This window comes from Alteromonas sp. ALT199 (assembly GCF_018619335.1).
In the GTDB taxonomy this organism is placed as follows: Bacteria; Pseudomonadota; Gammaproteobacteria; order Enterobacterales; family Alteromonadaceae; genus Alteromonas.
Genome location: NZ_JAHHDX010000024.1, coordinates 1 through 57,671 on the forward strand (window position 1 = coordinate 1; position 57,671 = coordinate 57,671).

General features: G+C 43.8%; 48 protein-coding genes and 1 pseudogene (1 of these 49 running past the window's edge). 33 read left to right on the forward strand and 16 right to left on the reverse strand.

Features of this window, described 5'->3' with window-relative positions:
* Positions 1–124: 124 nt before the first annotated feature.
* Both KL866_RS02905 and KL866_RS02910 read left to right on the forward strand, forming a co-directional pair.
* Positions 125–676, forward strand: a complete 552-nt coding sequence (locus KL866_RS02905) for a DUF4136 domain-containing protein (RefSeq protein ID WP_251139797.1) — start codon at positions 125–127, stop codon at positions 674–676.
* A 169-nt stretch (positions 677–845) separates the two neighbouring features.
* Positions 846–1,502 (forward strand): hypothetical protein, encoded by a 657-nt coding sequence (locus KL866_RS02910; protein ID WP_025256033.1) that lies wholly within the window; start codon positions 846–848, stop codon positions 1,500–1,502.
* A 164-nt stretch (positions 1,503–1,666) separates the two neighbouring features.
* On the opposite strand, the gene KL866_RS02915 is transcribed toward KL866_RS02910, so the two are convergent.
* Positions 1,667–2,116 (reverse strand): Spy/CpxP family protein refolding chaperone, encoded by a 450-nt coding sequence (locus KL866_RS02915; protein ID WP_025256034.1) that lies wholly within the window; start codon positions 2,114–2,116, stop codon positions 1,667–1,669.
* Between the two features lie 167 nt (positions 2,117–2,283).
* Here KL866_RS02915 and KL866_RS02920 point away from each other — a divergent pair, with 167 nt between their 5' ends.
* The 7 genes from KL866_RS02920 (at position 2,284) to KL866_RS02950 (ending at position 12,977) form a co-directional block, all read left to right on the forward strand.
* Positions 2,284–2,997, forward strand: coding sequence for a response regulator transcription factor (locus KL866_RS02920; protein ID WP_025256035.1), 714 nt, complete (start codon positions 2,284–2,286; stop codon positions 2,995–2,997).
* A gap of 12 nt (positions 2,998–3,009) precedes the next feature.
* Positions 3,010–4,377: a HAMP domain-containing sensor histidine kinase gene (locus KL866_RS02925; RefSeq protein WP_025256036.1), complete on the forward strand. Its 1,368-nt coding sequence runs from the start codon at positions 3,010–3,012 to the stop codon at positions 4,375–4,377.
* A gap of 162 nt (positions 4,378–4,539) precedes the next feature.
* Positions 4,540–6,525 (forward strand): class I adenylate cyclase, encoded by a 1,986-nt coding sequence (locus KL866_RS02930; protein ID WP_025256037.1) that lies wholly within the window; start codon positions 4,540–4,542, stop codon positions 6,523–6,525.
* Between the two features lie 242 nt (positions 6,526–6,767).
* Entirely contained in the window at positions 6,768–7,160 is a 393-nt protein-coding gene (locus KL866_RS02935; protein WP_025256038.1) for a BlaI/MecI/CopY family transcriptional regulator, read from the forward strand.
* Positions 7,153–8,397: a TonB family protein gene (locus tag KL866_RS02940; protein ID WP_025256039.1), complete on the forward strand. Its 1,245-nt coding sequence runs from the start codon at positions 7,153–7,155 to the stop codon at positions 8,395–8,397. The genes KL866_RS02935 and KL866_RS02940 overlap by 8 nt, the downstream gene beginning before the upstream one ends.
* A gap of 356 nt (positions 8,398–8,753) precedes the next feature.
* Positions 8,754–9,344, forward strand: a complete 591-nt coding sequence (locus KL866_RS02945) for a DUF2780 domain-containing protein (RefSeq protein WP_025256040.1) — start codon at positions 8,754–8,756, stop codon at positions 9,342–9,344.
* Between the two features lie 129 nt (positions 9,345–9,473).
* On the forward strand, positions 9,474–12,977 hold the full coding sequence (locus KL866_RS02950; RefSeq protein WP_214993266.1) for a DUF748 domain-containing protein: 3,504 nt from the start codon (positions 9,474–9,476) through the stop codon (positions 12,975–12,977).
* Between the two features lie 115 nt (positions 12,978–13,092).
* Here KL866_RS02950 and gloA read toward each other — a convergent pair whose 3' ends face one another.
* A complete protein-coding gene (gene gloA / locus KL866_RS02955) occupies positions 13,093–13,641 on the reverse strand; it encodes a lactoylglutathione lyase (protein ID WP_025256042.1) in 549 nt (182 codons plus the stop codon).
* Positions 13,642–13,843: 202 nt separating this feature from the next.
* Positions 13,844–14,506: a DUF1456 family protein gene (locus KL866_RS02960; protein WP_214993268.1), complete on the reverse strand. Its 663-nt coding sequence runs from the start codon at positions 14,504–14,506 to the stop codon at positions 13,844–13,846.
* A gap of 235 nt (positions 14,507–14,741) precedes the next feature.
* On the opposite strand from KL866_RS02960, the gene KL866_RS02965 reads away from it, so the two are divergent.
* The 3 genes from KL866_RS02965 to KL866_RS02975 are packed head-to-tail and all read left to right on the forward strand — an operon-like array spanning position 14,742 to position 18,482.
* Positions 14,742–15,257, forward strand: coding sequence for a (2Fe-2S)-binding protein (locus tag KL866_RS02965; protein ID WP_025256044.1), 516 nt, complete (start codon positions 14,742–14,744; stop codon positions 15,255–15,257).
* Positions 15,257–16,282: a xanthine dehydrogenase family protein subunit M gene (locus tag KL866_RS02970; protein WP_025256045.1), complete on the forward strand. Its 1,026-nt coding sequence runs from the start codon at positions 15,257–15,259 to the stop codon at positions 16,280–16,282. Before KL866_RS02965 ends, KL866_RS02970 begins: the two co-directional genes overlap by 1 nt.
* Positions 16,269–18,482: a xanthine dehydrogenase family protein molybdopterin-binding subunit gene (locus KL866_RS02975; RefSeq protein WP_025256046.1), complete on the forward strand. Its 2,214-nt coding sequence runs from the start codon at positions 16,269–16,271 to the stop codon at positions 18,480–18,482. The genes KL866_RS02970 and KL866_RS02975 overlap by 14 nt, the downstream gene beginning before the upstream one ends.
* Positions 18,483–18,522: 40 nt before the next feature.
* Here the strand turns inward: KL866_RS02975 and KL866_RS02980 are convergent, their stop codons facing one another.
* The 3 genes from KL866_RS02980 to KL866_RS02990 form a co-directional block, all read right to left on the reverse strand.
* On the reverse strand, positions 18,523–19,476 hold the full coding sequence (locus KL866_RS02980; protein ID WP_251139798.1) for a dienelactone hydrolase family protein: 954 nt from the start codon (positions 19,474–19,476) through the stop codon (positions 18,523–18,525).
* Between the two features lie 205 nt (positions 19,477–19,681).
* Positions 19,682–21,454, reverse strand: a complete 1,773-nt coding sequence (locus KL866_RS02985; RefSeq protein ID WP_251139799.1) for a DUF1223 domain-containing protein — start codon at positions 21,452–21,454, stop codon at positions 19,682–19,684.
* 10 nt (positions 21,455–21,464) lie between these two features.
* Positions 21,465–22,940 (reverse strand): radical SAM protein, encoded by a 1,476-nt coding sequence (locus KL866_RS02990; protein ID WP_025256049.1) that lies wholly within the window; start codon positions 22,938–22,940, stop codon positions 21,465–21,467.
* A 4-nt stretch (positions 22,941–22,944) separates the two neighbouring features.
* Here KL866_RS02990 and KL866_RS20110 point away from each other — a divergent pair, with 4 nt between their 5' ends.
* Together KL866_RS20110 and KL866_RS03005 are read left to right on the forward strand one after the other, a co-directional pair.
* Entirely contained in the window at positions 22,945–24,093 is a 1,149-nt protein-coding gene (locus KL866_RS20110) for a hypothetical protein (protein WP_251139800.1), read from the forward strand.
* Positions 24,094–24,206: 113 nt separating this feature from the next.
* Positions 24,207–24,743, forward strand: a complete 537-nt coding sequence (locus KL866_RS03005) for a PepSY domain-containing protein (RefSeq protein WP_214993270.1) — start codon at positions 24,207–24,209, stop codon at positions 24,741–24,743.
* On the opposite strand, the gene KL866_RS03010 is transcribed toward KL866_RS03005, so the two are convergent.
* Both KL866_RS03010 and KL866_RS03015 read right to left on the reverse strand, forming a co-directional pair.
* On the reverse strand, positions 24,738–26,852 hold the full coding sequence (locus KL866_RS03010; protein WP_251139801.1) for a TonB-dependent receptor: 2,115 nt from the start codon (positions 26,850–26,852) through the stop codon (positions 24,738–24,740). The two genes, KL866_RS03005 and KL866_RS03010, sit on opposite strands and share 6 nt — an antisense overlap.
* A gap of 197 nt (positions 26,853–27,049) precedes the next feature.
* Positions 27,050–30,304 (reverse strand): VPS10 domain-containing protein, encoded by a 3,255-nt coding sequence (locus tag KL866_RS03015; protein ID WP_214993278.1) that lies wholly within the window; start codon positions 30,302–30,304, stop codon positions 27,050–27,052.
* A gap of 196 nt (positions 30,305–30,500) precedes the next feature.
* Here KL866_RS03015 and KL866_RS03020 point away from each other — a divergent pair, with 196 nt between their 5' ends.
* The 5 genes and pseudogenes from KL866_RS03020 (at position 30,501) to KL866_RS03040 (ending at position 37,495) form a co-directional block, all read left to right on the forward strand.
* Entirely contained in the window at positions 30,501–32,060 is a 1,560-nt protein-coding gene (locus KL866_RS03020; protein WP_025256054.1) for an ABC transporter substrate-binding protein, read from the forward strand.
* Positions 32,061–32,275: 215 nt separating this feature from the next.
* A pseudogene (locus KL866_RS03025) lies at positions 32,276–33,018 on the forward strand (ABC transporter permease).
* A complete protein-coding gene (locus KL866_RS03030; protein ID WP_214993280.1) occupies positions 33,015–33,926 on the forward strand; it encodes an ABC transporter permease in 912 nt (303 codons plus the stop codon). Before KL866_RS03025 ends, KL866_RS03030 begins: the two are co-directional and overlap by 4 nt.
* Positions 33,923–35,329, forward strand: a complete 1,407-nt coding sequence (locus tag KL866_RS03035) for an ABC transporter ATP-binding protein (protein WP_025256057.1) — start codon at positions 33,923–33,925, stop codon at positions 35,327–35,329. The genes KL866_RS03030 and KL866_RS03035 overlap by 4 nt, the downstream gene beginning before the upstream one ends.
* A gap of 183 nt (positions 35,330–35,512) precedes the next feature.
* Complete coding sequence (locus KL866_RS03040; RefSeq protein ID WP_051511238.1) at positions 35,513–37,495, forward strand: diguanylate cyclase; 1,983 nt, start codon at positions 35,513–35,515, stop codon at positions 37,493–37,495.
* A 32-nt stretch (positions 37,496–37,527) separates the two neighbouring features.
* Here the strand turns inward: KL866_RS03040 and KL866_RS03045 are convergent, their stop codons facing one another.
* The 3 genes from KL866_RS03045 to KL866_RS03055 form a co-directional block, all read right to left on the reverse strand.
* Positions 37,528–38,415, reverse strand: a complete 888-nt coding sequence (locus tag KL866_RS03045) for an SDR family NAD(P)-dependent oxidoreductase (protein WP_025256059.1) — start codon at positions 38,413–38,415, stop codon at positions 37,528–37,530.
* Between the two features lie 321 nt (positions 38,416–38,736).
* Positions 38,737–39,429: an SDR family oxidoreductase gene (locus tag KL866_RS03050; protein ID WP_025256060.1), complete on the reverse strand. Its 693-nt coding sequence runs from the start codon at positions 39,427–39,429 to the stop codon at positions 38,737–38,739.
* Positions 39,430–39,523: 94 nt separating this feature from the next.
* A complete protein-coding gene (locus KL866_RS03055) occupies positions 39,524–40,075 on the reverse strand; it encodes a type 1 glutamine amidotransferase domain-containing protein (protein WP_025256061.1) in 552 nt (183 codons plus the stop codon).
* 309 nt (positions 40,076–40,384) lie between these two features.
* Between KL866_RS03055 and KL866_RS03060 the strand changes: the two genes are divergently transcribed.
* From KL866_RS03060 to KL866_RS03080, 5 genes are all read left to right on the forward strand, one after another.
* Entirely contained in the window at positions 40,385–41,338 is a 954-nt protein-coding gene (locus tag KL866_RS03060) for a YihY/virulence factor BrkB family protein (protein ID WP_025256062.1), read from the forward strand.
* Positions 41,339–41,538: 200 nt separating this feature from the next.
* On the forward strand, positions 41,539–41,772 hold the full coding sequence (locus KL866_RS03065; protein ID WP_025256063.1) for a hypothetical protein: 234 nt from the start codon (positions 41,539–41,541) through the stop codon (positions 41,770–41,772).
* Between the two features lie 42 nt (positions 41,773–41,814).
* Complete coding sequence (locus KL866_RS03070) at positions 41,815–42,033, forward strand: hypothetical protein (RefSeq protein WP_034325323.1); 219 nt, start codon at positions 41,815–41,817, stop codon at positions 42,031–42,033.
* Between the two features lie 259 nt (positions 42,034–42,292).
* A complete protein-coding gene (locus KL866_RS03075) occupies positions 42,293–44,746 on the forward strand; it encodes a marine proteobacterial sortase target protein (protein WP_214993285.1) in 2,454 nt (817 codons plus the stop codon).
* On the forward strand, positions 44,739–45,308 hold the full coding sequence (locus tag KL866_RS03080) for a class GN sortase (protein ID WP_214993290.1): 570 nt from the start codon (positions 44,739–44,741) through the stop codon (positions 45,306–45,308). The genes KL866_RS03075 and KL866_RS03080 overlap by 8 nt, the downstream gene beginning before the upstream one ends.
* A gap of 135 nt (positions 45,309–45,443) precedes the next feature.
* On the opposite strand, the gene add is transcribed toward KL866_RS03080, so the two are convergent.
* On the reverse strand, positions 45,444–46,445 hold the full coding sequence (add, locus tag KL866_RS03085) for an adenosine deaminase (RefSeq protein ID WP_214993291.1): 1,002 nt from the start codon (positions 46,443–46,445) through the stop codon (positions 45,444–45,446).
* Between the two features lie 290 nt (positions 46,446–46,735).
* Between add and KL866_RS03090 the strand changes: the two genes are divergently transcribed.
* Positions 46,736–47,632 (forward strand): hypothetical protein, encoded by an 897-nt coding sequence (locus KL866_RS03090; RefSeq protein ID WP_214993293.1) that lies wholly within the window; start codon positions 46,736–46,738, stop codon positions 47,630–47,632.
* Between the two features lie 82 nt (positions 47,633–47,714).
* On the opposite strand, the gene KL866_RS03095 is transcribed toward KL866_RS03090, so the two are convergent.
* Positions 47,715–48,356 carry a peroxiredoxin-like family protein gene (locus KL866_RS03095; RefSeq protein ID WP_214993295.1) on the reverse strand — a complete coding sequence of 214 codons (642 nt, stop codon included), beginning with the start codon at positions 48,354–48,356 and terminating at the stop codon, positions 47,715–47,717.
* A gap of 271 nt (positions 48,357–48,627) precedes the next feature.
* On the opposite strand from KL866_RS03095, the gene KL866_RS03100 reads away from it, so the two are divergent.
* From KL866_RS03100 to KL866_RS03110, 3 genes are all read left to right on the forward strand, one after another.
* On the forward strand, positions 48,628–49,176 hold the full coding sequence (locus tag KL866_RS03100; protein ID WP_025256070.1) for a YaeQ family protein: 549 nt from the start codon (positions 48,628–48,630) through the stop codon (positions 49,174–49,176).
* Positions 49,176–49,484 (forward strand): hypothetical protein, encoded by a 309-nt coding sequence (locus KL866_RS03105; protein WP_214993297.1) that lies wholly within the window; start codon positions 49,176–49,178, stop codon positions 49,482–49,484. The genes KL866_RS03100 and KL866_RS03105 overlap by 1 nt, the downstream gene beginning before the upstream one ends.
* Before the next feature lie 264 nt (positions 49,485–49,748).
* A complete protein-coding gene (locus KL866_RS03110) occupies positions 49,749–50,159 on the forward strand; it encodes a hypothetical protein (protein WP_214993298.1) in 411 nt (136 codons plus the stop codon).
* A 97-nt stretch (positions 50,160–50,256) separates the two neighbouring features.
* Here KL866_RS03110 and KL866_RS03115 read toward each other — a convergent pair whose 3' ends face one another.
* Entirely contained in the window at positions 50,257–50,715 is a 459-nt protein-coding gene (locus tag KL866_RS03115; protein ID WP_214993300.1) for a retropepsin-like aspartic protease, read from the reverse strand.
* 330 nt (positions 50,716–51,045) lie between these two features.
* Here KL866_RS03115 and KL866_RS03120 point away from each other — a divergent pair, with 330 nt between their 5' ends.
* The 3 genes from KL866_RS03120 to KL866_RS03130 all read left to right on the forward strand — a co-directional run bounded on the left by KL866_RS03120 (position 51,046) and on the right by KL866_RS03130 (position 53,735).
* On the forward strand, positions 51,046–51,414 hold the full coding sequence (locus KL866_RS03120; protein WP_214993301.1) for a hypothetical protein: 369 nt from the start codon (positions 51,046–51,048) through the stop codon (positions 51,412–51,414).
* A 190-nt stretch (positions 51,415–51,604) separates the two neighbouring features.
* Positions 51,605–52,279 carry a nitroreductase family protein gene (locus KL866_RS03125; RefSeq protein ID WP_025256075.1) on the forward strand — a complete coding sequence of 225 codons (675 nt, stop codon included), beginning with the start codon at positions 51,605–51,607 and terminating at the stop codon, positions 52,277–52,279.
* Between the two features lie 286 nt (positions 52,280–52,565).
* Complete coding sequence (locus tag KL866_RS03130) at positions 52,566–53,735, forward strand: sugar efflux transporter (protein ID WP_214993303.1); 1,170 nt, start codon at positions 52,566–52,568, stop codon at positions 53,733–53,735.
* Between the two features lie 210 nt (positions 53,736–53,945).
* Here the strand turns inward: KL866_RS03130 and nei are convergent, their stop codons facing one another.
* Positions 53,946–54,767, reverse strand: a complete 822-nt coding sequence (gene nei / locus KL866_RS03135) for an endonuclease VIII (RefSeq protein WP_214993305.1) — start codon at positions 54,765–54,767, stop codon at positions 53,946–53,948.
* Between the two features lie 209 nt (positions 54,768–54,976).
* Positions 54,977–56,098, reverse strand: coding sequence for a zinc-binding dehydrogenase (locus tag KL866_RS03140; RefSeq protein ID WP_214993307.1), 1,122 nt, complete (start codon positions 56,096–56,098; stop codon positions 54,977–54,979).
* Between the two features lie 299 nt (positions 56,099–56,397).
* Here KL866_RS03140 and KL866_RS03145 point away from each other — a divergent pair, with 299 nt between their 5' ends.
* Positions 56,398–56,991 (forward strand): hypothetical protein, encoded by a 594-nt coding sequence (locus KL866_RS03145; protein WP_214993308.1) that lies wholly within the window; start codon positions 56,398–56,400, stop codon positions 56,989–56,991.
* 161 nt (positions 56,992–57,152) lie between these two features.
* Positions 57,153–57,671, forward strand: the 5' portion of a protein-coding gene (locus tag KL866_RS03150) for a transposase (RefSeq protein ID WP_025256080.1). 207 nt of this gene lie beyond the right edge of the window; only the first 519 of its 726 coding nucleotides appear in the window; the start codon lies at positions 57,153–57,155; its stop codon lies off the right edge, out of view.

The following is a 57,671-nucleotide window of genomic DNA, read 5'->3' on the forward strand; positions in this document are numbered from 1 at the left end:
ACGTACTCGTTTAAGATAATAGTTAATAAACCTTACTGTTAATCACGTGTCGTTATTATTAGCAGTAATTTACAGTGAGTTGATTATGCAAAGTACTACATTGAACAAACGTGAAACGAGCATCATGCAAATAACAAAAAGTATAAAAATAGTACTGCTTTTAATGGTAGGTGTGCTCTCTCTAGCAGCTTGCAGTAGTAATAAACCTCAGGTGAACATAGATAAAACTCAGAACTTTGCTGATCTTAAAACCTTTTATATTCAGCCACCGTTAAATCCAATAAATACAACATTAGCCAATCACTTGTCCTCATCAATTACCGAGAGGTTAATTGAGAAAGGCCTCACCCCGACTTCAGAACAAAGTGCCGACATCGCGGTGGGTTACTTACCTTCAACCGCAACTAAAGAAGATGGCACAACCTTGAATTTAGGGCTTGGCACCGGTAGTTTCGGGCGCTCTGGTGGTATATCGCTGGGCAGTATCTTCAGCATTCCTGTGGGCGAGCAAACTTCACTACATCAAGGGCTTCAAATTGATATGGTGAAAGACGGCACGTTTATATACAGCGCATCAGGAACGGTTGAATTAGAAGCAAAGGATAGTATTAGTATTCAAAATAAACTCGATGAGCTTGTGATAAAGCTGCTTGCGCAGTTCCCACCTAATAAATAGTGTTTTTATCCATTGGGAACAAAAGAATATAGCATGGGGAATCCCACCCCCGGCAATACTCGAAAAATCTTCCACGATAAGAAACTTGGCGTTTAAATTGCGTATGAGGTGTATTAAAACAACACCTATCATGCGCATTTAACATGAATTCAGCTAAGTAGAGTCTAAAGTGGATACCACATACCGTTACTTGTCTTCGTCGCCTTCATTATTCAACTATTTAGGCGACTCAAACAATGCCCAAAGCGGCCTTCAAGACGTTGTAGAAAAATCCAAACAAGCCCATGCCCTTAGCGATGCATTCGTTAGCTTCAAAAGCGAATTGCAGGGCAATCAAATTGACGCTTTCCTTGAAAAGGTGGAAAATGGCGACGCCACACTCAATAGCACTACACTAACAAACTACCTTGAATTTAATAGGCAAAGACTTGCCTCAGAACTAAACAATTTAGCGGCAAAATTTGGTGTTACGGATGATAAAAATTTCACGATTAACAAAGGCAAGTTGGTTGTTGAAACTGATGACAATACGCTAGGACTAGACAGAGCTACATTACACCTTCAGCAGTATCTAGAAAAAGACGCTAACCTTACTTCACTTATTGAGCAGACATCTCGACTTTCACAGTTTACTGAATGGAGTGAGGCCACCAACTTTGCGTCTACACTTAAAGATGAAGGTGTTGACGAACAGAGCATTCAGTCGTTTTTAAAAGATGCCCGCTCGTCCGTCAAATCTGATAATACATTGATATTTAATCAAAATGGCTTCGTTTTTTCTTCTGAAGGCCAAACTAAAACTCTTATAGAAGCGTTTCAGAAATAAGAGTGGATATTGGTGCTAGTTCAGGGGAAAGATCACCTCATAACAGCGATATTGCCTGAATTAGTATAAATTAGTTATCGCTACCAGCTTCTTCTAATACTCGTATTGCGAAGCGCAAAAAAAGCGCCTTAAAGGCGCTTTTCGTTTGTTAAGCATGGTCTAAACTAGCTGTGATGACGCTGTTTTTTGCCACGCTTCTTTTTCATATTATCAAACTTTTCAAGCTGCTCATCGGTTAGAATATCCGCTACCTTCATGCGAATTTCGGCACGCTTAAGAAAATGTGCTTTTAGTTTTTCAGCCTTTTGCTCCGCAATCGCATTTACCTTTTCTTGATAGTCCGCGTCATCTGGGTTTAGGCCCGCCAGCGCATTCATTTTCCTGCGCTTACCTTCTTCACCCATTTCGGCTCTTTTAGCCTGACGCTCAGCTTTAAGCTCCTCTTTCAATACTTGAAACTGCGTCATTTGCTCGTCGGTTAGGTCAAGTACTCTTTCCATTTTATGCAAAGGAAAGAAATCTCCACCTCTGCGTTCATCTGAATTCTTACCACCTGCGTAAGCAGTGGTTGCGATACATGCACTTAATAAAACACCGGTAATTAATTTTTTCATCTTAATCTTCCTACTTGTTTTGCCATGTTTATGCATGACGTTTAAAAATAATGTTGTTTCATCGACGGAATTAAGTATGCGTGAATCAATCGATAAGTAGGGTTAAGCTAGTGTAAAGTTCGGTAAAGTTAAAAAAATAGTGCGGTTATAAGGGTTAGTATTAGGTTATGGAAAATGAAAAAATAAATATTCTACTCGTTGATGACGACAAAGACCTGTGTGCCCTACTCCAAGAGTTTTTAGAAGGCGATGGCTTTAACGTAGATGCCATTCACAGTGGTGATGAAGCGATAAAAACACTACTAAACACCGACAAGTATGACACTGTAGTGCTAGACATCATGATGCCCGGCATGTCGGGTCTTGATGTATTAAAATCGGTTAGAGCCGAAAAGCAAACCCCAATTCTAATGCTAACAGGTCGTGGCGATGACATAGACCGAATTGTAGGGCTCGAACTAGGCGCTGATGATTACCTTCCTAAGCCTTGTAACCCAAGAGAACTTGGAGCCCGTATTCGCGCTATAATTCGAAGAACGCAATACCTAAAGACAACACCAGCCACCTCGCAAAGTGAGCTGCATGGTATTTACTTAGATTCAGGTGCACGTCAAGCAACGGTTAATGGTAAATCAATTGCACTAACAGGGGCAGAGTTCAACGCACTTAGCTACTTGATGGAGCGTGTAGGGCAAACCATTTCCAAGCAGGAGATAACGCAAGAAGTATTGAAACGTCCATTGGAAGCCTATGATAGAGCGATGGACGTTCACGTAAGTCGCATTCGTCAAAAACTAGCGGCAGTCGGCGTCACTAACGTCATTCAGTCTGTCCGCGGTGTTGGCTATCAAATGCTCACCGTTCCGCAGCAATCCGAATAGTAGGTAAGCAGCATGGTTAGTAACGTTAAATGGGCAGACTTAAAGGAAAATTTAGGAGTTAAGCGCTTATTCTGGCGAATTTTTGTTAGTTTTTGGGTGGCGAGCTTAACGGTAATGACAGCTACTGGGTACGTTTTGGTAAACGAATATACCTCAAGTAACTATACCAAACGTTTTTTTGACGATGCGACCAATCAGGCAGAAAGAATTGTATGGCGATACGAGCATGAAACGTTTACAAAAGGCAGGGCTAGAAACGAGATTAAAGAGTGGATTAAACGACGAAATGGTCGAGAAAATCAGCTGATCCCCATGCTAATTTCTTCGGTAAATGGCGATGTAATTTATCACTACCGAATGAATAAGGTGCCTGAGGACCAACGGGTAACACGTGAAATCTATGGCCCTTCAAACACGCAATACATAGTTCAATTTAGACAACCGCAAACCCCGCGAATCTATAAGCAAGTACTCAATCGTTTTCAATCAGTACAGTTTGTATTCATATTTTTAGCCTCGGCACTTGTAAGCGCCTTACTTAGTTGGAGCATTGTCAAACCCATTAAGTATTTAGGCGCCTTTAGCCGAAAATACGCTAACGAACAAATACCATCTCAGGTACCTACTCAGCTTCTCTCTCGTGGCGACGAATTTGGCGATTTAGCTGCTGACATCAACTTTATGGTTAGCAAAACCGCTGATGCAATAGATGCGCAGCAAAGGTTGTTGCATGACGTTTCTCATGAATTGCGTGCTCCACTTGCTCGACTGCAGGCGTCTGCAGCAATAATCGAACAGCATCAACCAGAGAACAAACACGTACTGCAAATACACAGTGACTGCCATCGAATGGACCAACTCATTCAGCAAATTTTGAACTTTTCTTCGTTAGAAAAGACCCCGCAGAACGCAGAGCCTATTGATGTAATTGCTTTATGTGATCGTGTTTTAGACGATATGGCAATTAACTATCCAGGTATTCCTACTACGTTGACCTTAGATGATGGGGCAAAAGTTGAGGCTATTATTAACGGCTTCCCCGAAGCTTTACATCAGGCGTTAGACAACATTGTTGGTAATGCATGTAAATACTCTAACAAGGGGCAGACTGTTTTCGTAAACGTGGCGGCCAGTGCAAACGATGTAGTCATTGTTGTTGAAGATAATGGCGTGGGCGTTGATAACGCTGAGATTGAAAAACTGATGCAGCCTTTTTACCGAGCTGGGAATCGGATGCATACCGAAGGCTTTGGTTTAGGGTTAACGATAGCGCTAAAAGCAGTGAAAAAGCACGGCGGTACACTTGTTATGCATAGCCCCAAAGAAGGTGGGCTTAAGGTCGAAATCACTTTACCCAAAAAGGTACCTACTAAAGCATAAAACATTTTGAAAAAACGCCCTTTACTGCCACAAGATTAGCCACATGTTTTCGTTTTGCAAAAAATTACTGACACTGTGGAGGTTGTGTAGTTGCCGAAAATAGAGGAAGTTGATGATAAATAGCGTTATGCTTGGCTGCATGAAGAAGTACAGATTAACATAATGGCCGCGCAACAGCCGCTTTCCGTAAAAAAAAACCTAACCATTAGGTTATTGCGAGTATTAAGGTACAACAAAGCCCGAATTGAGCGCGCGCTTTCCCTCATGCCTGAAAAACACAGGCCACTTTTTCATGTGCTACCCTTTCTTGTACATGTTAATCACGAAGCCCTTCCGGGTTATATTGCACCACTGTCGTCAGGCGAAACCGTCCCTTTTGGCATCAATAACTATTCATTTAGATCTGATATAGAAAAAGCGCTATTACGATGTTTTCCTTCTGACAGCCATCTTTTCTCTGATATTAAACAGATTTGGCCCAGGCAACGGGCTGTAGAATCGCTTGTCCTCATGGGCAGCGTGGGCACTATTGCGCAAACTGATGACTCAGATTTTGATTTTTGGGTGTGCATCGACGGCAATCAGTTTTCAGATGAAGAACTTTCCTTGCTTCAACAAAAGCTTACCGCTATTGAGAAATGGGCTGATAAAACCTTTGGAATTGAAGTACATTTCTTTTTATCTGAAATAGATAAAGTAAAACAAAACGACTTCGGTATTGCTGAGGGGGAAAGTGCGGGCTCAGCACAAGCGTTGTTTTTAAAAGCCGAGTTTTACAGCACTAATATTGTAGTTGCAGGCAAGGCTCCCTTTTGGTGGCTTACCCCAGAAAAAACCAGCGAAAAGCAGTACCAAACCATCTACAACAGCCTTGAAAAGGGTGGCTCACCAGATTTGGACTGGTTTATGGACTTGGGACATCTTGAAAAGCTTGACGCAAGCGAACTGTTTGGCGCAGCCATTTGGCAATTGGGGAAAGCTATGGATTCCCCCTTTAAGTCAGTGTTAAAAATGGCAAAACTTGAAGTGTACTTAGCCAACATTTCTAATGGGCAGCCGCTGTGTAACTTACTAAAAAAACATGTTCACCGCGGCGCTGAAGCGCCGGGCCGTGTCGCAGACATTGACCCTTACGCGCTAATGTTCGACGAACTTATCACTCACTACAAATCCAACGGCCAGCCCGAGGACATTGAAGTACTTCAACAATGCTTGTACTTAAAGTGCGCATGCTCGCTAAGCCAGCCCCTTTTCGAGGGAGAAAAGCCAAACTTTAAACGCAGGATATTAGCGTCTTATGCAAGGCAATGGGGCTGGAGCCGAAAGCATATCCATCATTTAGACAACCAACAAGATTGGACGTTTAGTGAGCGAGTACAGCTAAGCCGTCGGGTCCACAGTTTTCTCTTAAAGTGTTATAGACGAATTTCTAAAGAACTTGGTCACCATCAGCAAGTAATGGATGAAAAAGACATGACGGTTCTTGGTAGGCGCTTGAGCACGTATTACGCAAAAAAAGAAAATAAAATAGAATTTCTGCGGCGCGCTTTTGAGGAAAGCCTTTACTGTGAAAAAATCACTATCGCCATGCGCCAGCTTAAAAACGGTGATGAAGTTTGGTCTGCCTATGCTGGTGATTTGTTAAGTAAATCTGGCATTATTGATGAAGCACAGAAAATATCCCAAGCGCCCAGCGCTATTGCGCTAATGGTCTGGCTGGTATCAAGTAAGATTATCGACACAGGTAGTAAAGTTTATCTAGACTACAACTATGGCGAAATAAGTGAGCTAGACCTTAACGACCTGCTTAAGCATTTATGCAAACATTTTCCGCCGGTCAAAGTATCCACCCTCCCCCGTAACGACTTACTTGCACGGGAGCGTATAACCGCGTGTTTCGCTATTGTTAACTTCCCTACCTTACGTCAGAAAGCGACGGTTGAAGATGTGGCCATTATCTATAAGACATCTTGGGGCGAAACGTTTTTGAAATTCGGCAATGATGTACTCGATACCCTATGGTACGACCTTCAAGAAGTATCTCCTAAACCGCTATGTTATGTAATGGTACCGAGGGGAAATCAACAGTCCCGCATCTTAGGCGAATTTTTAGAGTCAAACGATTTCAATTTTAATGTCCTCTATTGAAAATAATTTGCACCATCTTTTTACACGCAGCGTAACTCAGGAACTAAAAGCTAGGGCCAACTACTTCACCTTTCTTTAGGCGCTTTTATACCTAATTAGTAACTAAGTACTTAGCTTACACCCTACTTACTACTCACCATAATTGATTTAAAAACACACAAAAATCACTTGCACTTTAGAATTACAGGTGTAATCTAAATACATCGACTACAACTGTAATCAATAAAGTAGATCTCGTCACTATGAGCCAAAAGTCAGACAAACCCGATATTTCTAACGCCGAATTTGAAGTATTAGACGTACTGTGGGACGACCACCCTGCCACGTCCAATGAAGTTGTTGAACGGTTAAATTATAAAAAAGACTGGCACGACAAAACCGTAAAGACGCTGTTAGGGCGCTTGGTAAAAAAGGAAGTATTAGGCTTTGAAAAACAACAGCGACAGTACCTTTATTATCCGCTGATTGCTCGAGAAGACTATACAAAGAAAGAAACCACGAGTTTTGTAAGCCGACTATTTAAAGGAAAAATCGCGCCTATGGTCGCCGGGTTTGCAAATCAAAACTCACTGTCTAAGCAAGATGTGAACGAGCTGAAAGCGCTTATTAAAGAGTGGGAAGAAAACAATGATTGATTGGATTATTGCCCAGCAAGGCATTTTGTCGCTCGCTCTCATTTTACTCATTGTTTCGGAGCACTTTTTCACATCTAAATTAGGTGCCTCTTTAATGTATAGATTATGGGCGCTAATACCAGGTTGCCTGCTAGTTAATAACCTTCCTCTGTCGATGGTTAGCATCCCATCAAATAGCTTTGCTCGCTACGTGGTCGGTGTTAAACCTGCAGTGAGCACTGTTGCGTTTGAAACCTGGTTTACTCTTTGGGCCATAGGCGCAAGCATTATTACTGCCTATGTTTTAGTGCATCATATTACAACATGGGCATCTGTAGGGAAGCGACGCGCTATCCACACTAATGCCTACTATTCTAGCAAAGCCGCCACTCCCATGCTGTTTGGATTTATCGCGCCCAAAGTGCTTATCCCCTTTTCGTTTAAAAGCACGTTTTCAAAGCAGCAACAGAAGCTGGTATTGGAACATGAAAATGTTCATCGCAAACATCGTGATCACCTGTGGAATACGCTAGCGCTAACTATTGCCATTCTATTTTGGTTTAACCCACTAGTTTGGCTTGCGCTTAAATCTTTCAGAATAAACCAAGAGCTGGCTTGTGATCATGCTGTACTAAAAAACAAGACAGAAAAGGAAAAACTCACCTATGCAAAAGCACTTGTGCAGTGTGCCGAGCATTGTTCACGCACTATAAATTTGTACCCAACCTTTGGAGAAAAGACGACTATGATCAAACGTCTAAATGCTATAAAACAACCTATGCGCAGCAGTAAAGTACTGGCAGCGAGCGTACTTTCTGTTGCCGCGCTACTTACTATTAATACCGCACTGGCTAATGTGCCTCCATCGCCACCAAAAGCTGAAGCCAACATGGATAAATTGAAAGTTAATGAAGCTTCGCCTATCAAACGCGTTCCACCTAGCTACCCAGTAAACGCAGCAAAAAATGATCTGGAAGGATTCGTTGTGCTTTCTTTCGATATTACTGAAACAGGCGCGACAGATAATGTAAAAGTGGTTAAATCTCAGCCGGCAGGCGTGTTTGATAAAAGTGCTAAAGTTGCGCTAAAACAGTGGGAATATAAACCGCGCATTCAGGGTGGCGAAGGCGTTAGGCAAACAGGACTCCTCGTTCAATTAGACTACCAACTGAGCTCGCAACTCGATACAACAAGTGCAGAAAAGAACGCTTCTCCAGATGCAGAGCGCATAGTTATCCCTCCCAAACAAAGTAATTAAGCAACAAACGATCAGAATACTAAAAGGAGCGCATTGCTCCTTTTAGTGTTTTGTCTAATTGACTTAATTTTTCACTAATTCACACTTATCTAGTTCGCAATACTTGCATGCTACCTACTTGCTACTTGCTACTTGCAAAACAACTAGCAGCCTGCGGTGTAGTGAAACTGTAAAGCGCCTTTACATTTCACCTAAAGAAAATACCGCTGCACTAAGGTAGAATATAAGTAATCACATACCTTAATACTTCTAATTTATGGAAGGTTTAGATAATCGATAGCTAATAACTACGATTGTTTGCAATCGCTTCACGCCATGTAGCCTTTACTTTTTGGCGTACAACAAGGAAATTTACTATGAACCGTTTCGCTTTAGCACCTGCAGTGCTTGCTCTTACAGTTTTTACAACGAACGCAAATGCCAATATAGACCAGCTTAAAGGCCTTTTAGGCGATAAAAAAGCTGACTCAACTGTCACTACTAGTAGCCTAACTGAAATGGCGACAAGTGCAGCGTCTGGTATCGACTTATCCAGCTTAGTAGGTGCAGTGTCTGACAATCTCAATGTATCTGAAACGCAATCAGAAGGCGGCATTGCGTCTATTATGAACTATGTTCAAGGTAATCTTTCTGGTGCCGACTACACACAGCTGGCAAACAGTATCCCCGGTATTGATAGCCTGCTTGAGAACGTGCCTTCACTTAGCACCGATACGGCAGCAAGTTCTAGCTCGTCACTATCAGGGTTGCTTAATAAAGCGTCTGAATATAGCTCTACACTTAAATCTGTAAATGATTTAAAGCAACAGTTTGAGGCGCTAGGCCTATCAACTGATATGATTGCCAGCTTTGCTACGCAAATCAGTTCTTATTTAAATGTAAATGCTGATGAAGAAACTCAGGCGTTGTTTAAATCTGGCCTAGATAATTTGCTTGCGGCTCTGTAATCTATAAAAGCGTGTTGACGTTTGCAGTCTAGCAAAAATCAACACGCCTTTTTCTTTTGGACAGCGCTAAATATTTCTAATAGCGACCCTGTTCACCTATTCATATTCAATTACGCAGCCTAATCGCCTATGCAAAATGCAATATCCTGGTTTTCAGCGAAGCCAACGTGGTTTCGAGTTTCTACCTACTTTGTCCTTTTCTATCTTACTTATGCCCTTCTTTTAGGTGTAGTGACCCCTGCGGTGCTAGAGGCAAAGTTACCTAACCTAGTAAAAGAAAATACAGGTCGAAATGCCACGGTAAAAGATATTGCAATAAACCCTTTTCTATTGAAGCTAGGCATTACTGATTTTGTCATCTATCCAGAATCTAAGCCATCAACCACCAGTGACAATGACGAGCTGAGTAACAATAGCAGTGAAAACAACACTACGAATAAAGCGTCAAACAATCGCTTTTTAAGTGTCGATAATTTTTCCTTAGACATCGGCTTCTGGCAATCGCTGTTTACTCTCACTCCTGCGATTGAGTCGTTAACTATCAATGCGCCATATGCAAAAGTGGCACGTTTAAATACCGATAACGACACACAAAAATTCAACTTTTCCGATATTCTTTCCCACATTGAGAAGCGTAGTACACAAAAGCAAAAAGAAGAGGAAGACGCAGCTGAAGGAGAAGTTCCTCGAGTAACACTAGGTCAATTTTCACTAAGCAACAGCCATATTGTTTTAGAAGACAAGGTTACCGATACCTTGCTTGATTACCCGGAATTGGAAGTTGCACTGCAAGACTTAGATACGCATGCCGTGATTAGTGTTCATGACAATAGCCAAGCAGCGTTTAATCAATATCAGTTCAACTTGCTTACCGCCGAAAAAGGTAAAATTAACATTAAAGGTGAATTTCAATTATCTCCGCTTAAAGTTACCACCGACATAGCTATAAGCGACGTTGCTTTGGCACCGCTTTGGTCGCTATCAAAAGATTTGATAGAAGCCAAACTAGTAGACGGCACGGTTAACTTAAGCCTTCAGGCAGAAGCCTTTGAAGGAGAAGATGCGTTTCAGTTCTTACTAAAACGCGGTGAATTTGCCGTCAATAACTTGGTATTTAATTCAGGCACATCATCAAGCGCGCAAGACAGCGCCAGCATCTCGCAAGAGATTATAGCCATCCCTGCATTTGCCATTCACGACATCAACGTCAACGGCGCAAAGCGGCAGGTAAATATTGCTGAAGTTGCGCTAGACGATGTCAGGGTGTCGGGCTTATTTGACGAGACTGGCCTCGATTTACAACGCCTATTTACACCTAAAGGCCTAACGTCTTCCAATGCCAAAAAGAGTACCAACGCAAACACCGATTTGCCTTTTAAATCGAAAATGGAAGATAACAACGCTGATCAAGCAGGCTCCAAGGAAGTATCTGAAGCTAACAATGATGTTTATGCAGAAAGCGTTTCGCATGCCCCAACAAGCGAAGAAGCGCAAACAAAAGGACAAGCACAGGAATTAGCCCAAAAGACAACATGGAAGGTTGCGCTGCAGCAGTTTGTATTCAATAACGGAACTATTGATATGGAAGAGCGCAGCATAAGTAGCGGCACCTATTACAGAATCAGTAATTTTGATATTAAAAGCGGTGAGATCACCACTGACTTCTCTAAACCCATTTCTTATACCACAAGCCTGCAATTTTCTGCTGACACTCAGGCTTTTAGCAATACGTCAAAAGGTATACTGACAAGTAGCGGAAGCCTAGTTATTGCGGAACAAACGGTAAAGGGCAAAGCAGCTATTGAGCAAATAGCACTTAATCAATTTCAGCAATATGTCTCACCCTACGCCAACGTCACCCTTGAAGAGGGTTTATTCAATCTAAATGTTGAATTTGACGCTGCAGTGGGTGATGAGGGAACTGAGACATTAAACGTTAAAGCGAGTACGAAGGTTACTGATTTAAGTGTTCTGGATGATGCCAAAGAACCGCTGTTGCAATGGCAGTCATTAAATGTGGACGATATCAATTTTAACCGCGCCTCGAATCAGCTAAGCGTAGACAATATTCAGCTACAGTCGCCCTTCGCTCGACTTATTATTGACGAAGCTAAGCAAACTAATGTGAGCAAGCTAGTTGTTGCTTCAAAAGAAGACAACAATGAAGAGCAGACCGCTAAGAATGATATCGCTGGCAAACCTGACAGCATGAACTCAACAAATTCGGCAGCATCTGCAAGTAGTGAAAAGGCTTCTTCAAACGCTGAAGAGCTTGCCATTGCCGTTAACGCCATTTCAATTGAAAACGGTAAAGCCTATTTTGCTGACCACTCATTAACACCAAAATTCGCATCGGCGATAGAAAGCCTAAACGGGAAAGTAACAGGCATCGACTCGCGTTCAGATACGCCAGCTAATGTGGATATCACTGGAAAAATAGATAACTACGCACCGGTAAAACTAGCGGGTACTATTCACCCGCTAAAAAATGATCTAGACCTAGATTTAAACTTCTCAGTAAAAGGTGCTGAACTTACTTCAGTTAACCCCTATTCTGGCACCTACATGGGCTATTACATTGACAAAGGCTTGTTGTCATTAGCTGTGCAATACAAACTTAACGGAAAAGCGCTGGACGGTAAGAATCATGTGGTTATCGACCAGCTAACGTTAGGTAAAAAATCTAATTCTGACCAAGCACTAAGTTTGCCGCTTGGGCTAGCTATCGCGCTGCTAGAAGATAGTAACGGCGTTATAGATTTAGGTTTAGATGTATCTGGAGACGTAGACAGCCCAGATTTCAGCTTTGGTTCCATAATCCTTAATGCTATTGGCAATATCATTACCAAGGCGGTGACCGCGCCGTTTTCGTTGCTGGCAAACCTAGTTGGCAGTGATGACGAGCTCGACAGTGTTGCGTTTACGTTTGGAGAACACAAGCTAAATGCTGAAGCTAAGGAAAAGCTGAACACCCTAGCTGAGGCCTTAAAAAAACGCCCTGGGCTTAGAGTAAACATCGAAGGTACGGTTGATGCTGTATCAGATGCAAGTACGCTGGCTCAACGTCAGTTAAACACCACGCTTTTCGCAAAAAGTGGGCTTGTTGATCCCACTACTACCTCCGGCAATTCGAGTACAAACAAGGGTACTTCTGCCGGTAGTGAAGTTGAAAGTCTCAGCAACAATGGTAGCTCGCAAGATGAGCCATTAACGGGCAGCCGCATCCCATTGGAAGGTCCATTAGCCGACGCCCTTTTGTCACACTATGTAGAGATGTTTACGCCCGACCTTGATCAAGAATATAAGAACATGGTGGCACAGTTATACCCTGAGCTAGCAAGTGAAGGTCAAGTTCAAGACGAAGCTCAAACTAGTAGTGATGTCGTCAATAAAGTGATTAACGAAGAAGACGTGCATAGAGCGCTGACGATTGCTCGTTACAACAAGCTTCGCAATAGTATAGACATTCCAGAAAGTGAATTAGTTGTGCTAGCTGATGCGCGCAGTAAAGCAGTAAAAAGTTATTTAGCCAATGAAGGGGAAATTGAAGCAAACCGTTTATTCTTGCTAAATACCCAGCACGACTTACACACTGAATTTAGCGGTATTGAGTTAACCTTGGAAGCGAACTAAAAAACAAAAAGGGTAGCCGATTTAGCTGGGCTACCCTCTTCTATTGACATATTTTTGAAATTTTCGGCTAGCTAAACGCTTCGAGCAACACGCAAGAGCCCTTAAGATCTTTCCGTTACTTTTTCAAGTGTGGCGCACATGTTTCAGCAACTTTTGATGCGTCAAAAATCTCAATCCAGTAGCCATCAGGATCTTTGATAAATGCAATGCCCTTCATAGAGCCATCATTGAGGCCTTTTTGAAAAGGAACATTTAGGGATTCGAATCTGGCACAGGCTGCTTCAGCATCAGGTACATGAAAACCAATGTGACCAAATCCCTTAGGTTCGGTATTGCCGTTATGGTAGCTAACGGTTTCTGGCGTATCGCCCCAATTATGGGTTAATTCAAGCATTGCTGGGCGACCAAACGTCTGTTGGGTACGCTTCTCAACATCGTTGGAAATTTCAGAAAAATCATCCCCGGCCGCCAAAAAGTACAGGCTAAATTCCATCTCTTCGAAGTCTAAACGCTTAATGAGCGTCATGCCCATTACTCGTGTGTAAAAATCTAATGAGCGCTTAGGGTCTGCAATACGTAGCATGGTTTGATTAAACACAAAACCTTTTGTCGCGTCATCTTTTTCTTCATAAAGGCCTTCGGCTTGTTCGAAGTGTCGGCTCATAATAGTCGTCCTTAGCGTAATAGATTGTTAAAGGCAAAGTAGCATCACTTTGCCTAAAAAGAGTCATAGAATTGAGGGGTGTTTTCTTTTAAACAACCGCATTTGGTCTATTATCCTACGTGCTTTACCTCAGATGCGTTTTATACGTCTGCTATTTTTAGACATTGCTATTTTTTAAAAGTAGATATTTTTTAGAGAGCTTTTATTTTTTAGAGAGCTTTCCCCAAACAGAACCCGCATCATCCTTCTTCACCGGCGACACTTTTGCACTGGTGCTTTTAGGTGTTGTTTTCAGCTTCGCTTCTTTCTGCCTGTTATCGCCCTTATTAAGTGAGCTTGGTTTAGTGTCAAAAGTACTTGCGCTTTTCGGTGCCTTGTCCGATGCTTTTCGCGTAGACTCAGGTCGATACTTTTTCACCATACCTTGCAACAAGTTACGAACCACTTGATCACCCGCTGGTTTGTAATTACGGTGGTCTGGCTTTCTAAACAATGCAGAAAGTTCACTTTTGCTAATTCTAAAGCCAGCCAGTTGAAGTACTTCAATCATATCTTCGTCTTTGTAGCTCATTGCTATACGAATTTTGCGAAGTACTTCGTTGTTACTTAATCGCTCTTTAGGCCCGAGATCTTGTGGCGCTTGTCCTTCTTGTCGACCTCGGTTTTTAATAATCAAACCATCCAAAAAAAGCGCAATGATCTTATCTCGACACGGCAAATACCCTACCTCTTCTTCCCGCTTCATTACCGCATGTAAGTAGTCTAATTCCATATCGTAATTAACTAACTTAAATATGCTGATAGTGGCGGTATCGTTAATAGCAAGTGCATAGCGTAGGCGACGTAGAACATCGTTATGAATCATGAAAATGGGCCTGAAAAGTGAAGTAGCTAATAAATGGTATAGATTAAAAGTAAAGAGCCAACCGCTCTTTTTTACATTTTACACCACTTAAGCATTTGCATCTATCGCAGCGATAAAGACAGAACCATCAATGAGTGGACCAAATCAACATTCCTCGCGTAACCACTTTACAGATCTCGCTACGCTCATTTCATTGGAGTACCGAAATTGAGCTCATTGGTAAAAGGATACTTCCATGGCAACGTTAAATCTCAATGGGAAAGACGTCAGTCTTCCTGATGATCCACGAACCACACTGTTAGATTTTCTTCATCAACATTTATCTCTTTTTGGTACAAAGAAAGGCTGCGACCACGGTCAGTGCGGTGCATGTACCGTCATTGCCGATGGCGAGCGCATAAACGCATGCTTGGTATTTGCTTTTCAATTAGAAGACGCTGAAGTCACAACCATTGAAGGTATAGGTAACGGTGCAGATGAGGCCCTTCATCCCTTGCAGCAAGCCTTTATCGAGCGTGACGCGTTTCAATGTGGCTACTGTACATCTGGTCAGATATGTTCAGGGATATCTTTACTTCGCGAGCTAAGTAATGAAGACCCTAGCGCTGTGACTTACAGCCGTTCACGTAATAGTACAGCATCTCTTAAAGAAGACATAAGCGAGCGCATGAGCGGTAATCTTTGTCGATGCGGCGCTTATCCGAATATTGTGGACGCAATCACAGATGTCATTGCTTTGGAGAAACAATAATGCAGCCATTTAATCTCCATCATTACAACGGCGACACTTCGTTAGATAATTTCCCCCTTAGCAATACATCACGTTTTTTGGCCGGCGGCACCAACCTTATTGATTTAATGAAACTGCAGGTAGAAACGCCTGAAACATTAGTGAGTCTAGCGAAATGGGAAAAAGCCAACGCTATAACCGAAGACGACAATCACTATTATATTGGCGCCATGGTGAGCAATTCTGACTTAGCTAAATTTGCTCACACGCAGCCTGCCCTATCAATACTTGCACAAGCTTTATTAAGCGGAGCAACAGTTCAATTAAGAAACCGTGCGACGACGGCCGGCAACTTATTACAGCGTACCCGTTGTTATTACTTCTACGATACAACGAAAGCCTGCAATAAAAGAGAACCTGGTACAGGCTGCAGCGCAATTAACAGTATGAATAGAATTCACGCTATTTTTGGCACCAGTGAACATTGTATTGCCACCCATCCTTCCGACATGGCGGTGGCCATGATGGCCCTAAACGCACAAGTGCATACCCAACAACCTAATGGCAACACTCGTCAAATTGCGCTAAGGGATTTTTACCGTGAGCCTGGCGACACACCACACATAGAAAATCATTTAGAAGATGATGAACTTATCACCCATATCAGCATAGAGAAGAAAGCTAATGGCACGCAGTACTACCACAAAGTACGCGACCGTTCCTCGTATGCATTCGCCCTTGTTTCCGTTGCTGCTGGTTTAAAAATTGATGACGGACGTGTTAAAGACCTTACACTCGCCTTTGGTGGTGTAGGCACTAAGCCTTGGTACCCGCAAAAGGCTATTCGTGTTCTTGAAGGCGCTGAGATAACACCTGAAGTTATATCGCAAGCGGCTGAAGCTGAATTATCCAGTGCAAAAACCTACGGCAGTAACGATTTCAAGCCAGAACTATTGCGCAGGACGTTAGAAAAAGTGCTTTTAGAGATAGCAGAACATCAGGAAAAGCACCCCGAGCATGAAGGAGCTTTATATGACAACGCATAACGCTAAAACGGTAGGAACCTCAGTTAGCCGGGTTGATGGCGCTGCAAAAGTGACAGGGCAAGCAAGGTATGCTGCAGAGCATATGAGCGAACGCGCTCCTTTAATAGGCTGGGTTGTATCAAGTGACACTGCCGTAGGTGAAATCACATCCCTTAATACAGAGCAAGCAGAACAGGCCGATGGCGTACACGCGGTGATCACACATATTAATGCGGGGCCTCTTAAGCCATTTAGCAAGCCTGCGGATGAAAGTAGGTTTACCCAAAGTCGCGCCGTACTTAACGAGCCTCACATTCGTCATTTTGGTGCGCCCGTGGCATTAGTTATTGCTGACACTTTGGAGCAAGCACGCTATGCTGCAAGTCTAGTTAGCTATACCATAAATGGTAAAACACCAGACTTACTCACAGAGTTTGATGATGCTACGCAAAAGCCAGAGTCGCTAGATGGTGGGTTTGAAGCAGATGCATCTAGCGGAAACAAACCACAGCAGCGCGATATTCGCGCAAGCATCCACACAACCTATACCACGCCAAGCCAAATCTCGGCCGCTATGGAGCCCCACGCCACGGTTGCCGACTTTAAAGATGGAAAGCTTGAGGTCTATTGTAGTGTGCAAATTATTGCAACGGCTGTAGAAGCGCTCGCTATTACTCTTGAAATGGATGTAGAAGACATTGTAGTGAAAAGCCCCTTTGTAGGTGGTGGCTTTGGCTCTAAGCTAGGTCTTCATTTCGATGCAACGCTCGCTTGTATTGGTGCTAGGCATTTGGAACGTGCGGTCAAAGTTGTATTAAGTAGACGCCAGGTTTTTTATAACACCCCTCACCGAGGTCACAGTACACAACAGATAAACCTTGCCTGTGGTGATGATCATGCCCTGCTGAGCGTACAGCACAAAAGCGCTATGCCAAAGGCTAAAGGCTATGAATTTGCCGAAGCAACGGGGGCTGGCGCACGGGTTACCTATAAATCACAGTTTATTGAAAGTACGCATAGAGTCAAAGACGTTGACCTGCCGCTTATCGACTCTACCCGCTCTCCCGGCGACGCCATTGGTTCGTTGGCTTTTGAGTCGGCTATTGATGAACTTGCGCATGAAGCAGGTATCGACCCGCTGACGTTTCGCATAAAAAACCTGCCTGTCGTACACCCTATGAAAGGCACGCGGTTTACTACTCACAACTTAGGTGAGTGCCTTCGCCAAGGTGCGCAGAACTTCAAATGGCAACATAAAGCACAGCCCACACCAGGGAAAAAAATTGGTCATGGGGTAGCCAGCGCTATGCGTATGAATGTGCTTGTTGAAAGCTCAGCGGAAGTGGAATTAAGTGCAAACGGTGAGGTAACGGTTCGTACTGATATGACAGATATTGGGACAGGAACCTACACCATTCTTACCCAAATTGCCGCAGACACCTTAAATACGTCGGTAGACAATGTCACGGTAAAACTTGGTGATAGCCGCTACCCCGCCTCATGCGGTTCAGGCGGCTCATTTGGCGCAGCTAGCTCTGGCTCGGCGGTTAAAAAGGCGTGTGAAGCTCTTATTGCGAATATTAAAAGCTCACTTCCCCCTACCCTTAGCCAAGCGGAAGTGCACATTTCAGGTGGGCAAATAAAGTTGGTGCCTAGCGCAAAAGGTGACATTAATGGTACGACTGACGTGCACTCGCTTGACGACTTTATGTCTCACAGCGACTTCCCATTATCAGCAAGCGGCAAAGTATCCGCAGACGACACCAGTGACGATGAGCAGTACTCCTGTGGCGCGCATTTTGCGGAAGTTGAGGTAGATGAATACACAGGTGAAGTTAGGCTACTTCGCCAGTATGGATTGTTTAGCGCGGGTCAAATCTTGAATATAAAAACCGCGGCATCTCAGATAAAAGGAGGGATGGTATGGGGCGCAGGCTATGCGCTTACCGAAGGAATCCACCATCACACAGATACGGCAAGCTTCGTAAACCCAGACTTCGGTGAATATCATGTTGCTGTAAATAGAGATATTAGCGAGGTAAGTTTAGATTTTTTACAAGAGCCAGATTATGCTGCATCACCCGTTGGTGCGAAAGGTATCGGTGAGCTAGGCATTACAGGTGCTGGCGCCGCCATCGCTAACGCAATTTTTGACGCGTGCAAGGTGCGGGTGCGAGATTTCCCCATCACTATGGATAAAATAATCGCCGGCTATAACTAAACGAAAAAGAGGCGGCCTAATAAGGCCGCTTCAATAGTCACTACTTTAAATGTCTATCAAAAAAGTCTATCGTTCGGCGCCACGCTAATTCAGCGTCTTTAGGGCTGTAACGACTTGTCGAATCGTTGTGAAAGCCATGCTGTGCTTTGGCATAAGTAAAGGCCTCATACTCAGCGTCGTTTGCCTCTAATACGGCTTTATAGCTTTCCCATGTTGCATTCACCCGCTTATCGTTTTCAGCAAAGTTAATTAACAAAGGGCCTTTTACTTGGCCTACTAACGGCTGCTTTGCTGGTGTCCCATAGAAAGGGACGGCAGCATTCAATTTGTCGGGTATACTGGCCGCTAGAAAATTAGCAATATACCCACCAAAGCAAAAACCTACCACGCCAAGCTTACCTGTTGTCTTTTCATGATCTTTCAACCACAGCGCTGCCGCTACCATATCTTGCTCTATTTTGTCCTTATCAAGGCTCTTTTGCATAGCACGGCCATCGTCATCGTTTCCCGGATAACCACCTAGCGGAAACAGCGCATCTGGAGCAAAAGCCACATAACCTTGCATAGCAAGTCTTCTAGCTACATCTTTTATATAAGGGTTTAACCCGCGATTTTCGTGCACCACTAATACGCATGGCGCCACGCCAGATTCAGGTAAGCTCGTGGGCTGCACTAAATAACCGCCGCCTTCCCCATGTCCTTTGGGCGATGAAAAGACTTCGTAGGTAGCTTTAATAGCTGGGTCGTTAAACGACACTTGCTCTGCTTTGGCATAATCAGGAATAAGTGCGCCACCAATAGCGCTCACGGTTAGTCCCGCTACTGAAAGGGAAGCAAGGCGAGTCAAAAACGTTCGACGGTCTATATCACCGTGGGCGTATTCATCGTACCAATCGAACGCCTCTTGAGGGATGTTAGGTTCTTTTTGTTGCGATAGTTCTTGCGATACCTTTTGCAATATTTTTTGCGGTTTTGGGGTGTCATTTTGCTTCATCTTTTGAAACCTTTGTTTTCACCTGTCGGCATAGATACTTACCTACTGTGTGGGCAATTATCTATGCTGATTGGTATTAAGTGGTAGCACAAACACCGTGCCCCGAAAAATGCCGATAATATCTACTTTACGTGGGATAGCCGAAGACGCAAGGTGCAATTCACTTTTTAGGCGATAACCCTTTACGTCATATAAACTTAGCAACTTATTGCCACCAAGACGCGGCGACTTGAATTGGAGAAGGGTCGTTAACATAGGATACCCACATAACCAGGGCGCGTTTTGTGGTTTCTACATGCGTATTGCTAGGCAAAAGTAAGCTTGTCTCATATTGAAATGCGCGAGTATTGTCAGTTTCTCTACTTAACACCGCTTTTTTATAATCTAACACTACAAAATCATGAACGAGTTTCCGTCCTGCGTTTTCACCTCGCTTTACCGATGTTTCTATGCCAAAACCAAGTAGTGCCGCGTGAACCGTTAACAAAGAACTCCCCTTGCTGGCGTTTATTTTATTGAACGTCACGTTTATGTTGTCGTTTTCTACCGAAGCATGAAGTACGCCAGACAAAGGGGCGGTTTTGTTCGGTAACGGCTGCCCGCGAAACCAACCGTTCCAAGCACGGCCATTTAGGGCAAAACCGGGCGTGGCGATAGTGTTGGCTTTACCTACACGCTTGTAGTCTCGTTGCCTTTTACTAAAAGCACTGTCAGCGAAGGGATCTTTCCAACCCAAATAATCCCAATAGTCCACATGAAAGTTAATGGGAACTAACTCAGTCCACAACTTCTCGCTATCTACAAAGCCTGAAATCCATTTTTCAGCCGGTGGGCAGCTGCTGCAACCTTGGGATGTATAAAGTTCCAAGACGGTTGTTTGATTAGGCGTGCTGGTAAGTATGAAAGGCGCGCCTGCTGATTCATTGGATAATGAGTTTGTCGTTAGCAACGGTGCTAATTCAGACGCTGGAACATGCGCTAAACCTGCGGTTTTACTCTCATTAGAGTGCAGAGTAAGGGCAGCTTTAACTATGGGGTTCTTTGCAGCTTGGCTCGAAGCATTATCTACGTCTCTATTTATAGATGTTGAAACCATCGATTGTTCCGGCTGTGCATTAATACGCCAGTCGTAATCAATAAAGCGAAGCTTGTAGTTCGAAGGTATAGGTTGCTCAATATATTTATTGATATATTGGGGTAAGTCTCGAGCTTTGCCCGACGCAACAAAGTCTTCTGTATAGAAATCTAATATTTCTGACACATACGCTCGCTTGCGTTTACCATCTAAATAGAAGTGCTTTTTCTTGCTGAAAAATTCATAGGTAAGCTGTTCTAGCATTTCATTTAATTGCTCTGGGTAAAATGGCGTTTTAGGTAGTCGTGGACAATCTTTCACCATACAGTTAAGCGCGAAGTGTGCCCTTGGTTCGTTTAACGGCCTTATCACGTCATTTTCATAGTCGTATAAATTAGTGACTTTCCCGCCAATCACCACATCTCGAAACTTAAAAAAAGCGGCGCGAGAGAAAAAGCTTGTAAAGCCATCTGGAATACCTTTTTCAACCACGCCATACATTGCCAATGCGTTGTAGCTATTGATGTGATAGCTCATTACTTCTTCTGGCGAAGTGAATAATTCAGGTGTTGCTGTTGGACTAGCAAAGCCAATAAAAGATACGACATTTTCAAGCGGCGCAATATCCTCAGACAAGGCCTTGAAATTAGTTCGCCCTTCTTCATCAACATAATTTGCTAATACGTATTCCCAGTCTTGGGTAGCTTGCTTATAAGCTTGCTTCAGCGTAACAAGCGCTTGGTTTTCAGCGTTAGCACTCATTGAATTTACTTCATTTGGCTGTTCGCTAGCACTGGCACTTTGTACAAAAAGTAATAAGGAAAACCCCAAAACCCATGAGGCAAACATCCACAATGCTTCACCGAAAGCGCGGTTCAAATTAGGCGAATTAGAATACTGCATGGCTTCTTCCTTATCCTATTTCTGAAGTTTGTTTATTTGGGGGAACGCTACTTGATCTAGCGCCAAGATCGTTGTTTACCCCGTGAACTGACTCATGACTTAGCTCTTGGCTTAACTCTTGACTTGGCCCTTGATTTAACACCTTAGGTGACTCACTGATTGATTCGTTTGAGGCCCCAATGATGGGTTCGTGAACAGGCTCATCATTGGTAAGCAGTCGAATAGGGATCACGTTATCTTCTTGATAGCGCTTGCCTAAAGGTTGGTATTGTTTAACCTGCCCCCGATGATTGGTGTAAGAGAGGGGCTTTAATATGTGCTCGTCGCGCTCTGCGTTGTGTTTACACATTGATACAGGGCCGTCAGCTGTCATTACCATGAACGAGCAGGCATCTATTCTGTCTTGCTGAAGCTCGTTGGCATCCATAAAATTTTGAACGAAAAATGACAGTTTGTGCACACGCCCGCGACTTTTAATTAAACTGGCGCGCATTTCTAACAACTTTGCCGACGTTGCTTTTACTAGCCTCCAAATCCAGTAAGGGCGTATAACTAAGGCCTTGATGTAATCTCTTAGTATGTTTGCTTTACCGTGCTGACGGGTAGTTTGAATATGCTTAAAATCTTCAATGAACTTGGCGAATAGCTCGCTATCGTCAACTACCGAATAGACTTGGTTATCGGCAACTAAAGTGGGCATGTAGCTGTGGCAATCGCTATGGCCGATACGTACCTTTTCCCACGACAAAGCTTTAGATATCGTTTTTTCAATGGCCGCTTTTACAGTAAGCGGGTCGACCACATCAGTTCGTGCCCCCCACTCGCCTCGACCGGTTTCAGCCTGAAGCTGAAACGAAGCAAAACTAACTGCACCTGCGTGTTGTACAAAAAAGTCCACCAGCATGGGCAGTTCTTTGAAGTTGTCGGTGTGCACTGTGGTGTTAAAAATAACCATAAGGCCCAGACCTTTGGCCCGCGCTATGTAATCTTCACGAATAGCATTTAACGACTGCTCATCATCATAACCTTTGCGCTCTTGTGTGGTGTCTACGTGGAATGCAACGTCGTTAAGCCCAGCTTCGGCTAACTCAGTGAGCAGGTCTCTTGTGGCAGCAATACCATTTGTAAAAAGCGCCGTATGTAAGCCAAGTTGATTTGCATAAGCAACAATATCGATAAGCTCGCTGCGTTTTCTTAACGTGGGGTCGCCCCCAGTAATTTGCACGCTGGTTCCAGGCCCGTAGTGTTTAAGCACGTTGTCTAAACGCTTAAATACTTCTTGAATGGGAATATCACGAACTGCTTGCGAATGCTCTGACAAATAGCATAAGGTGCAATCAAGATTACATTTTTGCGTGATTTCAACAGCAACACAGCCAATGGTGTGCGTTCGCCCCAAAAGTTGATTGGGAGTAAAATGTTCACCCATTCGCTTTCGTGTAGAAGCAAGTTGTTGATTTCTTGTAGTACCAGGGGAGCACGCCATTTTAATGTGCCTTTTTCAAACTACTGAGTATCAACAAAGACCTTTTACATTTGAAAATACTTTCAAGGCATGCCGTTTTTTTGCACTAACCACTTTGTTTTATTGTGTAACAAGTCATGCAGAAACTAGTGAAGCACAGTTAGAAGTAGCTACACAATTGAGTGCGTTCGAGGAAGTGAAAAGCCTTGTTTTTTCTGACCCTTACTCCAGCCTTCCGCAATATGAGGTATCGCGTAAACACTTTGACGTTAGCGGCGAAAACATACTGCTAAAACACGCTCAAAGAACCCTTTCATCAAATGCAAATTTTATCGAATTAGGTACCAAACATAAGCTACTTCAAGCCAACGGAATATGCTTTTCCGGTACTTGGAAGATAAATCAAAACAGTCCTTACACTGGGCTTTTTCAAGCGGGTACGGAGATACCTATTATCGTTAGAGCATCCGTCAGCTTAAGCGAAACAAAGCAGCAGGATAAGCGAGCATTTGGGATAGCGATTAAGCTTTTTCCTTATGCCCATAGTGCACTTACTGAGAACATATTTCTTATGCACTCCCTTGGCGGTACAAAAACAAAGTATGTGGCAAACCTGCCTATGACTAACGAACCAGCGCTTGGTGAGCTGCCTCCCTTTAGCCAATTGCTTACCGCCTATCGATTGGAAAGCGATTTGGAGGAAGCCGATAAAGCGTTTAGCGGCAAAAAAGCTAATGCGCGGTTTAGACCAGTATCTCATCTGGCAGCAGTAAAGGTCGGTGATGCAAGCTCAAGAGTGGCGGAGCATACAGAAGAAAGTACGTTAGAACTGAGCATTTCAGCGCCAACAACTTCGAAAGAAATAGAGATAGAGCGCGAATTTGAAACAAAAAGCGAAGCTGAAATAAAAACCGAAAAACAAGGCCCCCACTGGCTAAGAGCAGCATTAAGCTCAGATACACCGCTGGTAAATAAAGATGATTTTCGCGATGAGTTATCATTACAACATTACCCTAATCAGACGCTGTCTTGGGTTTTATATACTGCCAATTTTAACGATGCAGGAATAGATGAAGCGCAATGGCAAGAAGTTGGCGAAATTATATTAACCAAGTCGGTTGTTTCACTTACCTGCGATACTAAGCTTCACTTTAACCATCCTGCCATTAAATGACGCTAAGTATTTCCGTTTAAACGGGTAAACCCCGCGCTAGACGGTTTTTACTGCCTATCGAGATTACCGTATAGTATGCGATGTATTCATCGTTTTTTTTTAAGTGTTGTTCCATGCCCGCTTCTTTTCGCAAAAACAGTCGCAGTATTCACTTGTGGCTATCGCTAGTTATCTTTATTCCTGTGGTCATTGTTATCGCTAGCGGCTTGTTATTGCAGGTCAAAAAAGAATTCGACTGGATCCAGCCGCCTACGCAAAAAGGCCAAAACGGCGCGCCAACGCTTTCCTTTGAGGAAGTGCTTGATGCAGTAAAACAGATACGCCAAGCTAACTTAAACGATTGGGACGATATCGACCGTTTAGATGTTCGCCCCGGAAAAGGTATCATAAAGGTGCGTGGCAAGAACCACTGGGAAGTGCAGCTCAATGCACAAACCGGCGATGTGCTTCAGGTAGCCTATCGGCGCACAGACACTATTGAAGCCATTCACGACGGCAGCTGGTTTTTTGAAGGCGCCAAGCTTTGGCTGTTTTTACCGGCTGCCCTGTTACTCTTTATACTGTGGATAACGGGTTTGGTTATGCTGTACACCACCCTAAAAAGCAAATATCGAAAAAAGAAATACCGTAAACCGATTAATATTTCATAGTTGGTAAGTGACTGCCAGCTGTACACTTTCTCCTTGAGCAAACGCGGCTTTGTCATCGGCGCTGGTATAATAGTGTTGGTTAGTGAGGTTACTCCAGCTTACCTGAAGTTGCATATCCTCTCCTAACTGCCAGTTTGCGCCAATATCTAGAGTAAAAACATCGCTAAGGGCTTGCTCTCCGTCTGCAACGTCGGTCTTACTGGCGCGATAGCTTAGTACCGTGAAAAATCGCGTGTCTTGCCAATTAACACCTACATCTAGGCGCTGATTGTTTGCCGGTATATCTGCAATGGTCTTGCCGAAGTTGTCTTTGCTATTGTCTTTACCCTGAATCCACATGCCGCTAAGTCGAGCATCTACGATGCTGTCTTGCAATTGCCAGCTAATCTGATAGCTGACGCCTTCAATGGTTGCTCTATCTAAATTAGCATATTGAAGTACATCTTCAGCAACTGTAATGCGTTCAATATAGTTATCAATTTGCTGATGAAAGACTTCAATCGAGCCCTGAATGTGTTTTGCGCTATAGGCCACGGTTAGCTGTTTATTAAGGGCCTGTTCGGTTTCAAGCTGTATACTTCCCAGCACGGTACCTCGAGGAGTTTCCCCAGCAAAGAAACGCTCAGTTAACGATGGGTTTCGAAATGCACTAGAAACATACACGCTAGCCGCCCAATGTGATGAAAGCTGATAATTTGCGCCCAGATAGCCACTAAAATTCGTGGTTGATTGCGACCTTCTAGGCTGGGCGTTGTTAGGCTGGGCATCATTAGACTGGGTTGGGCTGGCACTTGAATCATCAGACTGTCGCTGCCAATCAACCCTTGTACCGATGGCAAGTGAAAAGCTTTGCCACTGACGTGAAGCATCCACAACGGCTGCGGTATTTACTTCACTGGCATCAAGCGTACGCACTTCATACGCTAGGTCAGATTTAAATGAGCCTAGTGAAAAGTCTGACGGCGCAGTATCGGGCAATACGATTTCTGATGGCGTTAACGTAAATTCCCTTTCATCAGCCACCACGCCTTCACGGCCCGATACCTGAAGCTGCCAGTTTAAATCCCAGTCTTCTAACTGCGTATGCGTATTCATATTGAAGCCATAATCAAATGCCTTGTTTTCGCTGTCATTTGTACGACTTCCTGGTCGCAAGACCGAGGCATCTAAGGTTGATTTATGCCACCAGATATTCCCAGCAAATAAATTATCTTCAAACGTTATTTTGCCAAGCCAATGGGTATTATCTGGGTAGATTGTTCTTCTGCTTGCAGGGTAGTCACTGCTGGATTTACCAATATCGTTGTTATTTGAATATAGTGTCCAGGCTTCTTTTATAATGCTATTTTCAGGTCTGTGCCTGAGAAACACCCCTGTTTGTTCAAATTGATCAAACAGTGTATTTCCGTTCGCATCCTCACCGTTATTCGCGCTTCTATATGAGATATTCCAATCTGTAACCCCCGACTTTTCTTTGCCATTTGCGCCATTTTTGCTGCCATCGGCAGCACTGGTACCGGCATAGCTCACGGCTTTCATCTGCTGATTACTGCTGTAGCCTACTTTTAAATAGGGCTCTTGGAGTGATTCTAGGTAAAGATTCACCGCGCCGCCAATAGCGCCCGAGCCTAGATAAGTGGAAGCGGCGCCTGGTAATACTGTGGCTGACGAAATAAAATCAGGCGGAATAAAGCCTACACTTGAGCCTGCGCGCCTATCGCTGACAATAGGTACACCATCCAGCAAGGTTTGAATTCGCCACCGCGAATACCCTCGTACACTAATACTTTGTATCTGCCCGCCCTGCCCATTTAACGATACTGACGGCGATTGAAGTAGCACATCATTAGCGTGCAAAGGCGAAACCAGGCTACTTTTATCAAACGCATATTGAGGGAATATGCGTGACAGCGCTTCATCATAATAGGGACGCGTAGCTGTTACCGTATAGCGTTCAACGCTTTCAAATGGTTCGCTTCGAGCAAAGCTCGCTGTCGATAAAAGTGATAACAAAAAGGCTGCAAAAAGCCGCGACGAACATATAGATGGCGAAGATGTAAAAGGCGAAATAATAGATGCAGGTAAACCTGATGAAATTTTAACAAACATTGAAGAACGTTGAGCTGACAGAAAAGAAAACAATAAAGGTCTCACTAACCGATACGTAAGAACGATGAAAGTACGTACCGAAAAATCTGGTTAAAAATGAAATGAAAAACGCGGCAGTAATGCTACTGCCGCGTGCTAAGCCCAACTAGACTAAAAATCAGACTAAAAACTAGACTAAAAATTAGGCTAGTCAGCCGCTATTTAGCGATTACAGGAAGGCCAGCAGTCCACGGTCCACCAGCATCAACCACAGCTTGTTGCAGCTTAGGTACCGCAGTATTTTGCAGAGTACTGATGCGCGTTATCACGCTATCTAGGCTGTCTTGAGCATAACCAAGCTGACTTTTGTGCTGCTGTGTAGGCCCATAAGATGAACCTAACGCAGAACGTGCATAGCGCAAACGGCTCATGATATTTGCAGGCTTAATGCCCATTCTATCGCGAGATTTAAGACCGTAAAACGCTCTATTCACTTCATTTATCTCATCTTGAATCGCAGCAAATTGGGCTTCAAGTTTAGCCACATCATTTGGCGTGCGGTCGATAGCTGTGCGCAACAGAGCCATTGTATCTTTAAGCTGCGTCAGCACTGTTGTTGAAGAAAGTGCACGTTTTTGCGCCCCGCTTACCTTGTCTGAATAGGCAGCTATTTCTTCATAAGTAGCACCTTCAAGCGCACCTTGAACAATAGGCTTAAGTTCAAACGAAACAGGTTCAGAAAGTGGTGTTACCTTAGCATCGACGCGCTTGAACAAGGTAGCAGTATAGGTGCCGGGCAACGCCATAAGACCTCTGTCTTTGCTTTCTTTACCAGTAAGCGGGCTCGTCGATGTATGCTTCATATCCCAGGTAATGCGATGTAAGCCTTTTTTCGCTTTACCCTCAACGCGCTTAATAACGTCTCCGTCGCTGTCGCGTACCTCAACATAGACTGCAGGCGCCGCTTCTTGGTTTTCTGCTTCCACGACTTCCCAGCTTGGGTATTTAGGGTACTTCTTATCTTCTATTAACTTCTTCTCTGCTTCTTGGCGCTTTTCTTTTGCCGTAAGCAAACTGTCTTTAAGGTAATAGGTGAAGGTTGCACCGTGCTCAGGGTTCTCAGCAACAAAGCGGTCGTCGCCGTCAGAGTCAGTGTGATTGTCATCTAGCTGGAACCATTTAACTGGGCGGCTTGGCCCAAACAAAATGGCATCTTGCTGCATAGACTTCTTCGTTAACGTACGCAGCGGCGCGTAGTCATCAAGAATATAAATACCTCGACCAAAGGTACCTGCCACTAAGTCATTCTCTCGGCGCTGTATTTTAACATCGCGAGTTGAAATGGTCGGCATACCACCGTCTAACTCAACCCAATCTTTGCCGCCATCTACCGAGAAAAATACACCAAACTCTGTACCGATAAAGAGCAAGTCTTTGTTAACATGGTCTTGCACAATACGCCAAACTAGGTGCTTCTCAGGCAGGTCTTCAGCCAATGAAGTCCAGCTTTTACCTAAGTTAGTCGATTTAATAAGATAGGGTTTATAGTCGCCATATTTGTGGTTATCCAGCGCGACATATACGGTATTTGGGTCGAATAAGTCAGCGCGAATATCATTCACATACGAATTAGCAGGAATGCCTCTAATGTCGTCTAACTCAATTTTTTTCCACGACTTGCCGCCGTTGGTGGTGACTTGGATTATCCCGTCGTCAGTGCCTGCCCACAAAATGTTTTCATCCACTGGGCTTTCAGCAAAATTAGCAATGGTATGGAATTCGGTCATGGCATATAAATCCCAACCGGCTTCTACCGACCATGTACGCCCCATCAATGGCGAGTGCATACGATTACCGTTTTTCGTTAAATCGCCTGATACTGGCGTCCAGCTATCACCGCGATCATCGCTTCGCCACACCCGCTGCGAAGCAAAGTAAATACGCGCTGGGTCGTGAGCTGAAACATTAATAGGGGCATCCCAGTTATATCGCTCCGCTGGGTCGCCTGGCAGCGGCTGTGGCTTAATGTATACCCCTTCACGAGTTTTCATATCCACGCGGGTTAAGTTGCCCTGCTGCCATTGAGAATACATGATGTCTGGGTTGCCCGGCTCTGTCGCCGGACCGTGACCATCACCACCTAACGTTAAGAACCAGTCTTTGTTCTTTATTCCCTCTTCTCGCTTAGTGCGCGAAGGGCCGCCTTGTGTAGAGTTATCCTGTGCGCCAGCGTAAATCTTATAAAACGGCTTAGAGTCGTCTGGCGCTACTTTATAGAACTGGGTTAGTGGAAGGTTCGCCATAAAGCGCCAGTTGGCCATTCTGTCGTGAGACATGTAAATACCACCATCAGACCCCATTAACACAAAGTCTGGGTCTGTAGGATGGAATGCCATAGCGTGATCGTCTACGTGCTTGCGCTTAGTATTAATAGGCGTCCATGTTTTACCGCCATCGTCTGATACTTTACTGTAGTTGCTGGCGATATAAACGCGGTCAAACTGATGCTGATCTGCAAAAATTTCTTGATAATAGTGAGGGCCGGTTCCGCCGCCCACTTCATCTGACATCTTACTCCAGCTCGCGCCTTGGTCGGCTGAGCGATAAAAACCACCACCGCGATTATCGGTTTCAATAGTGGCATAGATCACATCTGGGTTAATAGGCGATATAGCCATGCCTATTTTACCCATATTCCCTTGCGGCAAGCCGGTTTTAAGCTCGGTCCAGGTTTCGCCACCATCGTTTGAGGTATGAATACCTGCACCTTCGTTTGTACCTACATAGGCGCCAATTGAGCGTTGACGAGCCCACGTAGCCGCATAAAGTTTATCTGGGTTGCGCGGGTCGATAAGTAAGGATGTTACGCCCGTCCATTTGTCAGTGGGCTTGAGCACTTGCTTCCAAGTTTCCCCACCATCGGTAGTTTTATACAAGCCGCGCTCGCCGCCGCCACTCCAAAGTGGCCCTTGAGCTGAAACCCACACGATATCTGGGTTGGTAGGATGGATAATAATGTCTGAAACGTGCTCTGACTTTTTCAGCCCCATGTTTTTCCAGGTCTGTCCGCCATCTAACGACTTGTAAACACCGTCGCCGAAGCTGATGTGACGACCACCGTTATTTTCGCCCGTTCCAACCCAAATGATATTTGAGTTGCTTGGTGCAATAGTCACATCACCAATAGAATAAACAGGTTGATCGTCGAAGATGGGCTCCCACGTTGTGCCCGCGTTGGTGGTTTTCCAGACGCCGCCAGAACCAACCGCGGTGTACCAAGTAGAGGGATCGTTCTGGTCAATTGCAATATCGGCTATTCGGCCCGACATGTAGGCAGGCCCGATGTTTCTAAGCTCCATGGCTTTAAACGTTGAGCTACTGAAAATACCGTCTTTATCATCTTTGTCTGCGTAGGTGGGTGAGCATGAAAGTGCAATTGATACCGCAACTGCCGCTTTTAGAAGCTTTCTCATTATTATTATCCAATGTGTGTTGGTAGAGCATTATGCTCTGTTTGAATTGTAGTATTACCAGCTATAGCATTACTATTAATACTCAAAGTTACAATGTAACACACGACCAACAGCACAATACTAGAGTTAAATACATTGAGCGCCCGCCACACTTTATTTAACATCACCCACCAATAAATAACGATAACAAGATGATATGCAGATTCAGCTTATAACAATGTTAGCACTGGTAACCTGCCTTATGCTTAGTGCCTGCACGCCCCCACAGCCTGCAAATAAAATAACCATAAGTGGGCCTTTTGAACCCGTTAATAATGACCCCGCCAGCACGGGCTATATGTTTACAAGAATGCAAGTTTTAGAAACCTTAGTTGAAGTAAACAACCTGGGGCAACTAGTGCCGGGATTAGCGAGTTCGTGGAAAAGCAATAGTGATTTTACTCAATGGGAATTTACACTTCGCGCTGATGTTCACTTTCATGACGGAGCATTAATGACAGCAAACGCTGTCTACAAAAGTCTCGCGGTTGCATTTGGTAAGCCCACACCATTTCCCAAAAACATAATCTCTGATATGGAAGTGACGTCAGACAACACTATTGCTTTCACATTGAATCAAAGTTACCGCCCATTTCCTTCATTACTAAGTAACTACACCACGGCTGTTGTTGCCCCTTCTTCATTTGGAAAATTCAACAGAATAAAAACACTTGCTGGCACGGGCCCTTATAAAATCTCCCACTTCGAGCCCCCCCACAATATTTCTACCACACGATTTGACAATTATTGGGGCGAGCCCGCCCATATTGAAAACGTAGAATATATAACAGGGCACCGCTCTGAAACGCGCGCCCTGATGGTTAGAACAGGTCAGGCAGATATCGTTTATAACCTAGACCCTGCTTCAGTAACCATGCTTCGAAGCAATAACAACGTTAACGTGTTTAGCGATAGAATTCCCCGCACAACGCTAATTAAACTTAACAGTGGTCACCCCTTTCTTACAGACGTAAAAGTTAGGCAAGCACTTAGTCTAGCGCTCGATAGAGAGAGCATAGCGCGTGGTGTGATGCGCACTCCCAACATCGCCGCAGACCAATTATTTGGCCCTAATATTCGCCAGTGGCACGTTCAATTAACACCTGATGAAACGCTAAAGAAAATTTCTGCGGCACAAGCAAAGCAACAAGCTAGCGACCTACTTTCAGATGCCGGTTGGGCGCTTGCTGATGATGGGTATCGCTATAAAGACGGCGCTAGATTAGCGCTTAATATGATTACCTATGCTAACCGTCCAGAACTCATTACTATAGCCACAGCAATACAAGACCAGTGGGCACAAATTGGCGTAGCGCTTTCGGTCCATATGGAGAATGTTAGCGCTATCCCCTCGGGTCATGCAGACGGTACATTGGAAACAGCCCTCATGGCGCGAAACTTCGCCAATATCCCTGACCCTTTGGGGATAATGCTTGCCGATTTCTCAACAATAAAAGGTGGCGACTGGGGGCCAATGAATTGGCGCAACGACACCGTATTTAGCAACCTGAATCTGTTAAGCCGCACGACAAACGATGAGACCTACAACCGCCTTATTGAGTCTGTCATGAGTGAAATCCGTAGAGATGTACCGCTTATACCTGTTATGTATTATGTTCAGCAAACTGCAACGTCGAATAGGTTAAGAAACTTCAGCTTCGACCCCTATGAACGCTCTTTTCGTGTTTCACAAATGACTATAGCGCCTAATCAATGAAAAAGATCCTCTATCAGCGTCTGCTTCAAGCGCTTCTAATGGCTTGGAGCGTAGGTACACTTACCTTTGTATTAACTCGGTCACTGCCTGGCGATATGGCATATAAAATTGCAGCGGGTCGATACGGCGATGATGCAGTATCAAGCAGTGCGGCAAAAGCCGTAGCCGAAGAGCTTGGGCTGCATAAAAGTGGACTTGAACAGTACCTTTCATGGATGGCAGATTTAGCAACGCTAGATTTAGGAACAAGTTTAGTGACTGGCGCTCCTATTATTTACGAGCTTCAAAACCAACTTTCATATACGCTTGTACTCGCTGGTCTCGCGATTATAGTATCTGCACTTATTGCGTTTCCTTTGGGCATTTATAGCGGAATAAAAAGCGCTAATAATCCGCATTCTACGTTTGACCATTCAGTACTGGCATTTTCTACGTTTCTTAGGTCCCAACCCGTATTTTGCCTAGGTTTAATACTCATATTTATTTTCGCATTAGAACTGAATTGGTTGCCTGTGGCAGGTTCCTCTGGGTTTGTTTACACCATATTACCTGTTATCACGCTTGGGTTATCTCTTGCCGCTATTTCAAACCGTGTTATTCGCAATAGCACTGTTAGTGCACTTCACTCTGGTTACTTTCATTTTGCAAAAATTAAAGGGCTTAGCCCTTTTCACGCATTCAGACGTCACGCGCTACCCACATCGTCGTGCCGGCATTAGCGTTTATGGGGGTTCAACTTATTGGCTTGATTGAAGGCGTGATTATGATTGAAAGTCTTTTTGCCTGGCCGGGAATTGGTCATGGTTTATCTCACGCGGTATTTGCACGTGATGTACCTATGCTACAGGGCACTGCCCTGCTAATGGGCTTTTTGTTTGTATCAGTTAATACGCTTGTCGATTTAAGCCAGTACGCCTTAGACCCAAGAGTAAGAGACAATACAGGTAAACACCCATGAAAAGCTTTTCAGTCACTAAGATAATTGGCATTTCACTATTGGGCTTGCTTGTGCTGATTTCACTAGGTGAACCTATATTATTGGGGCAAGACGGCAACAAACAAAACCTAAACGCTATACTACAGCCTCCTAATGCACAGCATTTTTTGGGCACCGACCATTATGGCAGGGACATGTTGGCTAGGGTTTCAGAAGGACTTCGTATATCGTTGTCACTTGCTGCGCTTTGCGTGTTTAGCTCATCAATAATGGGGGTAGCAGCAGGCGTGATCGCCGCTTGGCGTAAAGGTTGGGTCGATACACTTCTTAACTTTACTGCTAACACACTTTTAGCGCTGCCAGGGTTGGTACTTGTTTTACTTTTCGCAGCGATAGTGCCTGGCTCTTTTATCATGCTTTATATGTCCATCTCTATCGTCTTGGCTGTTGAATATTTTCGTTTAGTACGCGCCAGCACGTTAACGATAATAGATAGCCCAGCCCTTGAGTGCGATATGCTCATGGGCTTCGGCAAGGGTTATTTATTTAAAACACATATTTGGCCTGCCATAAAAAAAGACGTGCTTTCTCTTGCAGCGTTTGGTGCATCGACTTCTATCATCGCCATGGCGTCGGTAGGCTTTGTGTATGTAGGGCTAAAGCCCCCTAGCCCGGAACTTGGTTTAATGATTGTTGAACTTTTCCCTTATTATCACGAGACTCCTTGGCTGCTTGCTCAACCAATCGCAACGTTATTTACCTTGGTATTAGGCTTTCAATTACTTATAAATGATGAAGATAGCAGCCGAAATCCGTTACATAGTTATTGGCGGTCTGCTCCCGCACTTGCCAACACACCTGCGCATACAGGCGCTGAATCTCCCATAAATAAATCGCCTACCAGCAAAACGCCGGAGCACAACGCGTGAGTCAACTTATAGCTATTAAAGACTTAAGCATTTACGCGGGCAATACAGCGATAATTGAAAATCTATCACTGATCCTATCTCAAGGTGAAACGCTCACAGTATTGGGTGAAACTGGGGCGGGAAAAAGTCTTTTGGCACAAGCTATCATGGGGGACTTACCTTCTTCGTTAGAAGCGAGGGGAACTGTTTCCGTCAACGGTATAGATATGCTTAGTGATAACCTCCCTGCTATCAATAAAAAGTTGCAGCGCGAAAGAATGTGGGGCACAAGCATGGTTATGCTTCCTCAAGAGCCATGGCGTTCGCTAAGCCCAATGATGCAGGTCTGCCATCAGCTTGCCGAAGTGTTTCAATTCAACCAGAAACAAGATAAACACGCCGCGAGCCGCCGTGCGAAACAAGAGCTCGAACAATGGTCACTTGGCAAACATTGGCAAAAAGTGCCCTCACAACTCTCCGGAGGAATGGCGCAGCGTGTAGCGTTTGCATGCGCTTCAGCCACACAAGCTCCATTATTTATTGCCGATGAGCCGACCAAAGGGCTTGATGCTAGCAGAAAAATCGACATCATTGCTCAGCTAAAGCGAAAGGCTAACGAAGGAACGCTTTTAACTATCACTCATGATATTGCAGTTGCAAAAGCATTGGGCGGTAGATGTATAGTGCTTAAAAATGGAAAGCTTATTGAAGAAAACGATACGCACCGACTTATTTCTCAACCAAAGACCAGTTATTCAAAATTATTGGTATCTTCATCACCTGAACACTGGCCAAGTAAAAGCCCAGCGTCTAGCCGCTTTAAGCCTTTTTTAACAGTAGAGAATCTAAGCATACAGAGAGGCGCTGAAGAAATTTTCTCAAACGTTAATTTTACCTTAGGGAAAGGCGAAATCGTTGGATTAAGTGGCGAAAGTGGTAGTGGTAAAACGTCTCTAGGCGATGCCTTGCTAGGTCTTCTTCCTTACAAAGGTGAAATTCGTTTCCACTATCCGTTACCTCGCCACCAAAAACTGAAACTATACCAAGACCCGCCCAGCGCGTTTGCAGAACACGTAACCTTACAGCGTTTAATTGATGATTTATTGAAGCTACATAAAATACCTGAGCATGACGCAGTTGAGTTGGCATCAAGTATTGGTTTAGATTCAACGATCTTTGGGCGCACAGCATTAGACGTCAGCGGCGGTGAACTTCAACGAGTGGCACTTTTACGAGCATTGATGCTAAAACCCAAGCTGCTAATTGCAGACGAACCCACGTCAAGGCTAGACCCTATCACTAGTAAAAAAATTACGCTGCTACTTGTCGACAAATGTAGGGAATTTAACTGCAGCTTGCTCCTAATAAGTCATGATAGAGGCCAGTTGGAAAAAGCGTGCGACCGCGTTGTTTCCCTTAGGTAAGACTTCTAATTTACCCCTCAGCACAGAAAGCATAGGTAATACTTTGTATCAGTAACCTTACAAAAAACGCACAAGAGGGGCAGTGTTGATAACCTTTTGCTGATACACTGTACAGATTAAGTACATTGTTTTGTATTTAGTGCTCGTTGTATTTAGTTAGTGTTTGGAAATGGCATAGTTTTCGTGAAATTGGTTTCAAGCAGCTTTTGTTTCTTTATTTTGATGCTATCACTTGGTGTACCGGTGGAGGTGCACGCGTCCTTATCTGCAACAGAAAAACAGAACAGTTCAGTTCAAACTAACTCTGCCAGCATTGAAGATCTGAAAGAGCATGCATTGACTCTCTATAAGAAAGGTGACTACGAACTAGCCATTTCGACCTTTCTTACGATTTCTAAAAGATTAGAAGAACAAACAAGCGAAGACGTTTTATCTGTGCTTGGTCGAACCTACACCTATATTGCTCAATCATATAAAAGGCTTAAACAGCGAGAGGCAACAGCGGCTTTCTACAGAAAAGCGTTAGCCACTTACAAACGCATTGATAGTAAACGCAATATCGCACGCACTTTAAATACCTTGGCGGAAGCAGAACGCTACCTTAATAATTTAGATACTGCGCTGAACCTGGTCATGGAAAGCTTGCGTATACACGGGACTATTGACGATGAAGAAGGCAAGGCCAAAGCGCACATGGGCGCGGCGATTATTTTACGTTACATAGAAAATTACGAACTATCTCTTGAGCATCTGAAGCTAGCTTACGCCTACTTCAAACGTGAAAAAAATGCGGTAGGGACAGCAAAAACCGCGAACGAAATTGCCCATCTGTATGTGCGCTTGGCTTCTTTTGAGGAAGCCAAGTCGTTTTATGAAGTCGCCCTAAAGTACCCTACTGACCTACTTCCCCCCGCTACCATCGCTACCGCTTTGCGAGAGCTGGCGCAAATCGAAGTGATAGCAGAAAACTACCAAAAGGCACGTGACTACGCTAACCGTGCTATGGCTATTTACGATACTCAAAACGCACCTGAGAAAAAAACCGCTGTATTTAGGATCATCGGTGACGCTTATAAAGGTGAAGGTAACCTCAAACAGGCAGTTCACAATTATCAAACGAGCTTAAATATTGCTAATCAGCTTGATAATGACTTATTTAAAGTAAAAGCACTTCTGCCATTAAGTGACGCTTACTTGCAACAAGACTTAGCCGAAAGTGAACGCACTTTTAAAAAAGCGCTTACGTATTCTGAAGGCTTACAAAATAAAACCTATCGCTTAGCTGCATTGAAAGGGTTGCGAGAGCTCTACTCTGCTACTGGCCAGTTCCAAGCCGCCCTCGCCTTCGCAGAAAAAGAGCTAACGCTAAGTGAGCAAATACAGTCTGAAAATAGCGAAAAGCTTCTTGAAAAAGCAAAAGCTAAATTACTGTCGTTCAAATTGGAAAATGAAGTAGAAGCGTTAAAAGAACAGACTCGTTTAGACGAGTTAGAAATAACCAGAAAAAACAACGAAATTGAACTATCGCGAAAAGAGCAACAAATAGCCAACCTTCAGCTATCAAAAGAGCGATACGCAAAAATTATGTTGTCGCTAATTATCATTGTTTTAGTGACCGTCGCTTTAGCTTTATATCGAAGTTACATTGTATCGCGGCGCAAAAATGAAGAGCTTCACTATCTAGCCACTCATGACTCGCTAACCGAATGCTATAATAGGCGTTACCTGTTTGACGCGTTGAAAAACCTATTTTCTCAATTACCTTCTTCAAAGGCGACGTGTCTTGTGATGATAGACATTGATCACTTTAAGAAAATAAATGATGACTTTGGTCATAATAGGGGAGATGACGCACTTAGGAGCGTAGCGCACGTATTGCGCAAAAACATTTCAGACGACGACGTGTTAGCTCGATTCGGCGGCGAAGAGTTCTGTATGGTGTTACGCAACACTTCATTAGCCAATGCGTTAAGTTTAAGTGAAAGAGTACGAACACAAATGGAAAGTCATACCTTTGGGGAAATAAAGTTGACTTGCAGTATTGGTGTTACCTCTCTCACACTTGGCGCTTCATCGCCCACAGAACTTATCGAGCAGGCTGATAAAGCGCTATTCTTTTCAAAAGCTAACGGTCGCAATCAGGTTAACGCTTACACTTCAAGTTAAGGCAAGTACTTACGTCAAATAGTGAGTTTGCTTTAAAAGGTAATAATTTCATCGTCTTTCAAATGACCCACAACTGGGCTTGCCTCTGCATCTTCAAATGCACCATCAATTGCTTTAAATCTAGCCGTAGTAACTTTGCGATAGTTAGGATGGGTATAGATATAAGTTTGCTCTGATTGTAGGGCTTCTATCACACGCTCAGCTAATACAGAGGCAGCGATACCCGACTCAACCGCTTTGGTAGCCGCTTGGGCGCCGGCTTTAAGCTTCTCTTTATCAATGCGTTTTTCAGCCGCCACAGCGTACTTCTGCTGTCTGTTTCTATACGACTCATGAATGCGGGTTTTCACAAACGCAGGGCATAATACCGAGGTATGAATACCAAAAGGCTTGAGTTCTGGCACCCAACTCTCTGTCATAGATACAACTGCCGCTTTTGAAGCGCAATAAGCACCTGCATACGGCATTCCCATCATTCCCGCCATGGACGCTACGTTTAATACCCAGCCGCCTTCGCCGTGTTCTTTGATGGCTGGTACACATGCTTGTGCGCCGTAAAGTACGCCCATTACGTTAACATCCATAACCCAGCGCCACGTTTCATGCTCTGAATCTTCTACTTTACCCGGCGTACCACCTACCCCCGCGTTGTTGACCACCATGTGAACCTTGCCAAATTTTTCTTTAGCATTAGCAACTATATCTTCCCACTGAGAAAAGTCGGTAACATCTAAGGCGCAAGTCAGTACATCAAAACCTTGTTCGCGCAAGGCTTTACTCGACGCTGTTAGAGCCACGTTATCAATATCGCCCATAACGATATTCATACCTTGCTTCGCAAACGCTTCTGCCAAGGCTAGCCCTATGCCACCAGCGGCACCAGAAATTATGGCGGTTTTACCCGCAAATTCATTAGACATTCTTTTTTCCTATCATTGTTGTTGCGCGGCGGGCCTTTTGGTAAAGCCTTTTCGAAAAGTCACAGAAATACACGATAAAATTAGTTATCGCCTATCTGTCTCAATTCGCGCTTATCGTCATATATAGATTAGGGGTAACAAGAAGGGGAAAATACTTTATTTGACTAATTTGGTTAGCTTCATGAAATTAATAAGGCAAGTTGCGTAGGAATGGAAATAGATAAAAAGAAAATGTCGCAATTCATGAAGTAAGACTCGCACAAAGAAGGGGCAGTTAACCCCTTTTCTTTGGCGAAAGTAATCTAAATTCACTATGCACTGTTATTTCGCAGGCATTACGTAAACCTCTCGAACACATGCCGACTCATCTGCGCTTAATGCGAACAATACCGACTTCGCAATATCTGCGGGCTGAAGTTTGTCTTCCTTAGGCTCGTCAAAAAATGGCGTATTTACCATACCAGGGCAGATAGTTGTGCACCGACCGCCCCATTCACGCATTTCTTCAGCAAGGTTTTGACCGAAACCATAGGCAAACCACTTACTTGCGCCATAAACAGAGCCTTTAAGCGCAACCCGTCCAGCTACAGAACTTGTGATAATAAAGTGCCCCTTCGTTTTTTGAAGATAAGGTAAGCTTGCTTTAGCGGTATAAAGCAAACCGTGAACGTTAGCGCCTAACATTCCATCCCAGTCTTCTACATCGCCTTTTTCAATACCGGCAGCTTTGGCACCGCGTCCAGCGTTAGCGAAGACGCCATCTATACGTCCAAAATGTCCATTTACTTGTTCAAATGCGCTGTTTACTTCATCAAAGTTACTTACATCAGCTTTGATAGCGCGAGCATTCTCTTCGCCTAATTCATCAACAAGTTCAGTTAACTTATCTTCACTTCGCGCGATAAGCGCAACTTTGTAACCTTTATCAACCAGCTGCTTTGCCGTTTCTTTTCCAATACCGCTAGAAGCACCGGTAATTGCAATAACCTTGTCATGTGGTTTAGTGTCTGTCATATCAATCCCCTTTTTAAAGTAGCAACGATGCATTTAAGCCTGCTTCTTTTCACAACTTAGCTACTGTAAAGAGAAGCAAGCACTTCGCTGTAAATTACGCGATCATCTTGCTAATTTGTTCAACAAAGGCTGGAATATCACTAGGGTTACGGCTTGTAACTAACTTGTCATCAGTCACCACTTCTTTATCTACCCAATTTGCGCCCGCGTTTTTCAAATCCGTCTGAATGCTGGGAAATGATGTAAGGGTTGCACCTTTCGCTAAACCCGACTCCACTAATAACCAAGGTCCATGACAAATTGCACCTACTGCCTTAATGCTTTCGGTGCTGTTTGCTTCTGCAATAAAATTGACCGCATCTTGGTTAGTGCGAAGTACGTCTGGGTTTATTTGACCGCCAGGAAGTACAAGGGCATCGTAATCAGCAAGGTTTGCCGACGTAACCTGTAAATCAACGTCTACGTCTTTGCCCCAGTTGTCTTCGTCCCACGCTTTGATAGACGTTTGATCTTCGATAGATAAAATTTCAACCTGTGCGCCGCGTTCGGTGAACATCTCTTTAGGCTGAACTAACTCACTTTGCTCGAAACCGTTAGTTGCTAAAATGGCAATTTTCTTACCCTGAAGATTTTGCGTGTTGCTCATAGGTGTTACTCCTTTACTAAATATTTAACGAATATCTAAAGCCCTACTTTTTCCGGAACGGCTAAGCGGCACTTATCAATTCAATGTAGTAAAAAACAAGCTGCAAATTGCAAACCACCACCACAAAAAACCTATAACCCTATGTTTTAATGTAACTTACATAAAAATACCAAGGCTAAAGCCTTTCAAAACATCCAACAACTATTTGCACGCCATATGAACGATTTACAGAGAGGATTAAGCCGTCTTCACTATTTTCATGTATGAAAATACACAACCGCGTACTTATTTAGAAAGATTCGAGGAACTATGAGCAAGGGACGATTTAGCCACGCAAGATCTGCATTCGAGCTTTCACTGAGAAGTTGGTGGAGCATAATAAAACGTATATTCACTAGTCTTCAAAAAGACAATATTCCCCTTATTGCCGCGGGTGTTGCCTTCTACTGTTTACTGGCGATATTTCCATTACTCGGTGCAACAATCGCCCTTTATGGGCTTATGGTTTCACCCCAAGAATTACAAAATCATATGTCATTGCTTGTAAACGTAGTACCAGCCGATAGCCGGTATATTATTGAAGAACAGCTTACCAATTTAACCGAAAAATCCAGCACGGCCCTAGGCTGGGGCTTTCTATTTACTCTTTTGCTCTCACTTTGGAGCAGCAGCAAAGGCGCTAATGCACTTATAAAAGCGTGTAATATTACTTACAGTGAATCGGAGGGACGGAGCTTTTTAAAAGGTATTTTTGCTAGGGTTACCTGTACAATATTTATGATTCTAACCGTCATTGTCGCCCTAGCCTGCATTACCATTTTGCCACAAGCTATTGTTTGGTTAACGGCAAAGGCTATTAGCGCTGAACAAGCCACATGGATAACTTGGCCTATCATGCTCGGCTTGTTTAATTTAGCCTTATCAGCGTTGTACCGCTATGCTCCACATCGACGTGAAGCTCAATGGCGTTGGGTGACACCGGGTTCACTGTTTGCCACCATATTGTGGCTAATTGCATCCTATGGTTTTTCTTTCTACCTGAGTGAATTTGCAAGCTATAACAAAACCTATGGTTCGGTGGGCGGTATTATCATTTTACTAATGTGGTTATACATTAGCGCCTATATCATTCTTATTGGTGCCGAGGTGAATTCGGCAATAGAGCTTCAGACAACAGCAGACAGTACCAAAGGCGAAGACAAGCCCATGGGCGAGCGAAATGCTTTTGTTGCTGACCATACACCAGATGACCTAAAGCGTTAGCGATTTTGAACTTAGCATTAGCCCGTAATATAGAAAGTTGATTGCAACGGTAAATAAATGGTACGCGTGGCAAGTTAGACGTGTCTCGCAAAATAAATAAATGTTGCAAAACTATACTTCTATTCAGTTATATATATTCAGAGTTTTGTGTAACTTTTCCCTTACCCAATATTGGGTAAACTCATAAAAGGAATTATACAATGCAAGAATTAAGTTTTACTGAAATAGAGAACGTTTCCGGCGGCTGTGAAGAGCACTGTTGGGGCGATTTTAGTTTTGCAGGCTTTATGGCCTCAGTAGGCGCAGGCGCTTTAGGTGGTATGGCTGCAGGCTGGGGCGGCGCTGCCTTAGGCGGTTTATCTGGTGGCTTAGGTTACGCAGGTGGCAAAATTGGCGACAAAATGTCAGAACGCACGACCGAGTCTGACGAATAAAGATCTTGGGGGCTTCAAGCCTCCGCTTTTAGGAGCTATTTTATGAATATCTCGATAATACAAATACTCAAGTATGTTACTTACATGCTTTCTATCATTGTAATAAGCGTGTTTATGCTTAAAACCGTCTCATATTATTTCAGCTTTGATGGGTATGCTGAATTGCTATCAACATCAACGGTTATTTTTCTCACTACGCTGTTTTGCACCCTTGGCGCTAAAAAGCTTCACGTCTTCCCTAGGCGGAATATAGAAATTTAGCCGCATCTGCCAAATTGCGGCTCATTCTGAACGCGCTTTTTAGACTAGCGCTTTTAAAACCCTCTAATTTTTGAACGCTGTTATCGTTTGCATTGCCGATTAGTTCATTTACGTGTCGTACTTTTCGAAAACACCGACGTAGGTGATAAAAACACTCTTTCGCCATTTTTCTTCACCAACTCGCCACAATCACTGTTCATAATTCGCCCTATTCTGAGCGTTTAATAATAAGCATCGCCTCCCCAAACGAGCTAGTACCATGCTATTTTTAAAAACACCCAAGCGCGACTACTTCAACCCTACTAATACGCATAAACCCTTATTTCGAGAGCGACAACATTCGCCTAAATCTCGCCACCATTTATTGCTCATTCTTATATCATTTTTATGTTTTTTACTGGGTGTAGCGGTAAGCCCTGCAAGTCGTGCAGCGTCTGGAGAGCTAATGATGCAAAGCCAGGATAAAGCATCTACACCAGCCCTTTTGCATTCAACCCACGTTGACCTGCAAGTAAACGGAATGATTGCACATGTCACCTACTCTCAAACGTTTACTAACAATAGTGATGAATGGAAACATGCGCTCTATACCTTCCCTCTAAATGAAAATGCGGCGATAAATAGTATGGAAATGCTTATTGGCGATAGGATAATCCGTGGGCAAATAAAGCCGAAATCACAAGCTAAAGAAGCGTTTGAAGCAGCAAAAAAGGCAGGCAAAAAAGCAAGTTTAACGCAGCAACAGCGCCCTAACTTATTCACCCAGCATCTAGCCAACATTGCTCCACGTGAACAGATCACGGTAACGATAAAGTACATACAGCAGGTTGCGTTTGATAATGGAGAATTTAGCTTTCACCTTCCTACAACCCTTACTCCTCGTTATATCCCGGGCATTCCTACAAGAAATTTAAGCGATACCAATTTGATTGAACATGCTTACCCTCACGACGTTAGAGCAAACAATCACGAAGAAGAAAATCTCAATGACGCGGATAGCGACGAAGCTAAAAGTAAAAGTGAACGAGCCTCGCAAAGCTTAAATCACAACGATAGCCGTGTAACTGGCAGTAACGCATTCATTTCCGGGTGGTCACTACCCACAAATGAAGTTAGTGACGCCGATAAAATAACACCATTTATGTTACCAACGTTGCCCGATAGCAATACGAATCAGCTTTCTTTCAATGCAACTATAAATGCGGGGATGCCTCTTAATTCAATTTACAGCAAAGGCCATAAACTTAACTGGCATTCTATTGAAGACACTAAGCATCTATATCGCGTTCGGCTTGATGACAAACACGTCACCATGAATAAAGATGTGTGGTTGCACTGGCGCCCTCTGAAAAATGCTACCCCGCAGGCTGCCTATTTTTCTGAAAATATAGATTCAGACCACTACGCGCTAGTTATGTTAACACCGCCTCAAGTTATCCCTGACGATCTTCAAGACTTTCCACGTGATGTTACCTTTATCATAGACACATCTGGGTCGATGGGAGGGCGACCAATTGAAGATGCCAAATCCGCTTTAAAGATGGCAATTAAAAAGCTAGACGCAAAAGACAGATTTAACATTGTGGCATTTAACTCTAGCTATACGAAACTGTTCAGCCAGCCCACTAATACTAAGCCGCATAATATAAATACCGCCTTATCTTTTATATCCAGACTGAGCGCCAATGGAGGAACTGAAATGGCCGGCGCGCTGAGCGAGGCACTAACCGCACAACATAAAGAAAACTACATCAAGCAAATTATATTTATTACTGATGGCGCTGTTGGAAATGAAGCAGCCCTATACTCGCTGATTGAACAAGAGCTAGGAAGCGCAAAGCTTTTTACGGTGGGGATTGGAAGTGCACCTAATAGCTATTTTATGACCCGCGCTGCACAATTTGGACGTGGTAGTTACGTTTTTATCGACAGCGCGAGTAACATACAAAAAGAAATGGAGCACTTGTTCAGCAAGCTTGAAAGCCCTGTTCTAAGCAACCTTTCGTTAACGCTGCCTAAAAGTATGCGGTTTAACAAGGGCGTTGAAGTTTACCCCAAACGCCTACCGGACTTGTACGCCGGCGAACCACTGCTAATAAATCTGAAAGCGGCTGATTTTGCAGATGTTGCTAACCACAAAAGTGATAAGGGTAAAAACAATATCTTAGACAATAGTGTAGTTCTCACTGGTAAACTGACCGACAAAAATGGAAATCTTCATAAATGGCAGCGCAGTATCCAGGCGCAATATTTAACATGTGACCACAGAAATGATGCATCGCAAGTTTCACCTGCACGCTTACCTCAACGCAACGGAATAGGCACTGCATGGGCACGCAAAAAAATTGCGGCGTTAATGGATGAAAAAGCCCTTGGCAGAGATGAACAAGACGTTAAAAGCGACATAATTGATGTAGCCATACCACACAAGCTCATTACTGCTTACACCAGCTTTGTTGCTATTGAAGAGGTGGTATCAAGACCTGAATCGGCTAACGTTCAATCGCAGAATATAAAAAACCTGATGCCGCAGGGTACACAAATGCGCGCCGTTAGCTACCCTCAAACCTCTGCCGGGATTAATTTTCATCTCGCTATTGGTGCTCTTTCTCTAGTCTTACTGCTACTGCTTTACTCAGGTGAAACTCACCGCTTTCTTTTAAGGCAATATCGTATTTTTAAAAAAGACGAAAGAGTAACGCATAATGGTTAAGTTTAAAGTACTCATAAGTTTATTACTTATTGCGGCTGCGACTGTTGGGTTTAGTAATGCTGCGTGGATAACGCTAAAAGCAGAGTTAGCCCAGGTGTTAATCAAACAAGCGTGGACAGAAACCTTACAAACGGGGGTTCAAGTTAAACCTTGGCAGTGGGCAGACACTTGGCCTGTAGGACGAATAATACACCCTAACAGCAATACAGATTTGTTCATACTTGAAGGCGCCCAAGGAAATGCGTTGGCTTTTGGCCCAGGAAGACATATTAATGCAGGAGAGCTAGGTAGTGGAAGCAGCGTTATTGGGGGTCATAAAGACACGCATTTCGCCTTTCTTGAGAAAGTAAAAGTTGGCGATGCGCTACAGCTTCAAACGCCTGATGGAATATGGCACCCCTATCGAATCTCGTCTAAGCGTATTGCTGATATCAAAAACCAAACGCTGAATGTTCAGCTAAATCAAAAGAGGCTGTATTTAGTCACTTGCTACCCATTTCATACCATCGCCCAAGACAATCATTTACGGCTGGTGGTTGAACTAAAATTGGGGTCAGAGTAAACGCTCTGCATTTGTTAGTTATAGCTTGGTTAATTATGGCCTGGTTAATTATGTAATTTTTGTAGCTGCGTTTTTCAATTGACGCCGCACATCGGTCTACAGTGCTCTCCACAAACCTAAGTGGGGTCAGTGTCGTTACTCTGACCCCACTTTCTTGATAAGCGCGGCTTTCTCGCTTTCGCTTAAAAACGCTATTGCTAAGGCGTTTTCCTGCGCTTGCTTAATATGAGAAGGAGTAAGGCCTGCTTGCTTGGCCGCTATATCAAACTCGTGATCTAGCTCTATACCTTGAACGGCTGGATCGTCGGTATTGAGGCAGGCTAATATGCCGTGCTCTAAAAAGGTTTTTAACGGGTGTTCTTGTAATGAATTTACCGTATTCGTGAGTATGTTACTGGTTAAACAGCTTTCTATACCAATGCCCTTATCGCGCAAATAGTCCATTAGCTTAATATCATAAATGGCATTAACGCCGTGCCCTATTCGCGTAGCACCTAAATCATCGATAGCTTGCCAAATACTCTGAGAGCCCACCGCCTCGCCCGCGTGCACAGTTATAGCTAACCCTTCTCGCTGCACCTGTTTAAAGTGCTCTACGAACAAGTTTCCAGGAAAGCCTTTTTCATCTCCCGCCAAGTCAATGGCAGTAATGTGCGTTTTGCACGCTAGTATTGCATCTAGTTCTTGCTGACATGCTTTTGCGCCATAGGAGCGAGACAAAATGCCAATCAGGTTAACTTTAACATCGTGCTCTTTCGTTGCACTTTTCACACCGTCTATGACAGCTTCAACCACACCTTGTGTAGGTAGCCCGTGACTTTCAGCCATAAAGTAAGGGCTGAAGCGCAGCTCTGCGTAATCAATCCCTTGTCTTGCCGCATCCTCAACGTTTTCAATAGCCACCCTTCTACAAGCATCAAGATCGCCTAAAACCTTAACGCCCCACGTTAGCTTATTTAAAAACGAGACCAAATCCGGCGCGATTTTCATTACTTGAACGTGCGGACGCAACCCCTCTATCGAGTTAGCGGGCAGATTAATATTAAACTGCTGCCCAAGCTCAAGAATAGTTTGCGGGCGCACATTACCATCTAGGTGGCGGTGTAAATCTAATAACGGAAGTGTGTTGTTTATCATAGCAATACGATTTGGATGAGAGCGTTTCTAATTATAACACTTGCCTCATTAAACCTCGCTTTCTGCCAGAAAATAACTTTTTTTAAAGCGGGACAAAACTGTGCTTTTTTTGAAACGAAATTTGTTTTAAGTTTCACCCCTCGAGTCGACGCAATGCTTGTTGATGCTTTGCGCAGTTTTTCAAAGCCAAATTCTCCCAATTTTTGATTGTGGGTTTTGTACAAAAGCTGTTTTCCACCTAAGACTATTCGGTCATCTCCCCTTACAACGTAAATAGCAGGAGCACAGTTATGTGCGGAAAGTGTATAGAAGGCTGCTATTTAGCAGGCTGGCGTAATGGTGCGTATTCATTCGAACACATGCAAGAAGCCCCCGATTTTATGGGGCTAGATGTGATGGCCTCCCATGGCTTGGTGGAAGTAGTTTGTTCGCTAGGTACGTCAATTGAAGATATAAAAGCGCTCGGCCTAAATTCATCGCCTATGTTGGCGTGGGCAGGGTATGTTTATTCGACAAGTTCGCCCCACGCTTCTGTCGATTTGGACTGCTATGACTGTTACCTAGAAAGCCAAAAAGCGAAACGTTATTCAACAGACAGCGAATGGGTAGAGCTTAATGCTCGCTACCCAATAGTTGCGCTATTTTTGGATAACTTAACGTTGCAGTGCATCGGTAACCATTCGGACGCAGCTCTTCTAAATGAGATAGAATCGTTCCTGCTAGCCATTCATGGTAATGGCTATTACACCTTTAAATTTGTGACGTCGATGTTTGCTGATGAAGATGTGTTCCCAACTGTTGAACTAAGTAAACACGCTAAGCCTTGTTTATTTGTTGAGCACGCACTTGAGATCTTTTTGCTTACCGAACACCTGTTGTACTACCGGCCTTTAAGTTGGCCGCTTCAAGTGGCACTCAGTGTTGATCTAACGTGCGATTTTGACAGCTACCACATGTCATGGCGACGCTATACGGCAAATCGCGTTTTGCAAAATTTGAACATTGACGATTTGCAAACGTTGGGAGGTACATTAGCGCTCAATACTATTCACGCGGTGTGTCAGCGTAATATAGAGAATAAACCGCTGCTTAAAGCACTGTTGAAGGTAGTAAAAGACTGTAAGGGTGATACCCACATTGCACCTAAAAAACTAGCTTCGCAAATCGCTACTCTACTTGCCGTTTAAGTGCTGACGGCTTTTTAAAGCGGTGGGGGCGATACCTTATCAAGGGGCTGGGGCTATGCCTTGATAAGGCTTGCTCGCCTCATTACATTTCTTTTTTAAGGGTTTTCGCTACCGCTAATACCAGTTCTGCCGAAGGGCGAACTTTGTAATCTGGGTTCACATAACTAAACAACACCTTCCCTTTTTTATCTAGCATAAAAATAGCAGGCGCTGGCAACACGCTTTTTCCGCGTTCATCTTTTGTTAAATTAATACCATAGGTTTTATACTTTAAGTCAGTCATGGTATCCACGTAGAACCCCACGCCGAATTCGCGAATGGTGTCTAGTTTATCATCAGATAAAAGTGTAACTAAAAACTCAGTTTCAAGTTTCTGCTTTTGTAAACGCGCAGGTGAGTCAGGCGAAATTGCCAAAATCTGGTATCCCATGTCTATTAAGTCTTTTTCAATATCTTTTAGCTGTGCGAGCTGCTCGTTGCAGTATGGGCACCACCCGCCACGATAAAAAAGTACAATACTGGGCTTTTGCATAGTCAGCGCTTGTAAGCTTACTGGTGAGCCGTCAGCCATTTTAAGCGTTGTTTTAGGCGCAACCTGGCCATTAAGTAATGGCGTCACCGATTTTGCATCTTCAGCAATGGTTCCCCGCTCTAAACCGTGTACATTTGATGTACCTGCAATACAGGCGAACACCATAGCTGCCATAGCGACGAGTCTTTTCATTAATCCCTCTCCAAATTTATATTTTTATTGTGGCTTGTTTACCGTTTTAGTTATTCGCGCTTCGCGCGATGCCTAGGAACATGATCGAGAAGGATTGTTTAAAATTTCATTACGCATGAAAATAAACACGTACTTAGCTGGGTTATAGGCCTCTTAGCTACAGCAGGCAGCACATTTTACTGGTAATATAGCGTCAAAATTTGCTATAGCGTTTGTTCGCATAGCACACAAGGTTTTTCGAAAGCCTTAATAAAAACAAAGCAGGAATACCATGGCTCTTAAAGCGACCATTTTTAAAGCTGACATATCAATAACAGATATGGATCGTAACTACTACAACGATCACAACCTTACCATTGCACGACACCCATCAGAAAATGACGAGCGCATGATGCTGCGAGTTATCGCCTTTATTGTTAATGCTCACGAACGTTTGGAGTTCACCAAAGGGCTGTCTGACGACGAAGTGCCCGACTTGTGGCAGAAGAGCTTTAGCGATGAAATAGAATTGTGGATTGAGTTAGGTCAACCGTCAGAACAGCGCATCAAAAAGGGCTGTAATCAAAGCCAACAGATGATGATTTATTCTTACGCTGACAATAGCTTTGATGCCTGGTGGAAGAAAGAGCAAAACAAGTTACAGACAAGAAAAAACCTATCAGTGTTTACTTTGCCAGAGCCGCTAGCCGCTACGTTAGCTAATGCTGTCCATCGCTCTATGCAGATACAGGTTACCATTCAAGATGGGCAAGTCTGGTTAACCATTGAAGGTGCCGATGTCACCGAAAGCGTTGAAGTATCTATCGAGAAACACCTGTAGTGAAAAAGCTCTCTGCCGTTCAGCTTAAACAACAAGCCCTGGTTTTCAGTATAGCCAATAGCTTGGAAGCACAAGGAATTGAAGAACTTGAAGGTATGCAGCAATGTTGGTTCGACGTTCAATATCATCAATTTCCAGGCTCTTTACTGCTAAGATTTCAATTCGAGAACGAAGAGACGCTGTCACGGGCCGAGCCTGAACTAAAAAAATGGCAGCGACGATTAAGCGCAGCGCTACTTAAAAAAGGTGTAGTTTTGAAAGGCATGCGCCGACATCTTGTGTTCACCACCCAAGGTCCAGAAGACTAACCCGCGTAGTGCATCACAAAACTTCATCTTACGACGCATATATTTTCTATAGATCGCATAAATTTTGTTATAAACCTTTCATTTTTCCACATAAAGTCTACTTACACTTTACTCGTTAAGTAAGCTAGACTGGGTTGGTTGAATATTCAGCTTGCCAAACATTAATATTAAATGGCTAGTAACCCTTAGCCTTATGCTGCATGTTCGAACACCATGTTGACCGGTTATAAAAATAGCCACTATCCCAGTAAAAGGAGCTTCATAATGAAAACTAAAGCAATGGCGTTAGCACTACTACTGTCTTTAATGGGCTGTACAGAGTCTAGCGAAGAAACTAAAAGCGAAGTAAGCAAAGAGATGGAAAAAGCAGGCGAAACTACTTCTGAAGCCTATGAAGAGGCTAAAGAAGGCGCTGCAGATTCTTGGGATGAAACCAAAGATGCAACATCTGATGCCTACGAAGATGGTAAGAAAATGGCTTCTGATGCTTATGAAGATGGCAAAGAGATGGCTTCAGACGCATATGAAGACGGCAAAGATATGGCCTCTGACGCGTATGACGCAACTGCAGAAAAAGCAGGTGAATTTAAAGATGCAGCAGCGAAGAAAGCACATGAAGCTTGCGTGAAAATGAAAGAGCAAATGGGCGGCGACGTTAGCGAGTGCGACGATTAATTTAATCGCGCAATAAAGATAGAGAGCGAGCCTTCGGGTTCGCTTTTTTGTTGGCGTTTAATTTAGCGTTTAATAAAGCTGGCGTTTGTAACTAAGGCTAATTGCACCCCGCTAATATCACAGAATCAGACGTTATTGTTAAGGGGGCAACCCTTAATAACGTGTTAATACCTAAAATGTTATTTCCTTTCGGAAGCACAGCGACCTCCACCGGCCCGACTTCACACGTGTTACCAATCCGAACAGAGTTTAATTGATACTGAGATATCTTGACGATCTTTCCGTTCGCCATTCTTGCGGCCGAAGTTCGGGTGGCAAGCAACTTTTGGTTACGTGTTAAAGCATCGAAGGTAGCTTGATTTAGGGTCAGCAGACTTGAGCCCGTATCCAATAAAAATGAGGCATTCACATTCGATTCCAAGGTTGCCTCTAAATAAAGCGTGCCGCCTTTACTTTGTGAAAGTGGAATACTTTGTTCTATCGCCGACACTGTTGATGTAAAAGCGAACAATAAAGTTGATAGCGCCAGTGACGGCACCTTGAATTTTAACTTCACCGCAAGTGTACCTTGTGCCGGTTCTAAATAGGTATTAGGTGACAGCAAGATAAAGACCAAAGGCTAAGTGATTGATTTAGCCAGCAGTCTTTAAAACCACGCAGTGCCATAGCACCAAAACGGTGCGCCCTCCCATTTTTCCTGCACTATGATTTATCATCTAATTTCTATCGTTGGCCGTTATCACTAGACTCACTCGCAGTTTCGTTGATTGTTAAAAATTCCTATAAGCGACCGGGTGATAGCAAATAACTATCACCAATCGCCATTGTTTAGAACTTTTTTGGTCATACAATAGACTAAAGTAGCAATTCAATAAGAGGACACAACATGAAATTACGCTATGTATTGGGTTCATTAATTACCGCGGTTTTACTTGGCGTTTCTGCAAATGCAGCACAGGCAATGTCTGCATCGAATGATGAAACTGTCGATGTACAAGTTGTTGATTTTTCAGGTAAGCCGCCGTTTAAACGCAAAATCGTAAGCTTGTCGGTCAACGATGTCGCACAACTAGAATCGGTAGGACAAGACGCTATTGAGTATTTAGAAGTGAAAGACGTCATTATGCGCGGCAAGCCCCCATATCGCAGAGTGACGAAAATGATGCCCGTCTACGACGTAGCTCAACTTGAAGTACTCGAAGAGCAAGCTGACACACAGAAACGAGGTAAACGCCCGCCGTTTAAGCGTCACTAATCGTTGCTTGCAAGCGCTAACCGGTTGCACCAAAGCGATTCACTTTTGCCTGAGTGAATCGCTTTTTTATTGTGCATGCGTGTTCACGTGATTTTATTTTTGCTCTGAACTATACCGTTTGTTTTACCCTTTTGTTTTTAAAAATGTGCCAGAAGCGATAAAGTAATAAAAAACAAAAAAGAGATAATAAATGCAGCCTCACGACCATTCACCACTCAATGATTTTATTGAATACCCTAAAGAAGAAATGCTTACTCGGAGCGAAGAATTCTTGAAAACCATGCAGCGTCGCCACAGTATTCGTCACTTTAGCGACCGCCCCGTTGAAAAGGCAATCATAGAAAATTGTATTTTGACTGCTGGTACTGCGCCTAGCGGTGCGAATCATCAGCCTTGGCATTTTGCCGCAATACAGTCGCCCGAAGTAAAACAACAAATACGCGAACAGGCTGAAGCGCATGAACAAGGCTTTTATAACGGCCGAGCTGGGCAACAATGGCTGGATGACCTCAAGCCTTTAGGTACCGATGCAAGTAAACCTTATCTAGAAACAGCACCCTGGCTGATTGCGGTGTTCAGTCAGAAGTTTGGTGAAACGGAAGCTGGAGAAAAAAGCCAAAACTATTATGTACATGAGTCTGTTGGTATTGCTGTGGGTATGCTTATTACCTCACTTCACAACGCGGGTTTAGCAACCTTGACCCATACGCCAAAACCTATGAACTTTTTAACCGATGTTTGTCAGCGACCAGACAACGAGCGCGCTTACATGCTCATTATTGCAGGCTACCCAGCAGATAATGCCACCATTCCTGCTCACGCCAAAAATAAGAAATCGCTTAGCGAGATTGCAAGTTTTCTATAGAACAAGCGCACACATTTGGCTTCTGCGCACTCTTCACCAATAACAGCGTTTAAGAAGCACAGCTTTAGCGAACAATAGATTTGTAAAGCTTTGCTGTGCCGTTCCCCCTTTTTCATCTTATCCATTAGAAAGCAGGTGATAACAAGCCATCTGGGCCGAATACTATTAACGACATAGACATGAGAAATTCAGCACTTATAATGCGCCCTCGTTATTAAGGGTTGCGACCTTTTCACTGCGAATATTGGTCAACCACGTTTAACAGCCCCTTGGAGCTCGTATCCTCATGTCATCGCGTCACGCATTTTCACCGCAGCTTCCCTTTCTGCTGTTAAGTCTATTAACTGGGTTAACTTCGTCATTTGTTACGCCACTTATGAGCTACTTTCTTATTGACGAGATAAACGTTGAGCCCATTTACATCAGCATTTATATGGTTTCCGTAACGTTATCAGGCTTGGCGATTAGCCAATACTTAGGTCACTTAGCTGACAAAGGTTTTAACGCTAATCGTCTTTACGGGTTAACCATGGTTTGTGTAGGCATTGCCATGGTCGCGTTTATCTTCAGCGAACAATTTTGGCACGTGTTTCTAGCAGGCGTTCTGTTTATGTCGGTAGGTGCCGGGGCTGTATCTCAGATGTTAACTGTTTCGGGGCTATGGGCAAAAAACCAAGACCTCGATTTAGCCGCATTTAACTCAAAAGTGCGTGCTGCGATATCTCTTGCTTGGGTGGTAGGCCCGCCACTGGCATTTACCTTGGTTGCCAACTTTGGTTTCGCCGCATCTTTTTCAGTGGCTATCGTTTGCGTAATTGTTGCCACGCTATTTGTTGTTAACGTAGTACCGCCCCAAAAAGCCAATCAACAGTCACTTAACACAAGCCTTAAAGGCTCACTGTCGCTGCCTTTTTGGCTGGTTGGTTTGGCCATACTTGCCGGAATGGCAGGTAACGTTATGTACTTATCTTCTATGCCTTTGTACGTTATGAATGAGCTAGGCTTAGCGGAAAATTTACCTGGCCTGATGATGGGCGTGGTAGCCGCGCTTGAAATACCTACTATGCTGCTAGCGGCAAAGTTAGCGCGACGCTTTCCCCCTGCTGGCATTATGGCGGTAGCATTTATTTTTGGCTGTTGCTTTTACGTTGGCGTGTATTTCTCTCAATCAAGTTGGGAGCTCTTAACACTTCAAATATTAAATGCCCTATTTTACGGATTATATGCTGGTATTGGATTGACCTTGCTGCAACAACAAGCGCCCGACTTAACCGGGTTTACATCAGCGTTTTATTCAAATGCTACCCGCGTGGGCATGATGTTAGGTACTATCGGTGCGGGTACAGTGGCCCAATTTTTTAGCTTCAGAGATGCCACTATCGGGTCGTTATGTATTGCTATATTTGGCTTAAGCGTGATGCTGGTATTCATGTTTGTAAAGCGAGAAACACGCTAACCTTTACTTGAATAAGGCTAATTGTTCGCGCTACGTCAGGCTTATCCCAGCGACGCTCTTCGTCGCTTTTTTTTTGAAATTCTTCCCGCTTCCACACAATTGACAATTGTTACAATTAAGCTGACCTTTGTTATAACGAAGTTGAGCTTCGAGTTAAACCAAAACAGCGAAAATTGTGTGGCTTTGCTTATTCATGCCTTTAATCAATCACTATTTAGTCTGACATTGACCACACAAATAGAGGCGTCGCCCGTTATACGCCTGTCGCTTTATTGGCGTGGCGCAGACTCTACAAGGTTGCTCTTCCCTGTCGAAAACCATAAACCGCGTGCCTTCAAAGTTAATGCCTTTTGCTTCGAGCACTTCGCGCAGTTCTGTGTACACGGTATAACCACCAGTTTCATAGCTGCGTTTGCATATGGCTAAGGTGTGATGTGATAAGCTGCGCAACTGCTCATCATCTAACTGAGAAGGTTTGAGTGAAGGATGAACACCTGCTGCAAATAGTATTTCGCTGCGAAGGTAATTCCCTAACCCTGCCATGAAGCGCTGATCTAAATATAAGCCACTGAGTGCTCGATTATAGAACGCTTTTGAACGTAGTCGTTCTAACACCAATTCTTCTGTTACCGAATGGTTGAGTACATCAGGCCCCACACGCTGCAAAAAAGGGTGCTCGTGAATGGTTTGTTTTGGCCAAATACTAATGTCGGACGCACTGTACAAAATAGCACTATGTGTTTCAGTATGAAGCCCTACTCTTAACTGACGTTTAGTGTCAGACATTTTATTGCGTTTGCAGGTATGCCACACACCATAAAGCTGATTGTGTGAATACATAGAAAGCCCATTGCTAAAATGGGTGATTAACGCCTTGCCACGGGTTTCCATACGCAAGACTTTTTCGCTTTCCAGCTGCTTAGCATAGGGTTTAAGCTGCGCTAACCCAAACTCTACTTTTTCTAAATGAGCATCTTTTATTACCGCTTCGACTTTGTCCGCAGCGCGACGAATTTCAGGACCTTCAGGCATGTTGTCTCAAATACCTTTTATCTGGGTTACTTTTAGCTCATATCACCTTAAGCGTATTTCCCGCTTACTGTTGGCTGAATGATAATGAATACAAAAAGGGTCTGTTGTTCTTTAATGTACTTTAAACCTTAGTTTGTACATCGAAGATCAACAGACCCTTTTTCTGATTTAACTAAAACTCAGATTGCCTTATTCGAACATTCTGCTGATTAGTCCTTGCTTGGCACGATCAGATACTTAGTGCCTGTCTTTTTCGCATTGTACAAAGCCACATTCTCTGGCTGTAGTGCTTCTTCCAGGCTTAATTCTTTGCTGTACGATGAAGCAAAGGTAGTGTTAATCTCCGTAGCTACTTTTTGATATAGCTCGCCCACGCGTTTCTTATCAAGCTTGCCTAAGAAGCGCATTAATAACCAGCCTCCAATACTCCAGGTCATACCGTAAGCGCGATTTAGAATGGTCGGCGAGAAATCTAAGCCGCCGTAAATATACACTTGTTTATTGCTATCAGAGCCATAGGTGTTGAAGCCTTTTGCATCTTTACTGCCCGACGCTTCCATCATAGTAAGGATATCGCTAACTAGCTCACCGCCGCCAATGGCGTCGAACGCAAGCGTGGCGCCAGTGCTGTCGATGGCTTTGTAAAGTTCAGCTTTAAAATTCTCGCTGCTGGAATCAAGCACAATTTTCGCGCCAATACCTTTAAGTAGGTCTACCTGCTCTTGGCTACGAACAATATTCACGAGCTCTACGCCTTGCTCTAAACAAATTTTGTTTAGCATTTGCCCAAGATTAGACGCCGCGGCGGTGTGAACTAGGGCTTTGTGCCCCTCCATACGCATGGTTTCAACCATACCAAGTGCAGTAAGCGGGTTAACAAATGAAGACGCTGCTTGTTGCGGCGTAGTGCTATCCATATGAGGTAAACATGCCTGCATAGGTACACACGCATATTCGGTGTACGCTGCGCCGGTAAGAATAGATACGGTTTTACCCATCAAAGCCTGCGCTTCAGGGCTGTCGCCTGCCGCAACTACAGTACCTGCGCCTTCATTCCCTATAGGTAAAGTTTGGTCAAGACGAGACTTAATACGGCTTAGCAAAGGCTTGTGTACCGGTGCAACCAATGCATTTTTATCCGCATCGAAGGTCGCTTTATCAAGACTTGCGGGGCCAAACATAGGCCACATATCTGAAGGATTTATCGGAGAGGCTTCCATGCGCACAATCACTTCATGTGCCTTCGGCTCTGGAACATCAACTTCTTTTAGCGATACCTGAAGCTCACCTTCTGACGTAATTAGCGTAAATAGTTGTTTAGATTTATTCATATTGACTCTTGTGCCCTAAAAATTAAACGCTGTATGTGCTGCTACGCTAACACGCCACCACTATCAGCAATATTTATATTTCTAATAGATATGCGTTTCGACCACTTATACAGCAAAAAAATGGGGTCAGAGTACTTTTTTTGCGAAAACTTCCGCGTGCCACCCCGTCATCTGCATCAAGTAATACTGCTACTTTCCCATCACACAGTGCGACATGGCATTAACCGATAAAGTACTCTGACCCCATTACTTGGGTTACACTGTTATGCCTCTATCAACTTGCTATGATGAATTGAGAAATGAAGAAGTTTTGTGCATACCTATTACTTGGGCTTACTGGAATAAGCAATGTGGCGTTTGGTAAAGCTGCACCTTTGGTCTCAATTCCTACCCACGACGCGTTTTTTAATTCAATAAAAGCGCACTGCGGAAAAGCGTTTCAAGGGAAAGTGAGTAAGGATAATGTTGGTAATACCTTCGGTGATGCAGAACTTGTTATGCAAGTACGAAAGTGCACAGACTCAGAAATTCAAATTCCTTTTCACGTGGGTGACGACGCGTCCCGCACCTGGATATTAACAAAGACTGGCGCTGGCCTTATGTTAAAACACGACCACAGAAATAAAGACGGCAGTTTCCACTCTTCAACCATGTACGGCGGGCACACTGTAGATGAAGGATACGCCCAAGTTCAGTCATTCCTCGCAGACGCCTATTCAAAAGCATTATTTATAGAATCTGGGATAGCAGCATCCACTGATAACGTGTGGCAAATGATGATTTACCCTAACCGCTTTAGCTATCGACTAATTCGCCCTGCCCGCGAAGTACAGGTAGATTTTGATCTCGAAAATCCCATAGCAACGCCAAGCGCCCCTTGGGGATATGAATAATGGGGTCAGAGTACATTTTCTAGTTTGGGAGAGTTAACTAAGCCATTTATTTCAACCTTCCTGCTTGCCCGTTAGACCAGTTTTGGTAGGTACAGGGTTGTAGCCTTTACTCAATTCACTCATTTTAGTAGAGAGAATATAGAAAGGGGTTTGGTGAAAATATGGCAAGGAAACCTCGTTTGGCTCCCGCAGGCTATCCTCAACACGTCATCCAAAGAGGTAACAATCGCTCAATATGCTTTAAGTGTGAAAACGACTACATCGCTTATATAAACTGGCTTAAAAAGTTCTCTACAAAATTTGATGTAAGCATACATGCTTGGGTATTGATGTCCAATCATGTTCATTTACTTTGCACACCCAAACTTGATAACCTTGGTGTAAGCAAGATGATGCAAGCGCTTGGTCGCATGTATGTGAGGTACTTTAACCACAAGTATGAGCGCTCTGGAACATTGTGGGAAGGTAGGTTTCATTCCAGCCTGGTCTCTAACGACGAATATCTTCTCACAGTTTACAGATATATCGAGCTGAACCCTGTAAGAGCAAACATGGTCGAAAAACCGGTTGAATATAAATGGTCTAGCTACAGAATAAATGCGTTAGGCACATTTTCATCACTGCACAGTCCTCATCCTGTATACCTAAATTTAGGAGCTTCAGAACACCAGCGTCTTGTG

Excerpts from the sequence above, each read along its gene's own strand:
- KL866_RS03130 (WP_214993303.1), top strand. The coding sequence starts at position 52,566 with ATGTCATCGCGTCACGCATTTTCACCGCAGCTTCCCTTTCTGCTGTTA.
- KL866_RS02965 (WP_025256044.1), top strand. The coding sequence starts at position 14,742 with ATGGCAACGTTAAATCTCAATGGGAAAGACGTCAGTCTTCCTGATGAT.
- KL866_RS02905 (WP_251139797.1), top strand. The coding sequence starts at position 125 with ATGCAAATAACAAAAAGTATAAAAATAGTACTGCTTTTAATGGTAGGT.
- add (WP_214993291.1), bottom strand. The coding sequence starts at position 46,445 with ATGATAAACAACACACTTCCGTTATTAGATTTACACCGCCACCTAGAT.
- KL866_RS03050 (WP_025256060.1), bottom strand. The coding sequence starts at position 39,429 with ATGACAGACACTAAACCACATGACAAGGTTATTGCAATTACCGGTGCT.
- KL866_RS03100 (WP_025256070.1), top strand. The coding sequence starts at position 48,628 with ATGGCTCTTAAAGCGACCATTTTTAAAGCTGACATATCAATAACAGAT.
- KL866_RS02915 (WP_025256034.1), bottom strand. The coding sequence starts at position 2,116 with ATGAAAAAATTAATTACCGGTGTTTTATTAAGTGCATGTATCGCAACC.
- KL866_RS20110 (WP_251139800.1), top strand. The coding sequence starts at position 22,945 with ATGTGCCTTTTTCAAACTACTGAGTATCAACAAAGACCTTTTACATTT.
- KL866_RS02975 (WP_025256046.1), top strand. The coding sequence starts at position 16,269 with ATGACAACGCATAACGCTAAAACGGTAGGAACCTCAGTTAGCCGGGTT.
- gloA (WP_025256042.1), bottom strand. The coding sequence starts at position 13,641 with ATGAGCCGACACTTCGAACAAGCCGAAGGCCTTTATGAAGAAAAAGAT.
- KL866_RS02925 (WP_025256036.1), top strand. The coding sequence starts at position 3,010 with ATGGTTAGTAACGTTAAATGGGCAGACTTAAAGGAAAATTTAGGAGTT.
- KL866_RS02990 (WP_025256049.1), bottom strand. The coding sequence starts at position 22,940 with ATGGCGTGCTCCCCTGGTACTACAAGAAATCAACAACTTGCTTCTACA.
- KL866_RS03145 (WP_214993308.1), top strand. The coding sequence starts at position 56,398 with ATGAAGAAGTTTTGTGCATACCTATTACTTGGGCTTACTGGAATAAGC.
- KL866_RS03010 (WP_251139801.1), bottom strand. The coding sequence starts at position 26,852 with ATGTTTGTTAAAATTTCATCAGGTTTACCTGCATCTATTATTTCGCCT.
- KL866_RS02930 (WP_025256037.1), top strand. The coding sequence starts at position 4,540 with ATGGCCGCGCAACAGCCGCTTTCCGTAAAAAAAAACCTAACCATTAGG.
- KL866_RS03005 (WP_214993270.1), top strand. The coding sequence starts at position 24,207 with ATGCCCGCTTCTTTTCGCAAAAACAGTCGCAGTATTCACTTGTGGCTA.
- KL866_RS03110 (WP_214993298.1), top strand. The coding sequence starts at position 49,749 with ATGAAAACTAAAGCAATGGCGTTAGCACTACTACTGTCTTTAATGGGC.
- KL866_RS02950 (WP_214993266.1), top strand. The coding sequence starts at position 9,474 with ATGCAAAATGCAATATCCTGGTTTTCAGCGAAGCCAACGTGGTTTCGA.
- KL866_RS02980 (WP_251139798.1), bottom strand. The coding sequence starts at position 19,476 with ATGAAGCAAAATGACACCCCAAAACCGCAAAAAATATTGCAAAAGGTA.
- KL866_RS03090 (WP_214993293.1), top strand. The coding sequence starts at position 46,736 with ATGTGCGGAAAGTGTATAGAAGGCTGCTATTTAGCAGGCTGGCGTAAT.
- KL866_RS03125 (WP_025256075.1), top strand. The coding sequence starts at position 51,605 with ATGCAGCCTCACGACCATTCACCACTCAATGATTTTATTGAATACCCT.
- KL866_RS02945 (WP_025256040.1), top strand. The coding sequence starts at position 8,754 with ATGAACCGTTTCGCTTTAGCACCTGCAGTGCTTGCTCTTACAGTTTTT.
- KL866_RS03055 (WP_025256061.1), bottom strand. The coding sequence starts at position 40,075 with ATGAGCAACACGCAAAATCTTCAGGGTAAGAAAATTGCCATTTTAGCA.
- KL866_RS02970 (WP_025256045.1), top strand. The coding sequence starts at position 15,257 with ATGCAGCCATTTAATCTCCATCATTACAACGGCGACACTTCGTTAGAT.
- KL866_RS03020 (WP_025256054.1), top strand. The coding sequence starts at position 30,501 with ATGCAGATTCAGCTTATAACAATGTTAGCACTGGTAACCTGCCTTATG.
- KL866_RS02960 (WP_214993268.1), bottom strand. The coding sequence starts at position 14,506 with ATGATTCATAACGATGTTCTACGTCGCCTACGCTATGCACTTGCTATT.
- KL866_RS03015 (WP_214993278.1), bottom strand. The coding sequence starts at position 30,304 with ATGAGAAAGCTTCTAAAAGCGGCAGTTGCGGTATCAATTGCACTTTCA.
- KL866_RS03045 (WP_025256059.1), bottom strand. The coding sequence starts at position 38,415 with ATGTCTAATGAATTTGCGGGTAAAACCGCCATAATTTCTGGTGCCGCT.
- KL866_RS02985 (WP_251139799.1), bottom strand. The coding sequence starts at position 21,454 with ATGCAGTATTCTAATTCGCCTAATTTGAACCGCGCTTTCGGTGAAGCA.
- KL866_RS02940 (WP_025256039.1), top strand. The coding sequence starts at position 7,153 with ATGATTGATTGGATTATTGCCCAGCAAGGCATTTTGTCGCTCGCTCTC.
- KL866_RS03075 (WP_214993285.1), top strand. The coding sequence starts at position 42,293 with ATGCTATTTTTAAAAACACCCAAGCGCGACTACTTCAACCCTACTAAT.
- KL866_RS03065 (WP_025256063.1), top strand. The coding sequence starts at position 41,539 with ATGCAAGAATTAAGTTTTACTGAAATAGAGAACGTTTCCGGCGGCTGT.
- KL866_RS03030 (WP_214993280.1), top strand. The coding sequence starts at position 33,015 with ATGAAAAGCTTTTCAGTCACTAAGATAATTGGCATTTCACTATTGGGC.
- KL866_RS03140 (WP_214993307.1), bottom strand. The coding sequence starts at position 56,098 with ATGAATAAATCTAAACAACTATTTACGCTAATTACGTCAGAAGGTGAG.
- KL866_RS03080 (WP_214993290.1), top strand. The coding sequence starts at position 44,739 with ATGGTTAAGTTTAAAGTACTCATAAGTTTATTACTTATTGCGGCTGCG.
- nei (WP_214993305.1), bottom strand. The coding sequence starts at position 54,767 with ATGCCTGAAGGTCCTGAAATTCGTCGCGCTGCGGACAAAGTCGAAGCG.
- KL866_RS03060 (WP_025256062.1), top strand. The coding sequence starts at position 40,385 with ATGAGCAAGGGACGATTTAGCCACGCAAGATCTGCATTCGAGCTTTCA.
- KL866_RS02920 (WP_025256035.1), top strand. The coding sequence starts at position 2,284 with ATGGAAAATGAAAAAATAAATATTCTACTCGTTGATGACGACAAAGAC.
- KL866_RS03095 (WP_214993295.1), bottom strand. The coding sequence starts at position 48,356 with ATGAAAAGACTCGTCGCTATGGCAGCTATGGTGTTCGCCTGTATTGCA.
- KL866_RS03120 (WP_214993301.1), top strand. The coding sequence starts at position 51,046 with ATGAAATTACGCTATGTATTGGGTTCATTAATTACCGCGGTTTTACTT.
- KL866_RS02935 (WP_025256038.1), top strand. The coding sequence starts at position 6,768 with ATGAGCCAAAAGTCAGACAAACCCGATATTTCTAACGCCGAATTTGAA.
- KL866_RS03070 (WP_034325323.1), top strand. The coding sequence starts at position 41,815 with ATGAATATCTCGATAATACAAATACTCAAGTATGTTACTTACATGCTT.